Origin of the sequence: Paraburkholderia sp. C35 (genome assembly GCF_003121405.1) — a bacterium.
GTDB lineage: Bacteria > Pseudomonadota > Gammaproteobacteria > Burkholderiales > Burkholderiaceae > Paraburkholderia.
In genome coordinates this window covers 1-53,751 of the sequence record NZ_QBUY01000055.1, presented here as the reverse complement: position 1 = coordinate 53,751, position 53,751 = coordinate 1, and the positions used below count along the sequence as shown (strand labels likewise).

The following is a 53,751-nucleotide window of genomic DNA, read 5'->3' as shown; positions in this document are numbered from 1 at the left end:
GCCCAGGTGGCAAACGGTGTGTAGGTTGTCGCACATTCTGCGTCGGCGATCCTACAAGACACACCGCCTTTGCTTTTCAGTCCGGAGTGGAGCGCATAAGGCGCGACGGCCGACACACCGTTTGCCACCTGGGCGGCCTGGGCCGAACTGGTAAGGCTCGCTGAGACGCGGGAGGTTGAAGCGGGTGAGGCGCTCTTAAAGAGCGCTGGCAGCGGGCATCAAGAGAATCGATGCCGCATGAAGGATAGGACCGGCTGGGGGCCCGCAGGCAACGACCGTAGTGGGTGGTGTTCAGCGGCTTTCTTTTGCCTACTTTTCTTTGCCGCTGCAAAGAAAAGTAGGTGCCGCCCCGCACAGGGGCAACGCTAGCAGACCACTAACAAACCGCGGACGCCAGCGACAAAAAAAGGCCGCAGGCAAGAACAATCACCGATGCGCCGCCAGCAAAATACTAGAAATCACACCCGTAGCCACCGCAGCAAGCACAAAGTCACCATTGACTTGAACCCACTGATACCCTGACGGCGGCGGCTGCAGATCATACCCACGCCAATCGTCGACGACATATTGCGGACCGCGATAATCAGGCGGCAGACGATCTCCGCGATGCCAGTCACGATGCGGCACAGGCCCACGCGACGCCTCGCGATGCACCGGACCGCCAGGTCCGCCAGGACCATCAGAACCACCGCGTTCGTCGGCTGTGGAATGATGCCCCGGCCCGCCATCATCCCCCGGCGCATACTGCGCAAACGCCTGCCCTTGAGCGACAACACACGAAACAGCAAGCAACACCACAGATACAGTTTTCTTCATCGAACACTCCCCAAACAAGGTAAGAGTGTTTTCCTTCACAACGATTCAAACAGCGCCCTTACTGTCTCTTACGAGTCGCTTCTAAGCTCACTCAACGGGCAATTCAAGCCGCGCCAATTCAGCGAAATAACGCGCTCCCATCAGCAAAATATCGTCGTTGAAATCGTAAGTAGCGTTATGCAATGGCACGCCGCCCTTCTCTGCCGTGTCACCATTGCCGATGAAAATAAAATTGCCCGGCACAACCTGCAAGAACGCGCCGAAGTCTTCGGAAATCATCATCGGCTGCACGTCGGCATCGACGTTTTCCATACCGACGACGTTGCGCGCCGCACTCACCGCAACATCGACACATTGCGCGGCATTCACCGTCGGCGCGAACTCATGCGTATATTCAAACGTGCATTCGGCGCCATGCGTCCGGCAAATGCCTTCGCTCACTTCCCGCATGCGCGTTTCCAGCAACTTCTGCACGTCGCGTGAATAGCTACGCGTATCGCCCCTGATGATCACGTTCGACGGAATCACGTTGCGCAGTCCATCGGTGATGAACTCGGTGCACGAAATCACCGCCTGCAAACTCGGATCGAGATTACGCGACACGATGGTCTGTAACGCCAGCACGACCTGTGATGCCACCACAATCGGATCGACACCCATGTGAGGCCGCGCCGCATGCGTGCCGCGTCCCTTGATGTGAATGACGAAGTTGTCTTCGCTCGCCATGATGCCGCCCGCGCGCGTCGCGAATGTGCCTGCACGCATCCCTGGCATGTTGTGCGCGCCGAAGATCGCATCGAGGGGAAAGCGCTCGAACAGGCCATCGGCCATCATCGCCTTGGCGCCGCGTCCATGCTCTTCGGCAGGCTGGAAGATGAAACGCACCGTGCCGTCGAAATTACGCCGCTCGGCCAGCAGACGCGCTGCGCCCAGCATCATCGACATATGGCCGTCATGTCCGCACGCATGCATTTTTCCCGGCGTGCGCGATGCGTGCGTTCGTGTGGGTGCCTGCTCGGTGATGTTCAGCGCGTCCATGTCGGCACGCAGCCCGATTGCACGCTTGCCGTCGCCGATCTTCAGGTTCGCCACCAGCCCCGTTCCGCCGATACCGCGATGCACGTCGAGTCCTAGCGTCGTCAGAACATTCGCCACGTAGTCGGACGTATTGCCCTCTTCGAAACCCGTCTCGGGATACTGATGCAAGTGCTGTCGCCAGCTCTTCAATTGTCCCTGCAGCGTGCTTTCCATAGCGTTTGTCCTTGTCGATCGGATTGGATGCGCGGGCTATCGCACGCAGCTTTGCAGCCACGCCTGCTGACGCGCGGCCACTTCTTGCGCAGACTCACCGACGACTTGCGCATAAGCAGCAGGCGCCGTCGCGCCCTCCGTGTTGATCACGAGCACGCGCGCATGCTCATCCAGACCCACCGCACGCGCAAGTTCGCTGTCGCGCATCAAGGTGCAAAGACCCGCGAAACCGGCCGCACCCGATTCGCCCGCAACCAGCGGCACATCGCCACCTGAAGGACTGGCGAGACGGCGCGTGGCATCGACTGCATCGGCATCGTCGATGAGCATGAAATCGTCGACGCACTGCTCAAGGATTTTCCACGCAAGCGGCGATGCTTCTCCGCATGCAAGACCCGCCATCACGGAATCGACCGATCCTGTCGCGTGCGTTGCACGCCCGGCCATCGCGCTCTGATACAGACAATCCGCCTGGCGCGGTTCGACCACGATGAAGCGCGGCCTTTGCGCGCCCGCACGTTCCCACAAATAACTCGCGATACCCGCCGCCAGCCCGCCCACGCCGCCTTGCAGGAACACATGCGTGAACCCAGGCTGCGCATTCATGCTGCTCGCCGATTGCTCGATGATCTCCGCGGCAATCGCGCCGTATCCCTGCATGACATCGCGCGGAATGGCTTCGTAGCCGTCGTATGAGGTATCGGAAACGACATGCCAGCCGTTGGTCTTCGCAAGTTGCGCGGCATGCTCGACGGATTCATCGTAGTTGCCCGCAATGCGCACGATATGTGCGCCGTAAGCGGCAATCGCCTGTTCGCGCTCCGTGCTCACGTTGGCGTGCAGCACAATCACGCAATGGCAGCCGATGCTCTGCGCAGCCGCCGCGAGCGCCTTGCCGTGGTTGCCGTCAGTGGCGCTGATTACGGTGAGGTTCGTAAGCATATCGGCGTAGCGGCCGTTGATGAGCGCGTGCGGATCGATATCGTGCGCGTGCCATAAACGCATGACCAGACGCATCAACGCAACGGGCGCGCCCAACGCCTTGAAGCTGCCAAGCGGCGAGCGGAACGACTCGTCCTTCACACAGAGTTGCGCGATACCAAGCTGTGCAGCTGTATCCGGCAACGTCCACAGCGGCGTCGCTTCGCGGCTGATCAGGTTCCAGCCCGACAGCCATGCACGGCTTTGCTCCGCGGACTCGACATCAAGAATGGCCCGCAGCGTGTCCGGGTAGGTGTCGCGCACGGCACGGGGATTGGCGATCAGCATTCGATATTGCTCCGTTGTGGTCCAGTGATGAAATGATATTGCGCGACACCATCAATAAAGTCCCTGTTTTTCATGGCTTCGTGCAAAAATATCTCTTCCATCACGGCTTCGACGCGAAATCATGGCGACTCAACTCGATAACTTCGACCGCAAACTTCTGATGGAAGTGCAGCGCGATGCGCAAATTCCGCAAACGGAACTCGGCGCGCGCGTGAACCTGTCGACAGCCGCCGTCAACCGCAGGCTGCGGCGTCTTTCGGACGAAGGCGTGATCGACCGTTACTCGGCTATCGTCGCACCGGAAAAGGTGGACTACGCGCTCACGATCATTGCGAACGTCGAAGTCGAGAGCGAACAGATCGATCTGCTCGACGCGATGAAACGCACGTTCTCACAATGTCCGCAGATCCAGCAGTGCTACTACGTCGCGGGTGAATGGGATTTCGTGCTCGTCATGACGGTGCGCAACATGGACCAGTACACCGAACTCACGCGGCAACTCTTCTTCTCGAACAACAACGTCAAGCGCTTCAAGACGCTGGTGAGCATGAGCCGCGTGAAAGTCGGTCTCGGCGTGCCGGTCGATATCGACATCGAATGACGTGCATCCCAGATCGACCATGCATCAGCGAATCACGGAGCGGTCGGTCCAGTTGCCCTGATCGAACTGGCGAACGGTAATCGCGCCGTTGCGGATATCGCCTTTGTCGTCGAACTGGATCGCGCCCGTCACGCCGTCGAGCTTCGCCTCACGCAGCTTCGGCAGATACGCTTTCGGATCGGTCGATCCCGCTGCCTGCATCGCGTTCGCCATCGCGATGACGGCGTCGTACGCATACGGCGCGTAGAGTTGCACGGGCACACCGAAGCGCTGCTCATAGCGTTTGAAGAACGCCGGTCCTTGCGGCATCTTCGCCGGCGGCACGCCTGCCAGCGTGCAATAAGCGTCGCTGCTCATCGCTGTGCCCGCGAGCTTGATGAACTGCGGCGTGCAGGCTTCGTCGCCGGCAATGAACTTGACCTTCACGCCGAGCTTCTGCGCCTGCTGCACGAACGCCGCAGCCTGCGTATCGCCGCCCGTGAATACGATACCGTCCGGCTGGCGGCTCTTGATGGTGGTGAGAATCGCCGTCCAGTTGCTGGTCTTGTCGGTGCCGTACTCGCGCGCGACGACATTGCCGCCCGCCGCCTTGACGGCTTTCTCGACTTCGTCGGCGAGTCCTTGCCCGTATGCCGTGCGGTCATCGACGATGGCGACCTTCTTCGCGGCGAGATCGTGAACCATGTACGTGCCGATCACGTTGCCCTGGCGCACGTCGTTGGCCACCATGCGGAACACGTTGGTGAAGCCTTGCTGCGTGAGTTTCGGGTTGGTCGCGGATTCGGTGATCATCGGCACGCCCGCGTCCGAATAGATTTTCGACGCCGGTATCGACGTGCCTGAATTCGCGTGTCCGACCACGCCCGCCACGCCATCGTCGATCAGCTTCTGCGCGACGGTGACGGCGGTTTTCGGATCGGCGGCATCGTCTTGCGAATCGAGCACGAAGGTCACGCTCTGTCCGCCGATGCGCATCTTCCGACTGTTCAGATCCTCGATAGCGAGGCGCACGCCGTTTTCGTCGTCTTTGCCGATGTGCGACAGCTCGCCCGTCAAAGGCGAAACCTGGCCGATCTTCACGGTGAGATCCGCGTGCGCCGCGAGCGGCTGCAAGCCAAGCGCGGTGAACATCAGAAGCGATAGGGGTCGATGTGTTTGCATGGTCGTCTGCTAGGTAAATTGGCTCGCGCTCGAAGATGGACGATTCGCCATCCGCTACCGCCCTGAATGCGTCACAAGGCTGCATTCATCGTATTCGCGCGCCCCGATAGCCAAAATTCGCAGACTGGCCCGCGACGCAAAATCCAGTCGATCACACCCGCGTTCGAGCAATTTTTTATCGCGGCGCCGTTTGCACAGGTTTGCCGCCCGATTCGGCGCCCGCGTTCGCGTTTCAGCCTCCTCATTCTTCGCTAATTCCCCGTCGCTACGATGCATCCCATCGAATCGTACAAACCGTAGTCGCTGCTTACCTACCCGTCTGAAGAATACGTCTGAAGGAGATACCGTCATGTCGCTCGCAGCCATCTTTCAAGGCACACCCATCTGGGTCTGGGTGCTGCTCGCCTTCCTGCTTTCGCGCGGCCTCAAGGCCATGAACAGCGGCACCTCGCCGCTCTCGAAACTCGCCATCGTGCCGGCCGTGTTCGCGGTCTGGGGCATCGTGCATCTGATCACGGACCCGCTGACGGGTTGGGCCGACGCCATCATCTGGGTCGTGGCCGCCATGGTGGGCGTCGCCGCTGGCGTGTTCATCGCGAGCCGCTCGCGCTTTATCGTCGATCCCATCAAGAACACGGTGATGCTGCCCGGCTCGATGCTGCCGCTCGCGCTGATCGTCATCACCTTCGTGGCCAAGTTCTGGCTCGGCGTCGAACTGGCAACCACGACCAGCTTCGCGTCGCTCGGCATGTACATGTTGATCAGCGCAGCCGTGTCGGGCGCCGTGGCCGGCATGTTCGCTGGACGCTTCCTGACCTACTGGCGAGCCATGAGCGCACGCCGCGTCATCCAGGCGTGTTCGCAAGGCGCGTAAGCGGGCAAACCGGGCACGTCCGTTGCACTCCAGGACGTAAAGGAAATATCGCCAGACTTGTTACTCCCAGCGTTTGTCTTCGCCGGTTCAGACTGTCTCACGGCAAGCAACGCGATGAACAACCCGAGAAGCCGCGCCTCATCCGTGAGGCGCGGCGTTCTGTTCACATCAGGAGGTCGCAAGAGCCATGACTACGTCAGACGATAAAACCACCCGCGACGGACAAGCCGCGATGCGCACGCCGCCCGTCGTGTCGCAGGAAGAATGGGAAGCCGCGCGCCAGCAACTGCTGGTGAAAGAAAAGGCGCATACCCGGGCGCGCGATGCGCTCGCCGCCGAGCGCCGCCGCATGCCGTGGACCGCAGTCGATAAGACCTACGCGTTCGAAGGTCCATCCGGCAAGCTCAGTCTGGGCGATCTGTTCAATGGCAGGCGTCAACTGATCGTGTATCGCGCGTTCTATGAGCCAGGCGTATTCGGCTGGCCCGAACACGCATGCCGCGGTTGCTCGATGGTGGCCGATCAGGTTGCGCATCTCGCGCATCTGAACGCACGCGACACGACGCTCGTGTTCGTATCGCGCGCGCCGCAAGCCGATATTGCGCGATTGAAGGCAGGCATGGGCTGGCAGATTCCGTGGTTCACGATCACGGACAGCTTCGACGCCGATTTCGGCGTGGATGAATGGCACGGCACGAACGTGTTCTATCGCGACGGCGAGCGTATTTTCCGCACCTATTTCATCAACAATCGCGGCGACGAGCAGATGGGCGGCACGTGGAATTATCTCGACATCACGCCGCTAGGCCGGCAAGAGGTCTGGGAGGATTCGCCCGAAGGCTATCCGCAAACGCCCACGTACAAATGGTGGAACTGGCACGACAGCTACGTCGACGATGCGCCGCCCGATAAAAAATGGGTCGAAGTATCAGACGCAGGCGAGGCGGCATTCAGGAACAAGACGCACCCGTAACGCCCGACTTTACCGGTCCAGTTGCGTCACAGTCACCACTTCCGGCTGTGCCGCTGCGTCACTGGCATTGCGCAGCTTCACCCGCCAGCTTCCGTACTCGTTGAACGGGAACTGCGCAAACGCGCTTTTGACGAGCCACGGAATGGGATGCAGCGTGTCGGCATTGCGGTCGCGGCTGATCGCGGTGACCTTGTAGACTTCCTTGCCCGTCGAGGCTTCGAACAGACGCAAGGTCATCGAGTGCTGATACTCGCGCCCGAACAGCGAGAAGCTAGGCTGCGCCGCGCCATTGCAGGCTGAACCGGCGCAGTCGCCCACCGTCACGCCGACGGCTGCGGGCCGCGTATCGTATGCAAGCGACAGCATGTAGCTCGCGCGATCCACGTCACGGTCGACCAGACCGTAGTGGCCGAGTTCGTTGTGAATCAGCGCTTCGTACTGCTGGCGTGCCGTGCCTGTTTCCTGCGTCGGCGTCTGCACGATCGCATAGGTGCGCTCGCCCTGCAGCACGAGCGGCGAACCCGACACCTGGACGTCGGTCGTCACAGCCGCGCATCCGGCAAGCGCCAATACGCACGCAGCCACGACAGCACCACCACTCAGCGTTCTTTTCACGTTCTTCTCGCTTCCATCGAATCGGGTTCTGTTGTGCAGGATCTGGCGCTCACGCATCTGTCTCGTCGAGTGCGGGCAGCGTGATCGTGAATGCCGTGCCTTTGCCGGGCGTGCTGTCTACCCGCACATCGCCGCCGTGCCGCATCACGACTGCCTTCACGAACGCCATGCCGAGTCCCGTGCCCGTCGCTTCGGGCCGTTCGCTTTCGTGAAAGCGCTGGAACCGCTCGAACAGATGCGCCTGGTTCTCGGCGGAGATGCCGTAGCCTTCGTCGCGGATCGTGCAGCGCACCCGTGCGGGCCCGGCACCTGACTCGCTTTCCTGCTGCGCGACCGCGCAGGTGATGCGCGTGTCGGGCGGACTATATTTCACTGCGTTGTTCAGGATGTTGACGAGTGCGCGCGTCATCAGCGAGCGGTCCGCGTTGATCCAGTGGCCATCGCCTACTTCATCGTAGGCCGCTTCGAGGCGAATGTGCTTGGCTTGCGCTTGCGGCCACACTTCGTCGCTGGCATCGATCACGAGTTCATCGAGACTGACAGGCTCCAGCACATACGCCTGCGATTCGGCGCGCGCCAGTTGCACGAAATCGTCGGCGAGCATCAACGCGCGTTGCGCATAGCGTTCGACGCGATTCAGCAGTTCGCGCAGGCGTCCCGCATCGGGCGACGGCGAGCGCGCCCGCTCGAGTTCGACGAGCGCGAGAATCGAGGCCTGCGGCGAACGCATATCGTGCGACAGCAGCCGCAACGCATCTTCGCGCAGGCGCTCGGCGGCGTGCACAGCCGTCACATCGACGAGACCCGCAATCCATCCGATCACCGCGCCTTGCGCATCGGTGCACTTCGCATAGCGCAGCAGATGATCGCGCTGGTTACGGTCGCGCACCTCGATGCCGCGCTCCATCAGATCGACGAACGCAGCACGGCCAGGATCGAGCAGCGCGGGCCAATGCGCGCGTCCCAGTGCGTCGGCTTCCGGGCTGGAATCGATGGCCTTCACGAACGCGAGATCGCCCAGCACGTGACGCAGTTGCATGCCTTCGGGCGCTGCCGCGCCGAGCCGCTCGAAGTACGCCTTCGCCGCGTGGTTCGCGATCAGCACGACGCCGTGCACGTCGCCCACGAGAATCGGCTCCGGCACGCTATCGAGGCTGTTCCAGACGAACTGCTTCATGTCCTGCACACGCCGCGCGGCCTGCGCCATCAGCGCCATCTGCTGCGCGAGCGCGTCACCGCGGAACTCGCGGCTGCGCTGCGGCGCTTCGGGCAACAGATACGGTTCATCGGCGAGGCGCTGCAGTTCCTTGCGCAGATACGACATGGTCATTTCGAGCCGCCGCCAGTTCCAGATCGGATACACGGCGGCAAGGCCGACAATCGCCGGCACGGGCGACATCCACAGCCGCATGCCGTACAGCAGCGCGGCGCTGAAGGCGAGCATCGCTGCGCACAGCACGATCGTCATCAGCAGCGAGCGCAGCGGCGACAACACCAGCAGCCCGGCGAGCAACATGGCGAGCGGCACCAGCGACACAGCGAACACCCACAGTCCGCTGACAGGCTCGATCGCGCGGCCCGTCACGAGCGTATCGAGCACGTTCGCGTGAATGTAGACGCCCGGCAACGGCCCGAGCCGCCCCGACACGGGCGTCGAGAAGCGGTCGTAAAGACCCGACGCCGTCACGCCGATCAACACGATCTTGCCGCGCAACAGGTCTTGGGGCACGTCGCCCGCCAGCACGCTTGCAAACGACACGCTCGGATAAGTCTGCGCGAGCGGACTGAATGGAATCAGCACGCGCGCTTCGCTGTCTTTCGTGGTTGCTGCATGGTCTGGCAGGTCCGCTGCTGCCGTGCCGCTCACAGGCGGCACAGGCCGTACCGCGCCCTGGTGGATGGCGCGCCACACGGGCACCATCAGTTGCGGCCAGCGCATGTGCGCGTCGCCTTCGAACAGCGCGACACTGCGCACGATGCCGTCGCCGTCCACTTCGAGGTTGATATGGCCGAGCCCTGCGGCGGCGCTCGCCAGCGGCTCGACGGGTTTGACGGCGACACGCGCACCACCGGCGTCTTCGGGGGAAAGCAGAATGGGCAGATACGTCGGCGTCGCGGCGACTGCGCGCGCGAGTTGCGCATCGTCCGGTGCCGGCTCGGTGAAGAGCACGTCGTACACCACCGCGGCGGGATGATCTCTGGCGATGGCGTCGAGCAGCTGCGCATGCACGGCGCGCGGCCACGGCCAGCGGCCGAGCCGCGCAATGCTCGCGTTATCGATTTCGATGACCGCGATATCGGGCAGCACCGGTTGCGCGCGCAAGCGCAACAAGCCGTCGTAGACGAGATGATCGACGCTCGCCGTCAGCCGTCCGGGCGAACAGGCCAGGATCACCACGATCCCGAGGCAACCGATGCACAGCCATTCGAACAGAAAGCGGCGCCCGACAGGCCGCCCAAGACGTATGCGCGGATCGAAGCTCATGCGCGGGCCACCCGTGGTCATCACCGGGCCAGTGTAAACGAGCGGATCGAACTGCCCTTCTGGTAGAAGCGGCCGTTCTCGAACTGCTCGGCGATCACGGTCCAGTAGTAGACGCCCGGCGGCAAGTCGGACACGACAATCTGCCCCGCCGTCAGATCGGTGCGATCGACGAGCGGGTCGCGCAGATCGTCCGTGGTGGCGAGCACGAAGCGAAAGCGCGTCTCGACACCCGTGCGGCTCGCGAGCCAGCGGAACTCGAAATCGCGGCTGCCCGCGCGCTGTCCCGCCGACACATCGAGCCCGAACTGACGCCGCTCGAATGCATAGGTTTGCGGCAGACCTTCAAGCCCAATTCCATCAATCGATGCAATACGCACGAAGTAGTTGCCGTCGGGCAAAGCACCGAACGACGCGTGCGGCGTAGTCACGCGCTGATCGCGGATCAGGTCGAACAGGTCGGCGTCGCGCGCAATCTGCACGCGATACGCGTGCGCGTTCGGGTCGGGCACGAGATCGAAGGCGACCTCCTTGTCGTCCTGCATCTTGCCGGGATCGGCCAGCGCCGGCGCCGGCAGCAGCGCGACCGGCCCGCCGACGCCGCCCGTCGCGCGCGTGACGCTGCCGAAATGCGCGCCAACAAGTTGCGTCGATGCCTGCAGCGGCACGCCCGGTGCACGCGGCGGCATGCGTGCTGCATCGACGCCGACGGCGCCGTCGAGCACGGCCACGGCGGTCGATTGCTCATCGCCGTCATAGTTCACGCGAAAGCGCGTGCCGCGCACGCCCGCCACCACGGACGGCGAACGGATCTGGAAGCGGTCGTCTTTCTTTGTCGCGTGATTGATTTCGCTGTCCACTTCGCCCTGCTTCAGATTGATCACGCGATCTTTCGAGCCAGTCAGGACGGTCTGGCGTAACGCGCCGATTTCAATGGTGCTGTCCTGCGGCACGGACACGTGGGAACCGTCGTCGAGTTCCAGCGTGACGAAACCTTCGTGTCCCGTGCGCACGCGGTCGCCTTCGACCAGCACCATGCCGACCGTGACGGGCACGAACGGATTCTGTCTGAACGCATGCGTAGCGGGGCCGCTGACGGCAACCACACGCGCCGTACTCGGCTCCTGCTTCAGCAACGTGACGGGCAAGCGCAGTTGCACACCGGGCTGCAGATGCAGCGGATCAGCCACATGATTGAGTTTGCGCAGCACCACCCAGTCGCGCGGATCGCGCAGATAGCGATCGGCCAGATCGTAGAGCGTGTCGCCCGCGCGAGTCACGTAGATCGTGGTCGCTTCGCGTGCAGGCTTGTCAGACTTCTGCGCGTTTGAACTGACAGGCAGCAGGCAGAATGCCGCCGCAAGAACCGCTACCAGGCCGGAGCCGGGAGCGCGCCGCGCCGCGCGCGCCGGGTCACGCGGCGTTGTGTCCGGACCTGCTACCGTCACGCATCCTCCTTTTCGATCCGCTCCAGCCGGTAGCCGTAGCCGTAGATCGGTGTCAACCGGTAGCCGTTTTCGGGGCGAAGGCCGAGTTTGGCACGCAGCATCGACACATGCGTGTCCATCGTGCGCGACGGAATGTCGACGTCCTGCCGCCAGATCGCTTCGAGAATATGGGCACGCGACAAAGGCTGGCTCAGATGCCGGAACAGCAACAGCGCGAGCTCGAATTCCTTTTGCGTCAACGTGACGGAGGTGCCACGCGCGATCACCTGCTTCGATCCCAGTTCGAATTCGAATTCGCCGAAGCTCTCTCTCGTCGCGCTCTGGTTGAGTTGATACGCACGGCGCAGCAGCGAGCGCACGCGCGCAAGCAGCACACTCGATGCGACAGGTTTGACGACGTAGTCGTCCGCGCCCTTGTTGAGCATCGCGGCGATGTCGGTCTCGCGGCTGCGGCTGGTCATGAACAGCACAGGCAGACGGTCGGACAGACTCTGACGCACCCACTGCAGCACTTCTTCGCCCGACATGTCCGGCACGTTCCAGTCGAGCACCAGCAAATCGAATGTCTGTCTGCGCAAATGCTTGACGAGCGCGCGGCCTTCGGCGAACGCATGGCAATCGTGACCATCGACCGCCAGCGACTGGCAGACCAGATCGGCCTGCGCCACATCATCGTCCAGGACTGCAATTCTCATAGAACCCCGCACGCGAAATGATTCATAGGGCCAACGTTGCGCGCATTCGCGCCTCGCTGCGTAGCCATGCGCGGACGCGCGCGCGTCGCGTTGTGTCGTCTGCGGCGCTTACGCCTGAGCGCTGTTCAGCGCCACTACGTCATCGTCTTCTTTGTCGTTCGATCGCCGATACGCCGTCAACGCTTATGCGTGCGCTTGCCCGTCCTGAATGGAATGCGCGTGGTGCCTGGCCTGAAACACACCCGCTCCTCGATAAACAACGACGATTCAGATTCCCTGCGCCGACGCACCCCGTTTGCCCGCGAATCGCCATCCGGCATCAACGTTTTTCACAATAGGGAGGAATAGTATAAAAAGAGGGCGCAATAAAATCATGCAAAGATTGCCGGATCGTCGATTGCGCCCTTCAGCGGATCATGAATTGGCCTCCGCGCTGTCTTACAACTATCGTTGTTCACCTCGTTTGTTTTGTAAATTGGCGAGTAAGACTTTGTCAGTTTCTCATTCGTCATTCCCGCCGAAATGCGAATCGCCGTTTCTCCCTGATTGCTGCCGTTTGTATCCCCCGTAGGCTTCATTGCGAAACCTTGTCCGTACTATATGAGATTCGTATCTCAAAATCTTTTAGCAATTGTCAAGTGATGGAAACACGCGATCATTCGTCTGCGCATATGATCGCGCGGCCGATCGCTGCTAAAAAACGCACTGCGTGCAGTCAAAACTTCACTAACATTGTTTGGCAAACCGGCGCGGATAGTTTTCAGGCCGCTTCAGGCCGTTCTGGCCCATGTGCCGATGCGCCGGGCATGCGCGATCGTATCGAACAGGCGCTGCAGCGAATGCAGCTTGAGCAAGCCAGCTTGAACGCGAGGGGTTCATCATGCTGATGTGGATTGCAAACTGGGCAGCACGCCACGCTCCGACTCCAGAGAAACAGGCCGAACGCGCGCTTAATGAATTACGCATGGAATTGTTTCGCGCGGAGCAACAGGTTCTCGATGCGCAGTTACGGGCCGAGTATTTCCGATCCCGCCTGGTGTTTCTCGAAGATGTCACCCGAAAGGGGATTGAAGCGGTTTCTGATCAGCGCAAGGGGCAGCAGGAGTCGGCACAGCCATCCCGTGTTGGGCCAAGGCTGACGGCGGCGCAATAGTGCGAGGCAGCAGGCAAGAAGGCAAAGCAATAACGCCACAATAAAAAAAAGCCGCAGCGCGATAGCTGCGGCCTTAACTTGCCACTTACTTGCGGTACGGTCACCGCAATTTCATTCTCGGACTTTATGCCCGATCCATCAACGAAGATCTGGCGGATTTGACGATCTTTAACAAGTATCGAAGATCGCCGTCACCACCGCCGTTCCCTCATCAAGCCGACTGATTCAGGCTCGCAAAGGTCGCGCCGCGTTCGACCAGTTCCACCAGCAACGGCGATGGCCGCCAGAACACGGGATCCTGCTTTTCGAACTCACGAATATCCGCGAGCAACGCGGCGAGGCCAATCGTATCGGCGTAATGCATCGGCCCACCGCGATGTGCCGGAAAACCAAAGCCGTTCATCAGCGTCACGTCGACATCGAGCGGCCGCAGCGCAATGCGCTCGTGCAACACGTTCGCACCTTCGTTGATCATCGCGGCCATGTAGCGGCGCACGATCTGCTCGTCGCTGAGTGCGCGCGGCGCCACGCCGGCGCGTTGGCGCTCGGCATCGATGATCGTTTCCACTTCGGAGTCGGGCGCGCCTGCGCGCTTGCCTTCCTCATAACGGTAAAAGCCGCGCCCCGTCTTCTGGCCAAACCAGCCGCGCTCGCACAGACGGTCGGGAATCTGCACGTAGCGCGCGTTCGGATCGCGCGTTGCCGCGCGGCGCTTGCGCGTGGCCCAGCCGATGTCGCCGCCCGCCAGATCGATCACCTGATACGGTCCCATCGGAAAGCCGAATTCGCGTACCGCCTTGTCGATCTGATACGGCGACGCGCCATCCTCCATCAGATGGTCAGCCGCCGCGCGATACACAGCCAGCATCCGGTTGCCGATGAAGCCGTCGCAGACGCCTGCGCGCACGGGCACCTTGCGGAGCTTTTTCGCCAGATCGAAAGCCGTCGCGACGACGTCAGCGCTCACTTGCGCCGGCACCACGACTTCCAGCAGCTTCATGATGTGCGCGGGCGAAAAGAAATGCAGCCCGATCACGTCCTGCGGACGCGAGAGCGTGGCCGCGAGCGCGTCGATGTCGAGATACGACGTATTGGTGGCGAGCACCGCGCCCGCCTTGCATACGCGGTCGAGTTGCGCGAACACGGCAAGCTTCACGGCCATGTCCTCGAACACGGCTTCGATCACGATATCGACCTGCGCGAGCGCATCGTAGGACGTGCTGCCGGTAAAGCGCGCGAGTTTCTTCGCCTTGCCCTCGGCGCTCAAACGCCCTTTTGAAATCAAACCGTCATAGACCTTTTCGACGTTCGCGCGGCCGCGCGCAATCGATTCCTCGTCGCGCTCGACCATCGTCACAGGCAGGCCCGCGTCGAGCAGCGCGACGGCAATGCCCGCGCCCATCGTGCCGCCGCCCACCACGCCCGCCGACTCGACCGGGCGCGGCTGCGCACTGCGCGTCTCGGGCGATTTCTGCACTTCGCGCTCGGCCTGGAACGCATGAACGAGCGCCGCGCGCTGCGGGCTGTCGAGACATTCGAGAAACTGCGCGCGCTCGAAGCGCATGCCTTCGTCGAAAGGCAGGTTAAGCGCCGCCTCGACGCAATCGACGATCTTTAGCGGCGACAGCAGGCCGCGCGATTTCTTCGCGGTATCGGCGCGCGCGGCGGAGATGGCTGCTGCGGTGGCTTCGTTGTCCGCGAGGCCTCGTGCATCGCGCGTGCGCCGCACAGGTGCGTGCTCGACCAGCAGTTGCTGCACATAGGCCAGCCCTTCGGCGAGCACGTCGTCGCTCTGGCCGACGCGATCGACAAGACCGATCGTCAGCGCTTCCTGTTCGCCGATATGTTTGCCGCTCAGCATCAGCGACAGCGCAGCTTCGGCGCCCGTCAGGCGCGGCGCGCGCTGCGTGCCGCCCGCGCCGGGCAACAGGCCGAGCCGCACTTCCGGCAAACCGAGCTTCGCGCCAGCCACTGCCAGCCGGTAATGCGACGCCAGCGCGATCTCCAGCCCGCCGCCCAGCGCCGCGCCATGAATCGCGACCACCACCGGCTTGCTGCACATCTCGATGCGGTTGCACACGTCGGGCAACGTCGGCATCTGCGGCGGCTTGCCGAATTCGCGGATATCGGCACCCGCGATGAAATTGCGACCCGCGCCGACGATCAGCACCGCGCGCGCCGCCGCGTTCGCCTCGGCGGCGTCGATCGCTGCGACAAGGCCGCGCCGCACGTCCACGCCCAGCGCGTTGACGGGCGGATTATCGACGGTGACGAGCAGAATATTGCCGCGCAGTTCATGGCTGACAGGCAAGGCGGGCGCGTTGGCGGCGGGCTGTGACATCGGTTTTGTCTCCTCATGCAGCAGATAGGCGGAATCGTCATGGATTGTCTTGGGGATAAAGGCAATTGACAATCGCATCGCGGATTGACAGAGTGTCAAGGATTTTTTGACAGTCAAACTGCTATGGACGTCAACGCGCTCACGCTGCTGGTCGAAATCATCGACGCCGGCAATCTCAGCGAAGCCGCGCGCCGGCTCAAGATGACGCGCGCCAACGTCAGCTATCACCTGAACCAGTTCGAAAAGTCGATCGGCCTGCAACTGGTGCGGCGCACGACGCGCCGTGTCGAACCGACCGAGATCGGCCTCAAGCTCTACGAGCATGGCCGCGCGATCCGCAATTCGCTGCACGCCGCGCAGGAATCGATATCGACGCTCGGCGAAAGCCTGCAAGGCCGCGTGCGCCTGTCGGTGCCGAGCGGCTACGGGCAACTGGTGATGTCGGCGTGGCTGATCGCGTTCAAGCGTGAATTTCCCGGCATCGTCCTCGATGTGATGTTCGAGAATCGTGTGGAAGACCTGCTGCGCGACGAGGTGGACATTGCCGTGCGCGTGATGTCGGAGCCGCCGCAAAATCTCGTCGCGCGCGACATGGGACCGGTGCGCTGGGTCGCGTGTGCATCGGCGGAATACGCTGCGCAGCATGGCATGCCGACGCAGCTCGACGCGCTGCGCAGCGCGCCGCTGATCACATCGACGGTAGTGGGCCGCCAGCTTCGCCTCGCGGCCTATCTGCGCGACGAACGGCACGAAGTCCTGCTGGAGCCGGGACTGATCTCCGAGAACTTCCTGTTTTTGCGCGAGGCGATTCTTGCCGGCCTCGGCGTCGGTCTGGTGCCCGATTACGTCGTGCACGACGATATCCGGCGCGGCAACGTCGTCACAGCGCTCGACCCGTGGCGGCTCAGCATCTTCGGCACGAACATGTACATGCTGTATATGCCGAACCTGCACCACACGCGCGCGACCTCGCAATTCATCGAATTCATGCTCGACGAAGCGCGCAAGGCGGGACGCGGCGCGTAATCCCATGCCGCTTTGTACTGCCATGTATCGGGCGCGCGGGCGGATACATGCGCATACACACACGCGTTTCCACGACACATGCGAGATACATCCAGGCGCTTCAATACGTGTCATCGATTGCTGGTCCTTCAACCACTTCAAAGGAGCACACACCATGACGCGTATCGACAACGTTCTGTACACAGGCAAGGTTCACACGACGGGCGGCCGCGAAGGCGCCGCGCGCAGCGACGATGGCCGTCTCGACATCAAGCTGTCGACGCCGGGCAGCACGGGCGCCGGCACGAACCCCGAGCAGCTGCTCGGCGCGGGGTGGTCGGCGTGCTTCATCGGCGCGATGGGCCTTGCGGCACGCGGCCTGAAGATCTCGCTGCCGGCGGAAACCAGCGTCGACGCCGAGATCGATCTCGGCACCACCGATAACGCCTATTTCATTCAGGCGCGTCTGAATGTAAGTCTGCCGGGCCTGCCGCGCGACGTGGCGCAGGAAGTGGTTGACCGCGCGCATCAGACCTGCCCGTATTCGAAGGCGACGCGCGGGAATATCGAGGTGACGATTACGCTGGTTTAAGCGAGCAGAGGATGGGCGGCGCCAATGTCGCCCTTCGCTACTGCTAGCGGCCTGGCGCCAGCGCGCGAACTCAGGCCACGACCGGCGCCCCGCACTGCCCACAAAACTTCGCGTCGTGCGCGAGCGCCTGGCTGCAGCTTGCACAGGATCGTGGAACCAGCGAAGTCGCACACTGGCTGCAAAAGCGCGCCTCTGTCGCATTCGCGGCTCCGCATTTCGGGCATGAGCGCTCTGCGCGCGTCGCGGGAGTCACTGTGGGCGCTCTACCCCAAGCATCGTTCGAATGGCGGCTTCGTTCATCACCATAGTCACCTTCATGAGTGCGCCTGTCTCCATGAGAACCACCATGCCCATGCCCATGCCCATGGCCGTGACCACGCCCTCTTCCACCTTGCCCGCCGTGATGCCCACCCAGCATTCGTTCTAACCAGCCCATTTCGCTTCTCCCGTTCACTTGCGCAGCAACCGCAACCCGTTCCCCACCACCAGCAGACTGGCCCCGACATCCGCGAACACGGCCATCCACATCGTGCCGATTCCGCCGATCGTCAACGCAAGGAAAACAGCCTTGATAGCCAATGCCAACGTGATGTTCTGAACCAGCACGGCATGCGTCGCCCGCGACAACCGGATGAACGCGGGAATCTTCCTGAGGTCGTCATCCATCAGCGCGACATCGGCGGTTTCGATGGCGGTGTCCGTGCCCATCGCACCCATCGCGAAGCCGATATCGGCTTGCGCGAGCGCCGGAGCGTCGTTGATGCCGTCGCCGACCATGCCCACCATCGCCCCTTCCGCCGACAGCCGCTTCACCGCGTCGAGCTTGTCTTCGGGAAGCTGATTGCCTTCCGCGCGGTCGATGCCGACCTGGCGCGCAATCGCCGCCGCCGTGTGCGGGTTGTCGCCCGTCAGCATGGCCGTGCGCACGCCTAACGCATGAAGCGCGGCAATCGCTTCCTTGCTGGTGTCCTTCACGGTATCGGCGACAGCGAACAACGCGTACACGCGCGCTGCGTCGATGAGCATGACGACCGTCTTGCCGTCGCGCTCGAGCGCCTCGATGCGCGCTTCCAGTTCCGGCGAGCAACGGCCGAGTTCTTCGACGAGCCTGTGATTGCCCAGCGAATAGCGCGTGCCGTTCGCGATGCCCGCGACGCCGCGTCCGGGGATCGCTTCGAACGCATCGATGGGCAGGCGCGCGACGCCGTCCGCATCGGCGGCACGCGCGATGGCTGTCGATACAGGGTGATCGGAGCGGCCCGCGAGGCTCGCCGCGATCGAGCGGACGAGCTTGCTATCCATGTCGTCGCCCGCACGCATTTCGAAATCCGTTTGCACCGGCTTGCCGTGCGTGATAGTGCCGGTCTTGTCGAGCGCGAGCCATGCGAGCTTGCGCCCCTGTTCCAGATAGGTGCCGCCCTTCACCAGAATCCCGCGCCGCGCCGCTGCCGCGAGTCCGCTGACGATCGTGACGGGCGTCGAAATGACCAGTGCGCACGGGCACGCAATCACCAGCAACACCAGCGCCTTGTACACCCAGTCGAGCCACACGCCGCCCATCAGCAACGGCGGTACGACGGCCACACCGAGCGCGATCACAAAGACAATGGGCGTATAGACCCGCGCAAAACTGTCGACAAACCGCTGCGTCGGCGCTTTCGCGCCCTGCGCCTCTTCGACGGCATGGATGATGCGCGCCAGAGTCGTGTTGCTGGCTGCTGCCGTCACGCGATATTCGAACGATCCCGCTTCGTTGATCGTCCCGGCGAACACTGCATCGCCCGGTGCCTTGTCGATGGGCATGCTCTCACCGGTGATCGGCGCCTGATTCACCGTCGATCGCCCGTTGACCACTTCGCCATCCAGCCCGAGACGCTCGCCCGGCTTGACGCGCACGACGGCACCCACGCTCACGCGTGCGGCCTCTATCTCGGCCCATGTGCCGTCGGGCTGCATGACGGTCGCCGTATCGGGTGCGAGACGCATCAGGCCTTGAATCGCGTTGCGCGCCCGGTCGAGGGATTTCGCCTCGATCAGTTCCGCGACCGTGAACAGCACCATCACCATGGCCGCCTCCGGCCACTGGCCGATCAACAGAGCGCCCGTCACGGCGATGCTCATCAGCGCGTTGATGTTCAGGTTCCCGTTGCGAAGCGCGATCCAGCCTTTCTTGTAGGTGCCGAGTCCGCAACTCACGACAGCCAGCAGCGCAAGCGCAGCGACCAGCCACATGGGCAAGCCGACCCAGCTCGCCGCTTCGGAGCCCAGCGCCGCCACGCCCGCGAGCGCGAGCGGCCACCACGGCTTGCGGCGCTCGGACGCCGCAGGCGCTGCGCCGGCATCCACGACCGGCTCGGGTGCAAAGCCGAGCGCTTCGAGCGCCTTGACGATCGCATCGAGACCGCCTTCCCGGTGCACCACCGTCAATACGCGCTGCATCAGGTTGAACTGCAGTTCGAGCACATCGGGCAGATCGCCGAGTTTTTTGCGGATCAGCGTTTCCTCGGTCGGACAGTCCATCTGCATGATCCTCATCTGGCTGCGCACGGTTTCACCCGTCACCGTCGACTTCGCAAGCGCCTCGACGGCACGCTGCGCGGTGCGAGGCCGGACGCGATCGTCGGCGCTGCCGCCACAGGCGTGTGCGCCGCAACCGTCCGTGTCCGTGTGTCCGCGTCTGAGCGCGTGCTGGTGATCGTGTGCCATGACCCTGTCCTTTTGTGCGGTATGCTCCCAGTACACACCTTGAAGCCACTTCAAGGTCAAGGGCTTCCTGCCGGAGCATCGCCATGAGGATTGGGGAACTGGCCAAAGAGGCCAACTGCACGACCGAGACGATCCGGTTCTATGAAAAGGAAGGGCTGCTCACGCCGCCCGAACGGACGGATTCGAACTACCGCAGCTACAACCAGAGCCACATCGAAAGGCTGCGCTTCATCCGCAACTGCCGCAGCCTCGATATGGCGCACGAAGAAATCCGCGCGCTGCTGGCGGCGTCCGACCAGCCGCAAGGCGATTGCAGCGCCGTCAACGCGCTGCTCGACGAGCATATCGCTCACGTCGACGCGCGCATCGAAGAGCTGACGCGCTTGCGCCAGCAATTGACGGCGCTGCGCACGCGATGCAACGCGGGATCGGCAGTCGACGAATGCGGCATCATGCAGGGTCTCACCACGATGGAAACGAAGCCCTCGAAGCAACGGACCAATCCCCTCGGCTAACGGATCTCCCGTCTGTCATGCGTCGATGGCACACTGCCGTGCTTTGGACAATCCCGCCGGGCCGATGCAGGCAGGCGGCCTCTCGCAGGCACTCGACAGGAGACGTAGCGTCATGTCGGCTGTATCGGCATTCAAACTGATATTGCTTTCGCTGATCGCGATCATCGCGCTCGAACTGCTCGCGAAACGCCTGCGCCTGCCGCCCGCAGCGGCATTGCTTGTCGGCGGCGTGGCGATGGCATTCGCGCCTGGCTTGCCGCCCGTCGTGCTCGATCCCGATCTCGTGCTGATCGTCTTCCTGCCACCGCTGCTCATGGATGGCGCTTACTTCTTCGTCTGGACCGACTTCAAGCGCTACCTCAAGCCCATTCTGCTGTTCGCCATTGGTGCGGTCGCGTTCACCACGTGGATCGTCGGCGTGGTCGTGCACTGGGTCGTGCCGTCGCTGCCCTGGGCCGCGTGCTTTGCGCTCGGCGCTGTCGTGTCGCCGCCCGATGCCGTCGCAGCCAAAGCCGTGCTCGAACGGCTCGCGCTACCGCGCCGCCTGATGGTGCTGCTCGAAGGCGAAAGCCTGCTCAACGATGCCGCCGGTCTCGTACTGTTCCGCTTTGCCGTGGCGGCGGCGCTGACGGGCACCTTCAGCGCGTCGCATGCCGTCATGAGCTTCGCGGCGCTCGCCGTGGGCGGCGTGGCGGTGGGCTGCGTGGTCGGCTATGTGGTCGTGTGTCTGCTGCGCCTGCTCGACGACGACTATCTGATCATCACCACCTCGGTCATCTCCGCGTGGATCAGCTATATCGCGGGAGAAATGCTCGGCGTATCGAGCGTCATTTCGACGGTGACCTGCGGCATGCTGCTCGGCTGGCATCAGCATGAAGTGTTCTCGGCAGCCGTGCGGACGCGCGGCACCGCGTTCTGGCAGGTCGTCGTGTTCGTGTTCGAAGCGCTGGTGTTCGTGCTGATCGGCCTGTCGCTGCGCGGCGTGATGCAGCGGCTCGGCGGCATCGACAACGCGCTCGCGCTGCTCGGCCCGGCGGCGATGGCGACCGTGCTGACCGTGGTCGTGTCGCGCGGCGTGTGGACCTTCGGGCTGGAGTCGATCAACGCGATACTGGATCGCCTCGCGCGCCGCGCCGTGCCGCGCGCCGACTGGCGCTCCGCTTGCGTCGTCAGCTGGGCAGGCATGCGCGGCGTGGTGACGCTGGCCATCGCGCTGTCGTTGCCCGAAACCATGCCGGGCCGCGATCTGATCCTGTTCTCCGCGGTCGTCGTCATTCTCTTCACGGTGCTGCTGCAGGGCACGACGATCGGCTGGGTGATCCGGCTCGTGCGGCCCGCCGGCGACACGCAAGCCGCGACGTATCTGACGGAACCGCAGGCATGGGCACGGCTTGAAGCGGCGCAGCTCGAAGCGATCAAGCCACTGGCCTACGCGCCGGACGGCAGCGTGCTGCATCCACGGCTGCTCGAACAGTACAGCTACCGGGCGCGCATCACGCGCGAGTTCGAAAACGCGGCGGCCTTTCCGCTCGACGCGCGCGCGGCGCACTACGACGTCGTGCTCGCCGCCATCGCAGCAGGACGTTCGGAACTGCTGCGGATGCATCGCGGCGGCCTGATCCACGACGACATGCTGCACGCGATGGAACACGATCTCGACCTGCAGGAAATGGCATCCCGTCACGCCCGCGGCTAGCCGCCCCGGCGCCTCCACGCACACGCGGCGGCCTTCTCAAGTAATGAGAAGGCGTGCCGATATGCAATTGAGGTACTGCCTCGTCCGATTTCCTAGCCGTCGTCAGGGCAAGATATGCGCGTTGCATTCGCCGCGAGCGTTTCCTTACATGCTGCGTCCACGCCGTCACGTCATGTAACCGGCTCCCGGTTCCCCCGCAATCGTTTGCCGCGCGCAGATTCTTCTCTTTCTCCTCCCGAACGGCGAATACCTGTCCGGCGCACATCCTGCCGCCGCTGACGCCCGCCCGACCCATTCCGAACTGAAAGCGATTCTCACGTGCGACGATTTGCGTTTGCTTCCCTGCTATCCGGCCTGGTGACTCTGGTTTTTTTGTCGTTGTACGGTTGCCATCAGAAGGACGCCGCTTCGCCGACGGCCAGCGCGCCGGCCAGGACGATCATCACCGCGATGATCTGGGCGCCCGACTGGCCGGAAGAAATGCTGCAGATCGCCGCGGCATTCAGCAAGGAGAATCCCGGGAGCGGCGTGAACGTGCAGTTCATGGTGGGCAATTCCGCCGAGGCGAATATCAAGCCGCGGGTTGCGTCCGGCAATCTGCCCGATCTCGTCAGCGTGAATCCGAATGCGTATTCAGCGGAACTGGCCGACCAGGGCATTCTCGCGGACGTGAGCAAAACGACCGCGTGGCATGACATGATCGCCCCGCTGAAAAGCGACTGGACCAGCCGGCAAGGCAAGGCGTTCGGCATTTCCGGCGGCGTGGCGACCGTGTTGATGTACTACAACGAGGAGATGTTCGAAAAAGCCGGCATCAAGGCGCTGCCTACCAACTTCCGCGAGTTCCTGGCGGTCTGCGAGCAGCTCAAGCGCGCTGGCCTCACGCCCGTGATGTGGAACGGCGGGTTTCCGAACATGCTGGGCACCGGGCCATTCAGCTTCGGCTTCGCGAACAACGTGGTCGCGCGTGAGCCGGCATGGAAGAAGAAAATCGTCGATGGCACGCTGAATCTGAACACGCCCGCCGTCGCCGATATTTTTGCCAAAATGGCGCTGCTCCCCGAACGCGGCTACGTGCAGGACGGATTCATGGCGACGGATTACGACGGCGGTATCCGGCTGTTCAAGGAAGGCAAGGTCGCCATGGTGATGCACGGCAGTTGGGCCGCGGGTCTGCTGCTGCATGGCAACCCGTTCCAGACAGGCGTCTTCATCCCGCCCTGGAATGCGCCCGGCAAGCAGGTCGTGCCGATCATCGGCAGCGAAACGGGCTTTGCGGTGGCCGAGACGCCGAACAAGGCGGCCGCGACGCGCTTTCTGGAATTCATTGCCAGCAAGGGTTTCGCGATTCTCCAGGCGAAGCGCCAGAACATTTCGCCGTTCCGGCAAAGCACGGGTACGATGGCAGGCGATCCGAAGATCGTCGCGTACACGGAGGCCGTCAGTCGTTATCCCGTCACGGCGAGTCCGTACTATTCCGTGCTTCCGTCGAACTCGATCGAGCGTCTGCACCGGCTGATGCAGGACGTCCTGTTGAATAAGATCACACCCAGACAGGCCGCCCAGCAGCTCGATGCGTCCGTCAAGAATGAAGCAAAGATGCATTACAAATGAGCTCGATCATCAGTTCACTGCAACGCGTTTTTGAATATCTGTCGCAGGATCTGCTGCGCCGCGTGGAGATACGCTACCGGCTCATCACTGCGTTCATTCTGCTGTCGCTGTTGCCCGTGCTCATTTCGGGCTACATATCGTACGCAGAGTCGACGGCGGCCATCAAACAGAAGGCCGAGATCTTCTCGAAAGAAGTCGTCAAGCAGGTCTCGCGCAACATCGTGCTGCGCATGGAACAGATCGAAACGGAAAGCAGCCAGCTGGTGCTCTCCGATCAGGTGCAGTCCGCGCTGATGAAAGTCACGAACGGCAGTCCCAAGGAGCAGACGGAGGCGCGCCTCGACATGACGCGTCTGCTGCTCGATCACTACGGCGCTGTCGATTTCATCAACGAAAAGTATCTGCTCGATGCCCACAATCACGTGATGGATACGCAGGCGTTCGCGCAACTGACGCGCGGCGTGATGCAGTTCGTCAAACAGGCGCCCGACCGCAACGGGCGGCCGTACTGGGGCAGCTACGACAACGGCGTCGGCCAGCTGAATATCGGCATGGTGCGGGCCGTGATCGGCAAGAGCAACAACCGGCGGCTCGGCGATCTGGTGCTCGTAGTCCGCCCCGAGCATTTTTCGACGATCTTCAACGACGTCGCGCTCGGCACCGGCACGGAAATCTACGTGCTCGACACCGACAACAACAAGCTGATCGTGCGCGCCGACGACATGCCCGCGAGCGCCGACGCCATCGCCGAGCCGGGCCTGATCGACAGGATTTCGCACAACACGGAGATGCTCGGCCAGCCGAACGGCTTCGTCAGTTTCGAAGGCAAGGACCACGCGGGCTATTTCGCGGCCTACACGCGCATTCCTGGCACGACATGGTTCGTCGTCAGCACGATTCCCGAAAAGAAGCTCACGGCCGAGGCGCAATCCGTGCGCAACCAGATCGTGCTGGTCGGCATCTCGTGCTTCCTGCTGTCCATCTTCCTTGCCTACTTCATCTCGCACAGCATTTCGTCGCCGCTGAAAGACCTCGTGCGCAAGATGCACGACACGGGCAGCGACGCAGGCGCCGAAGAACAGGCGCTCGCCGAAACCCATGTCGATACCAGCGGCCAGGACGAACTCGGCCGGCTCGCACAGCGCTTCGAACGGATGCGCTGCGCGATCCGGCAGAAGATCCAGAAGATCAACGAGATCAATGCGTCGCTGGAACAGACGGTGGTCGAGCGCACGGCGGAACTCGTCAGCCGCGAGCAGGAATCGCGCACGCTGATCGAAAATTCACCCGACACAATCACGCGCTACGACCGCGATTTACGCCGCACGTATGCGAACCCGGCGTTTTGCGAGTCGGCGGGGCGCAGTCTGAACGAAGCGCTCGGCAAGCGGCCTTCGGAAATTCCCGGCGGCGCGAACGCGCTGATCTACGAGCGGAAAATCAGCGAGGCGATTGCGACGGGTAAAAGCGGGCATTTCGAATTGCGTTGGGTCAGCAAGGACGGGCAGGAACAGTGCTCGCATATTCGCCTCACGCCGGAGATCGATCCATCAGGCCAGGTCAATTCGGTGCTGGCCGTAGGCCGCGACCTGTCCGACCGGATGGCATTCGAAGCCGCGATCTGGCGGCAGGCGAACTTCGACACGCTGACGCAACTGCCGAATCGCCAGATGTTCCAGAACCGTCTCGAGCAGGAAGCGCGCATCGCGCAGCGCTCCGGCCAACGGATGGCGCTGATGCTGATCGATCTCGACCGCTTCAAGGAAGTCAACGATTCGCTCGGCCACGACACGGGCGATACGCTGCTGATCGAAGCCGCGCGGCGCATCACGTCGTGCGTGCGCGAGTCGGACACCGTGGCGCGGCTTGGCGGCGACGAGTTCACCGTGATCCTGCCGCATATCGACGACGGCAGCAGCATCGAGCGGATCGCGCGCAAGATCATCGATACGCTGTGCGAGCCATTCACGCTCGGCCCCGACGAGGCGTTCATCTCGGCGAGCATCGGCATGACGCTGTATCCGGACGATGCGAGCGAACTCGACGTGCTGTTCAAGAACGCCGATCAGGCGATGTACGCCGCCAAGAACGCGGGCCGCAACCGCTTCAGCTACTTCACGCCCGACCTGCAGATCGCGGCGGAAAAGCGTCTGCGCCTGACGAGCGATCTGCGTGCCGCGCTGCCGGGCGAACAGTTCCGTCTCTACTACCAGCCTATCGTCGATCTTTCGACGGGCGAGATCTACAAGGCGGAGGCGCTGATCCGCTGGTTGCATCCCGAGCGCGGCATGATCAGTCCGCTGGATTTCATTTCGCTCGCGGAAGACACCGGCCTGATCGTACCTATCGGCGATTGGGTGTTCAGGCAGGCCGTGCAGCAGGCGAAGCTGTGGCGCAATCGCTTCCATCCGTCGTTCCAGATCAGCGTGAACGTGTCGCCCGTGCAGATTCGCCAGGACAATCTGGTGTGCACGCAATGGTCCGAGCATCTGCATCGCGAAGGCATGCCGGGGCAAAGCATCGCGGTCGAAATTACGGAAGGGCTGTTGCTGCACGCCGACCTGAAAATCGACGAACGGCTGATGACGTTCCGCAACGCAGGCATCCGTATTTCCATCGACGATTTCGGCACGGGCTATTCGTCGCTGGCGTATCTGAAGCGCTTCGAAATCGACTTCCTGAAGATCGACCGCTCTTTCGTGCAGAACCTCGGTTTCGATGCGGACAATCAGGCACTGTGCGAAGCGATGGTGGTGCTCGCGCACAAGCTCGGGCTGAAGGTCATCGCCGAAGGTGTGGAAACCATCGAGCAGCGCGATTTTCTGACGGGCGTGGGCTGCGATTTCGCGCAAGGCTTTTTGTATTCGCAGCCGGTGCCGCCCGATCAGTTCGAGGCGCTGGTATGGCCGCGCGTCGAAGTCGGCGAGGAAAGCGACTGATGCGGCGCGCGGTGTGTAAAGCACCCGTGCCTTACTGCTGCGGCACTTGCGCTTGCGGAGCGCCCGCCTTCATACGCGCGATCACCGCATCCGTGACCTGCCCGGCGGCCTGTTTGATGTCGGCCTGCTGATCGTTGCCCGCCATCACGAATCTGGCCGCCGCTGCGTACGGGTTCATTTTGACGATTGCGCCGGGCATATGTTTGTCCGATTGCCCGTCGACGGTCTGATAAAGCGGCGCGGGAGATTGCTCGGGCAGCGGATCGATGGCGACGGCCAGTTCGATCCGGCCCTGTCCCGCGCCGAAGCCCACCACGGCGCGCTTCACGCGATTGCCTTCATCGACGGCGAGGAATACGCCCCGCACGAGCCATCCCTGGGCGGGAAGCGGTGCATTGGCGGGCAAGCGGCGCGCGTCGATGCCGTCGTGCTGCAAATCGGCGACAAGCGTATCCGACATCTTCGCGACCAGTGCCTGCGCTTTCTGCTGCGGATCCTGTTGCAACGGATGCACCGGCGACAGACTGCCGGCAAAACGCCGCGCGCGGCTCAGACGGCTTTGATCAGGGGTGATGTCCGCTGCGTCGAGTTCGAAGTCGGACACGTAGACGACGGGCGCGGGCGCGCCTGTCTGCTGTGCATGCGCCACGCACGCCGACGCGGCAAGCAGCAGCGCCGCCAGCGGGCGGATGCACCATCGGCTGTTCATCGCAGTCTCCTGATCTGACGATCGTGCGGAAACGGTTGGACATGCGATGAATATACGCCGCCTGCCAGAAACAGGCGGACATGCTTCGCCACGGCGCATCGGCGCCGTCAGGACGAGCCGGAAAGACGGGCGGTTGACGCCCGCCCAGCCTGTTCAGTTTCCGAAGCGCACCGGTTACTGCTTCGGAGCGCCCGTCTGCATCGTGCCGTTCGACGTGCCGCCTACCGCTTGCTGCTCCATCGCGACCTTGGCTTCAGCGGCCTGGATGTCGTCGGGATAAAAAGCGTCCTTGGCTACCGGGCGATAGCCCGCCGCTTCGACGCGTTGCAGGTCTTCACGCACCTGTGCGCGTGTGACCTCGCCCTGATTGGCCTGAGCAAAGGCAAGTGCCGGCGCAGCCAGCGCACACGAAACAGCTACGGCTTGGATCAGTGCTTTCATGATGGTTCACCTGCATGTGAGTCCTCGACCAGCGCCACACTCTTGCGGATGTGACCCCAATGCCCTTTGCTTTGCATGCCTGAAAGGGATAGCGCCATTGTGTGCACTGACCGCTGACCAAACCCTGTCTCTCAGATGACAAATCGGTCATATACGCAATCGGGCCACCGTGTCGCCGTTTATGCTGGCCGCCAGATGTCGAATTTGTAATGTCACAGTCACTCGTGAGTAAGTGCCCCGCCGCCACACTGCGACCCCATGAACTGCCCGGGCGTGATTTGCGTGTGGGTGTGCCGACAGATCACCGTCCAAGGAAACGTCATGTGGATCGTCAAACTGGCCCTGCGGCGGCCCTACACATTCATCGTGCTGGCCGTGCTGCTGTTTATCGTCGGGCCGCTCGCGATCCTGCGCACGCCGACGGACATCTTCCCGAACATCAACATTCCTGTTGTCAGCATCGTCTGGTCGTATAACGGCTTTTCCGCCGAGGACATGGCGCATCGGATCACGTCGAACTACGAGCGCGCGCTCACGACCGACGTAGACGATATCGAGCACATCGAGTCGCAATCGCTGAACGGTGTTGCCGTGGTGAAGGTGTTCTTTCATCCGGGCGCGGACATCAACCGCGCGATCGCGCAGGCCGCGTCGAATTCCGCGTCGATTCTGCGCGTGCTGCCGCCCGGCACGCTGCCGCCTAACATCATCACGTACAACGCGTCGACAGTGCCCGTGCTGCAGCTCGGTTTGTCGAGCAAGACGCTGCCCGAGCAAACGCTCTACGATCTCGGCAACAGTTTTATCCGCACGCAACTGGCGACGATTCAGGGCGCCGCCGTGCCGCTGCCATATGGCGGCAAGATCCGCCAGATCATGGTGGAACTCGATCCCAAAGCGCTGCAGGCCAAGGGTCTCGCGCCTGCCGATGTGGTCAATGCCGTCAACGCGCAGAACCTGATTCTGCCCGGCGGCACCGCAAAAATCGGTTCGCGCGAATACAACGTCGAGATGAACGGCAGCACGCAGACGGTGGCTGCGCTCAACGATCTGCCCATCAAGACAGTCAACGGCAGCGTGGTGTATGTGCGCGATGTCGCGCATGTGATCGACGGTTATGCGCCGCAGACCAATATCGTGCGCAGCGACGGCAAGCGCGCCGCGCTGCTGCAAATCGAAAAGACAGGCAGTGCTTCGACGCTCACCATCATCCAGCAGGTCAAGGCGATGTTGCCGAAGATCGCCGCGGGCCTGCCGAGTGCGCTGAAGATCACGCCGCTTGGCGATCAGTCGGTGTTCGTGAAGTCCGCCATTTCCGGCGTGGTGCGCGAAGCGTTGATCGCGGCCTGTCTGACGGCGGCGATGATCCTGCTGTTTCTCGGCAGCTGGCGCGCGACGCTGATCATCGCCGTGTCGATTCCGCTGGCCGTGCTGACCTCGCTGATTGCGCTGGCCGCGCTTGGACAGACCATCAACATCATGACGCTCGGCGGCCTTGCGCTGGCCGTCGGTATCCTCGTCGATGACGCGACCGTGGCCATCGAGAACATCACGCATCATCTGGAAAAAGGCGCGCCGCTGCACGACGCGATTCTCAACGGCTCGGGCGAGATTGCCGTGCCGACCTTCGTGTCGACGATGTCGATCTGCATCGTGTTCGTGCCGATGTTTCTGTTGTCGGGCGTCGCGCGTTATCTGTTCGTGCCGCTGGCAGAAGCCGTCGTGTTCGCGATGTGCGCGTCGTACTTCTTCTCGCGCACGCTGATTCCCACGCTCGCGATGTATCTGATGCGCGCGCCGTCTGCTGACGGGCACGCCGCGTCAGGGCGCTTCGCCGTCTTCACGCGCTTTCAACGCGGCTTCGAGCGGCGCTTCGAAGCGGTCCGCAATAGTTATCACGGCGTGCTGCAACGCGCGATTGCGAATCGCCGCCGTTTTATTCCCGTTTATCTCGCACTGTGTTTCGCGTCGCTTGCACTGATTCCGTTTGCCGGACGCGACTTTTTCCCCGCCGTCGATACGGGCGAAATCCGCCTGCATCTGCGTGCACCAACCGGCACGCGCATCGAGCAGACCGCGCGCATCACCGACGAAGTCGAAGCGAAGATTCGCAGCGTGATTCCGAAATCGGAGCAGGCCGCCGTGCTCGACAACATCGGCGTGCCTGTGAGCGGCATCAACCTGACGTACGACTCCGCGGACCCGATCGGCCCCGAAGACGCCGACGTCATGATCACGCTCACGCCCAACCACAAGCCAACCGCGCAGTACGTCGCGCAGTTGCGCAACGTGCTCACGCAAGCGTTCCCCGGCGTGACATTCGCGTTCCTGCCCGCCGATATCGTCAGCCAGATTCTCAACTTCGGCCTGCCCGCGCCTATCGACGTGCAGATCGTCGGCAACAAGCTCGATCAGAACCGCGTCGTCGCGAACAAATTGCTCGCGCAGATGCGCGGCGTGCGCGGTCTTGTCGATGCACGCATCCAGCAGCCCGGCGACGAACCGACCATCGACGTCAATGTGGATCGCACGAAAGCGATGCAGGCGGGCCTCACGCAAAAAGATGTCGCGCAGAATCTGCTGATCGCGCTCTCGGGCAGTTCGCAGACCACGCCGAATTTCTGGCTCGATCCGAAGAATGGCGTGAGTTATCCGCTGATGGCGGAAGTGCCGCAATACGACATTCACTCGCTGCAAACGCTCTCCAACATTCCGCTGACAACCAATCAGGTAAGCGTCAATCCGCAGAACCAGCTTGGCACGCTCGGCACGATGTCGCGCACCACGCAACAGGCCGTCGTGTCGCACTACAACGTGCAGCCCGTGCTCGATATTTTCGCGTCGACGCAAGGACGCGATCTGGGCGGCGTCGCTTCGGACGTGACGAAACTCGTCGATGCCGCGCGTGCACAACTGCCGCCCGGCTCGTCGATCGTGATGCGCGGCCAGGTGCAATCGATGAACGAATCGTTCACGGGTCTCGGCGCCGGCCTCGTGTTCGCGATCGCACTCGTCTATCTGCTGATGGTGGTGAACTTCCAGTCGTGGCTCGATCCGCTGATCATCGTCAGCGGCTTGCCGGGCTCGCTGGCGGGCATCGCGTGGATGCTGTTCGCCACGCACACGACGCTCAGTGTCCCCGCGTTGACGGGCACGATTCTGTGTATCGGCATCGCGACGGCCAACAGCATTCTCGTGATCAACACGGCGCGCGAATCGCTCGCGGGCGGCATGGAACCGCTGGCCGCCGCACTCGATGCCGGCTTCAACCGCTTCCGTCCCGTGCTGATGACAGCGCTCGCCATGCTGATCGGCATGCTGCCGATGGCGCTCGGTCTCGGCGATGGCGGCGAGCAGAACGCGCCGCTCGGGCGCGCGGTGATCGGTGGTCTCGCCATCGGCACGGTGTCGACGCTGATGTTCGTGCCCGTCGTGTTCGGCATGGTGCACGCGTGGCTCGCGAAACGCCGCGCCAAACGCACGAACGGTTCCACCGATGCCGCCAACGCCGACGTGACCACACACGCCAACTGAGGACTTGCCATGACCACGCCCAATCTGCCCGATCTGCCGTCGGGTCACGAACCGACACCTCGCACCAATCTCGCACTCTCCAGCGCCGCGACCACGCGCGGCAGACGTCGCTTCGTGCTGCCCATGGCACTCGCGGCCGTCGCCGCTGCGCTGCTGGCTATCGGCATCGTGCCGCGTCTGCATGCGAGCACGGCGCTCACGCAGCAGGTCGACGCGCAGCGCTATCTGAGCGTCGAAGCGTTGACGCCGACGCGCGCGCCAGCCTCGCAGGAACTGCTGTTGCCGGGCAGCGTGATGCCATTCGCCGATGCCGCGATCTACGCGCGCACCAGCGGCTACATCCAGCACTGGTACATGGACATTGGCGCCAAAGTCAGCGCAGGCCAGACACTCGCCGACATCCAGACGCCGGAACTCGACGCGCAATTGCGTCAGGCACGCGCCGACGAAGCCAACGCGAAGGCGAATTACAGCTTTGCGAGCAGCACGGCGCAGCGCTGGCAAACCATGCTGCAAACGCAGTCGGTGTCGCAGCAGGACGCCAACGCGAAGACCAGCGACAGCGCCGCGAAACTCGCGGCATGGCAGGCAGCGCAGGCGAACGTTGCGCGGCTCTCGGAACTGGTGTCGTACGAGAAGGTGACGGCACCGTTCAACGGCGTGATCACGGCGCGTAACGTCGATGTCGGCGCGCTGGTGACAGCGGGCGGCTCGCCTGGCATCGCGGCCAATGGCGGCGAACTGTTTCACATCCAGCAGACCGACCGGCTGCGTGTCTTTGTCGATGTGCCGCAGAACGATGCGCAAAGCGTCGCGCCCGGCACGAAGGTCTATCTGACAACGCAGCAGTATCCTGGCCGCCGGTTCGACGCGACGGTCGCGCGCAGTTCGGATGCCATCGATCCGGTGAGCCGCACGTTGCGCGTCGAAGTCGATGTCGACAATCGCGACGGTGCGTTGCTGCCTGGCGCGTACGCGCAGGTTCATCTTGCGCTGGTCACCGCACATCCCGCGCTCGAAGCGCCCGTCAGCGCGCTGCTGTTCCGGCCCGATGGCGTGACCGTCGCGGTGATCGGCAAGGACGACAAGGTGCAACTCAAGACCGTCACCATCGGTCGCGATTTCGGCACCTATGTCGAAGTCGCGACGGGACTCGATGCGACCGACCGCGTGATCAACAATCCCGGCGATGCGATCAGCGACGGTGAAACAGTGCGTGTGTCATCTGTGCAGGCGCCAGCAACATCCGCGACGCACAGCTAAAGACGAGGTTCATCATGTTCAATCTTCATGCGTCGCTGGTTCGCAAGTCGCTTGCCGTCGCGGTCGCCAGCGCGCTCACCGCATGTTCGACGCTGCCGCATTACTCGCAGCCGCAAACGGCTGTGCCCGATCATTTCGCGAGCGTGCCACAAGCCTCGGCGGGCTGGACAGTCGCCGCACCCGCCGACGCGCAGCCGCGCGGCCCGTGGTGGACGCTCTACGGCGACGAAGAACTGAACCATCTCGAAGCGCAAATAGACGTGTCGAATCAGACGGTGCAAAAAGCCGTCGCGCAACTCGAAGCGGCGCGCGCAATGGTGGATTATCAGCGGGCAGGCTATTCGCCCACCGTGACAGCAGGAACGTCCGCGCAGCGCTTTCGGACCTCGCAGAATGTGGTGCATCGCGGTCTCGCAGGCAAAACCGTACCGGACTTTTCCGCTGGCCTCGCGGCAAGCTGGGAACCCGATCTGTTCGGCCGCGTGAAAGACGCCACCGTCAATGCCCGCGATAACGCGCAAGCCAGCGAAGCCGATCTGCAATCGGTGCGTCTGTCCATGGCCGCCGATCTCGCCACCGACTATTTCGATCTGCGCTCGCTCGACCGGCAAAAGAAGCTGCTCGACGACAGCGTCACCGCTTACGCTGCGGCGCTGCGCATCGTGCAGCAGCAACTGAAGGACGGCGCAATCGATGCATCGGCCGTCGCGCAGGCGCAGACGCAACTCGAAAGCACGCGCACGCAGGACAGCGACATCGACGTGCAACGCGCGCAGCTTCAGCACGCCATCGCGACGCTGATCGGCCAGCCGGCTTCGTCGTTTGCGCTGCCTTCGAAGGTGGAAACCATCGCGCTGCCGCAGATTCCGGCAGGTGTGCCGTCGCAATTGCTGGAGCGCCGTCCCGATATCGCCGCTGCCGAGCGGCGCGTCGCGGCCGCCAATGCGCAGATCGGCGAAGCGCATGCGGCGTTCTATCCGAATCTCACGTTGTCGGCTTCGGCAGGTCTCGAGAGCACATTCTTCGCGCCGTGGCTGACGGCGTCGAGCCTGTTCTGGTCGCTCGGTTCGCAGCTCGCGGGCACGCTGTTCGACGGCGGACGCCGCACGGCCACGCTCAAAGGCGCGACGGCTCAATACAACGGCACCGTCGCCGATTACCGGCAAACTGTGCTGGTCGCGTTCCAGCAGGTCGAAGATCAACTCTCGACGCTCGATACGCTCGCGAACGAAGCCGACAGCCAGCAGCGCGCCACCACAGCCGCCGATCTCTCGCTGAAACTCACCACCAATCGCTATCAGGCGGGCGCCGTGAATTACCTCGATGTGGTGACGGCGCAAACCATCGCGCTTTCCAATCAGCGCACAGCCGAACAGATCGACGCACGGCGTATCGATGCCAGCGTGCAACTGCTGAAGGCGCTTGGCGGCGGCTGGAATCGCGCGTCGCTGACGGATGCAGACGCAACCAACTGACATGCACTAACACGAATGCGCCGTGCGAATCGGCGCGACCGCGTGCTGTCTCGACTGCAGCGCCATCCACGCTCGTCGTAATATATGGCCGTTCATAACGTAACGGGGAAATCGTGATGCGTAAGCTGCTGTTGTCGGGAATCGTGTTGTCGGGTCTGCTTTTCACGGGCGCGGCGTCTGCCGATGAAGGCAAGGTCGAGGTGCTGTATGCCGGTTCGCTCGTGAACCTGATGGAGCGCAGCGTCGGTCCAGCTTTCGAAAAGGAAACAGGCATTCATTTTCAGGGCTATGCGGCAGGCTCGAACCTGATCGCCAACCAGATCAAAGGCAAGCTGCGGCAAGGCGACGTGTTCATCAGCGCGAGCCCGAAGGTCAATCCGGGCCTGATGGGCGCGGCGAACGGCGATCACGTCTCGTGGTACGTGACATTCGCCGAATCGCCGCTGATGATCGGCTACAACCCGCAAAGCCGCTTTGCCGCCGACTTCAAGAAGAAGCGCTGGGATGAAGTGCTGCAGGAGCCGGGCATTCGCGTAGGCCGCACCGATCCGAAGCTCGATCCGAAGGGTGCATTCACGGTGGAGATGATGACGAAGGCGGCCGAGCTGTATCACGAACCGGATCTGGTGCAGAAGACGCTCGGCGATCCGGAAAATCCGGCGCAGGTGTTGCCGGAAGAGACGCTGGTGGGCCGTCTGCAATCCGGTCAACTCGATGCAGGTTTCTTCTATTCGACCGAAACCTCCGACCTGAAGATTCCCGCGATCCGCCCCGCGCCCGAACTGCAGGCCAAGGCCAGCTACACGCTCACCATCCTGAATGACGCGCCGAATCAGGCCGGCGCAGCGCGCTTCGTCAACTTTCTGCTGAGCGCGTCGGGCCGTGCGCTGCTGAAGCAACATGGCGTCGATATCGTGAAGCCGGCCGTCACGGGCAACGCGCAAGCCGTGCCGTCGTCCGTGCAGGCTGTGCTCGACGCCGCGCAATGACACGCAAGACCGCGCGGCCGCTGCTCTGGCTCGCCTGCCTGCTCGCTCTTTATCTGTGCGCGCCGTTCATCGCGAGCATTCCGCAGATCGATCACGCGGACTGGGCAGGCGTCGACTGGAGCGGCACGTGGTCGGCCGTCGCGGTATCGGCGGGCAGCGCGAGCATCGCTGCCCTCGTCATCCTGATCGGCGGTGTGCCGCTCGGTTACTGGCTGTCGCGCTCGAACTCGCGCGGGATGGCGCTGCTCGGTTTCATCGTGCAGTTGCCGCTCGCGCTGCCGCCGCTCACCAGCGGCATTCTGCTGCTGTTTCTGCTCGGGCCGTATAGCTGGCTCGGTCGCTTGACCAACGGCGCCCTCACTGATTCGTTCACGGGCATCGTGCTCGCTGAAACCTTCGTGGCGGCGCCCTTTCTGATCGTCGCGGCGCGCTCGGCGTTTGCCGCTATCGATCCCGTCTACGAAGACGTCGCATCTACACTCGGGCATCGGGCGGCGAGCCGCTTTTTCCGCGTGATGCTGCCCATCGCGTGGCCATCGATTCGTGCCGGTCTCGTGCTCGCATGGCTGCGCGCGTTCGGCGAGTTCGGCGCGACGGTGATGGTCGCGTATCACCCGTATTCGCTGCCTGTGTACACGTACGTGGTGTTCGGCGGCCAGGGGCGGCCCGCGATGATGCCGCTGCTGTTGCCGACGCTCGTCATCGCCGTGTTGTGCGCGGCGCTGTCGGTTGCGTGGCGCGACGGGCGTCCGCGTCTGCTGGACGTCATCGACAACGGCGACGCACTGGATCAGCCAACGCAAGAAGACGCGCGCCCTGCCCTGCCGAATCCGCGTCTCGCCTTCGCGCTCAGGCGCAAGCTCGGCGCGTTCGATCTCGACATCGAATGGGCGCCTTCCACACGGCGGCTCGCGATAATCGGTCCGTCGGGTTCGGGCAAATCGCTGGCGTTAAAGCTGATTGCAGGACTCGAACAGAATGAAGCGGGATATGTCCGCTTCGGCGAGACGCAACTGGACCCGCTGCCGCCCGAGCAGCGCCATATCGGTTACGTGCCGCAAGATTACGGCCTCTTTCCGCACATGACGCTGGCCCGCCAGCTGTCGTTTCCCGTCGATGCAGATGCCGCGAGCGCGCGCTATTGGGTCGAGCATCTCGGGCTGTCGGCGCTGATGGGTCGCTTGCCGGGGCAGCTGTCGTTCGGTCAGCGGCAGCGTGTCGCGCTGGCACGGGCGCTGTCACGGCACAGCCAGTTACTGCTGTTCGATGAGCCGTTCTCTGCGCTCGATACCCCGCGCCGCCGCAAGCTCCAGCAATCGCTGCGCGCGTTGCAGCGCGAAATTTCAGCGGTCACCGTGCTGGTCACGCACGATCCCGACGAAGCCGCGCTGCTCGCGGACGAAGTGCTCGTCATCGAGCGCGGGCGCGTGCTGCAGGCGGGCACCGTCGATCACGTATTCCGGCAACCCGCGTCGTTGCAGGTTGCCGCGCTGCTGGGATTGCACAACGTTGGCGAAGGCAAGGTGCTTGCGCCAGGCATGATCGAGACGGCGGCGGGGTTCGTGCTGGAAACGTCACAGCATGACATGTCGGCCGGTAATAGCGTGATGTGGCGCATCGCGCCCTCTGCCATTTCGATTGCATCGGACGGCGCGCAAGCCGGAACCATCGACTCCATCGAGTTACGGCACGGCGATCTTTACGCGGTGGCGGAGATCGGCGGGATGCGTTTCGATATCGCGTGCGACGGTGATGCCGCGCACGTCATCCAACGCGGCCCGGCGCGCTTCGCAATCGATCCGCGCGGCGTCAGCGTATGGATGAACGGCTCGCGCGTCGCGCGGCAGGAAAGCATGCGGCCCGTTTCATCGCATGCGTAGACGGAGCGTGTCAGCCTCCCGGCATGAGCGCCGCGTCTTCGTGTCTGAACGTGACGGGCAAACGCTCGCTGCTCAACTGCTCGGCGAGAAAATCGACCAGAGCACGCACATTCGGCGCAAGATTGCGCCGGCTACCATACGCAACCGATAGGCCCATCGACGGCAGCGGCACGTCGGACATCACCTGCACCAGCGCACGGTCGCTCAGATCGTCTTCGACGAGCGCCACGGGCAGCAGTGCCACGCCCATGCCTTCAATTGCCATACGCCGCAGCATGCCGCTGTTGTTGGCGCGGATATGCGTCGCGTGCGCGGCATTCGTATCCAGCCATCGGCGCACGGGATCATGTTCGGTGCTCGCCGTGCCGTCATCGTGCGAAAGCATGACGAGCGGCTCGATATCGGCCAGTTGCGTGTCGCCACGCCGGGCTGACAGATAGTGCGGCGACGCGACCAGCATCATGTCCAGACGCGCGAACACACGCGAAACGACCGAGCCTGGATGCGGATAGGTGTCACTTGTCAGCGCGGCGTCGAAACGACCTTCGACGAGACTGATCGGGCCGTCGGCGTACATCACCTGCGGTACGACGAGCGGATAGCGCGCCGTATAGCCTTTCAACAGTTTCGCGAGGTAGCCCGCACCGAGGTTGCCCTGCACGGCAATGCGCAAGGTGCCCGAGGGCGCGCCCGTCGCGGCGAGCAGTCCGCCTTCGACGTCGTCGATGTCCTCGACAATCGCCCTGACGCGCTCGAGAAACAGGCGCCCTGCTTCCGTCAACGTCACGTTGCGCGTCGTGCGCTGCAGAAGCCGCGCATCGAGACGATCTTCGAGCGACGCAACACTGCGCGTAGCAACCGCGCTGGATACGTGCATCTGATCCGCCGCGCTCGCGAAACTGCCAAGCTCGGCGATTTTTACAAACATTCTGAGTGACTGCAGATAGTCCATCGTTGCGCTTCTGCCGTTGAAGTCAGAGACCCGAGTGTGGACTGTACAAATGCGGCATGCGTAGATAAAGCCTCTGCCGTTGAATTGACTGTTCACGACGCTCCGACAATTTCATTTAGTGAAATCGTCGGACACAAGTAATGTTGTTGCAGGATTTCTTGCGCAACCGGCGTCAGGTCAGAATCACGATCTTTCCGTTTGCTTCGTTGTTTTCCATGCATTGATGAGCCTCGACGATCTGATCGAGCCGGAACACCCTGCCCACGTTGATGCGCAGTTGCCCTCGCTCGATCAGACGGACCAGACGGGCAAAAGGCGTCGTGATGAATTCCGTCGATCCACCGTTGTACACCGTCAGCCGCACCGTGCTCGGTATCGCTTCGAGCGGATCGAAATCCTTGAACGCCCACGCATCGCCCACGATGCCCGACATGCAGACCACGCCGCTGCGTCTCGCACAACGCAACGAGTCCATCAGGGTGGTCGCGCCCACCAGATCCATGACCTTGTCGACGCCGCCGCCCATTAACGCATTGACTTCGTTTGCGATGTTGCCGGTGTCGATCACGACTTCGTCGGCGCCGTTTTCCAGCAGAAGCCCGCTCTTTGTCCGGCGACGCGTGGTGGCAATCACGAACGCGCCCGCATGTTTGGCCAAAGACGCGGCCGCAAGACCCACGGACGTGGTTCCACCCCGGATCAGCAGACGGTCGCCGTGCTCCAGATCGAGTGCCCTGAATAGCGATCCCCAGGCGGTTTGCAGCATCTCGGGTAACGCGCCGAGTTTTTCCCAGGGCAGGTTGGCATCGAGCCTCTGCACCTGGTTGGCGGGCACGCAGGTGTACTCCGCATAGCCACCATCGAACCGGCGTCCCATGCCGCCCATGGCTGTGGCGACGACATCGCCTTTATGGAACTCGCCGCCCGGCGCGTCTTCGACGAGGCCAACGGCTTCGATTCCGAGCACGCGCGGAAAGTCGACATCGGGCGAAAGGCCGCGCCGCGTGAACAGTTCCGACCGGTTCAGCCCGAACGCCTTCACGCGGATCAATACCTGGCCGAACCTCGGCACGGGAATCTGCAGCTCTTCGAGCCTGAGAACTTCGGGTCCGCCAGCTGTACGGATGACTGCTGCCGTCATCGTCGGCATGACTGCCTCCTTCGGTACTGTTCGAGGAATATATGTACTGGCTGCCTGTGTGCCGCGCCTCAACCTTCGCCTTGCTTCGGATCCCTGTTGAACATGTAGAGAATGATTTTCCAGGTCCCGCCCGTTTGCTTCAGCACGAACAGTTCACGGTTGTGATCGGCGACTTTCTTGCCGTTCTCCATATAGCTCGCGCCAACGTGATGATGGGTTCGCACGAGGGCAATATCGCTGTAGACATCGATCGCGTCGTACGCGAACTTCGTCTGGAAGGTGACGCTTTTGAAGAGCGCGTTATAGCCGTCTATCTTCTGCTGGCGTGTCGCATAGGTGACCTTGTCATTCCATTCGGCAACACTGTCGTCGGCGAACAGGCTGACAATCGCATCGGTATCCTTCGTATTGAGCCCTTTCTCGTAGCGATTGACGACGTCATAGACATCCCGTTGCCGCGCGAGTACTTGTGGATCGCTCGAGAATGGCAGATCTCCCGCAGCGGCCGACAGCGGAATGGCGAGCGTCGCCGTCATCAACACAATCAGAAAGAGGCGCGTACTGCTCGCGACAAAACGTTCACGATGATTCATGGCTTTCTCCTGTTTCGATATTGCCCGCAGTATTCAGGGCGTTTCGACGATTCAGATCACGAAGGCGTAGTGATGCGATAGCCATTCGAGGAAGGCGCAGGTATCGAGAGCGTTTCGGCCATGCCCGCACGGGCTGGCGCACCGACAACCAGTGCGGTTGCAGTTCTCCCCTTAGTGTTGCTCGATATACGCTTCGACCCTGCGCGTTCAGAGAGTAGTCGGAAGGCATACGCGCAGAAAGACGTGGCGGTTCGAACCTGAAGTTCGGTTTGCTCGAACACGTCGGCAATCGCGCGTTGACTCCCCACGTTGCCCGACGACGTAGACTGGATGTATGACGAGCGATGGCGGCGAATCGGCGCCGCGAGAGACCGCGTAAAACCGTTTAGCTGTTCTGCTAAACAAATGGGTGAGTCAGCGGTTCACGACACCTGTCGCGATCAGATGTGCATCCCAGTTGGCAGGATCTTCAACATGCGTGGTCAGAAAATCCACCAATGCCTTGATCTTGGGAGGAGTGCGAACGGCCTTGCGATAGACCACCGACATGTGCCCGCACTGAGGTGCATAGTCCTTTAGCACGGGGATCAGTTCACCGGAGAGAAGCTGCTCGGCAGCGATATAGGTGGGCAAGATGGCGAGACCCAAACCGGCGCGCACAGCCTGCAGCAGCATCTGTTCCGAATCCACGCGCATGCGCGGCTTGACCCGAAACGACTGCCTTTTCCCGTCGACGACGAGACTCCACATGCCGTTCGGTTCGCGATTGTAGTAATTGACGCCGTAATGATTGGCCAGGTCGCGTGGATGGGCAGGCGCTGCGTAGCGTTGAAGATAATCGGGACTCGCGCAGATCACGCTGCGGTATGTGGTGACGGTCCGCGCAACCAGGCTGCTGTCGGGCAATTCGCCCGTATGAATCATCACATCGTACTGGCCGTCCTGCATGCTGATGGCTCTGTCCTGCGTGTCGATATCGAGTTGCAATTCGGCATGATGCTCGGCAAACGACGACAGGATCGGCCCGAGATGCCGTGCCAGCAACGCCAACGGCACGCTGATCCGCAAAGGCCCGCTAAGGCTGCTCTGGACGTCCTGCACCGACTCCTCAGCGAGTTTCACGTCTTGCAGAACGCGCGAAGCGCTTTCATAGAACATGCCGCCTGCCATCGTCATGCGCAGAGGCCGTTCGCGCTCCAGCAACGCGCAGCCCAAACGCCTTTCGAGTTGCCGTATGCGAGTGCTGACGATCGATTTGGTTGTACCGAGTCTGCGTGCGGCTTCGGAAAAGCTCGAGGCATCGACAACGGACACAAACGTGGCCATGTCCACGAACTTGTTCATTGTGGTTCCTGAATTGCAGGTTTTATCTGAAGTTCGCTACGGGTTCTGGCTAAAACTGACGCGCCCAGTACATCGGCGCGAGTCCAGCCAAATAGACGAACAAAGTACTTGTAGATATCGAAGATCTCCGACAGTAGAAAACTAAACCAGATGACGACCATTCGTCAACGATTTCGCATAAGTACCGTGGTCCTATACAACAAATGTTGCTTCGTATTTTTCGGGATCTTCTTGATGTTGTTAGACGACCGTTGCTTGCAATGGAACATCTGTTGAGCCAGTAGATAAACGTCTGGTTTATATCCGCTGTCTGCAATTTCTATTTGCTACTTTTAAACCCAATCGTTAGATTCTTTTAAATAGAGTTAAATGCGGAACTAGTACTTCATTTCTGTATCCAGAGAGTCTCTTCATGGTTGAGTACCCTGGCGGAATGCATTCGGGTCGATGCCGTGGCGCGTGATCTTGTCGTAGAGCGTCTTACGCGGCAAACCCAGTTGCTCTGCAGCCTTGATGACCTGACCACCCGCGTTGCGCAGCGCGTCTTCAATATAGCTACGCTCGGCGCGCACCATACGCGCAGCAAGCGAGTCCGCGCCCATCGGCGGCTGCGGCAGGCCATCGTCCAGCCCGAGCGAGAACCGCTCGGCAACGTTCTTCAGTTCGCGGACATTGCCCGGCCAGTCGTGCAGCTGCCAGCGCATCATGTCTTCGGATGTCCAGGCCGGCTCCCGTTTGTCATAGCGGACACACGCCGCGCGCACGAAGTGGGCGAAGAGCTCGGGGATATCGTCGGCACGTTGCCGAAGTGCAGGCAGTTCGATCGATACGACATTGAGCCGGTAGTACAGATCCGCGCGGAATTGCCCCTGATCAGACAGTTGTTTCAAATCACGTTTGACTGCCGCGATCACGCGCACATCGACCGTCACGGGTGTATTGCTTCCCAGTCTTTCGATGTAACGCTCCTGAAGCGCACGCAGCAGTTTGGCCTGCAGCGCAAGCGGCATCGTTTCGAGTTCGTCGAGAAAGAGCGTTCCGCCGCTCGCGTATTCGAACTTTCCGATTCTTCGTTGCTGCGCGCCCGTGAAGGCGCCCGCCTCGTGACCGAAGATCTCGCTTTCGAACACAGCTTCCGGCAATGCCGCGCAGTTCAGCGCGACGAACGGGCCGCTGCGGCGGCTTGCCGTGTGAAGCGCTCGCGCCAGCACCTCTTTTCCTGTGCCCGTTTCACCGACGATCAACACGTCCGCACCCGTCGGTCCGATTGCACTGATCAGGCTGTGGATGCGCTGCATCGGCGGCGACCTGCCGAGCAAGGTCCGTTCGCTGCCGAGCTGCGCGCGCAGGTTCCGGTTCTCGACGACCAGCGAACGATGTTCGAGCGCCCGGCGCACGGTATCGACGAGTCGCTCGGAGTGGAAAGGCTTTTCGATGAAGTCATAGGCGCCCGAGCGCATCGCACTGACGGCCATTGCAACGTCGCCGTGGCCGGTTGTCAGAATGACGGGGATGTCGGCGCTGTCGGAACGCGCCTTGATGCTGTCCAGCAGCGTGAGGCCGTCGATACCCGGCAAACGGATATCGCTGACGATCACCACGGGCGGCGCATGCCTGAGCGCGGCAAACGCACTTTCAGCGTCGCCGAATTCGCGCACGGCGATGCCTTCGAGCGTCAGTGCCTGCGCGCATCCAAGCCGCACGACGGGATCGTCTTCGACCACGTAGACGAGCATGTTGTTGGGAAGCGTATCGGGCGAGTTCATGGCTTCGTTTCGACCGCTTCGGTCATGCGTTGCAGTTCGACGACGAAAACGGCGCCACCCAGCCCGCTGTCCGCGTCACCGCCGCTTCGTGCTTCGAGACGACCGCCGAATTCATCGACGATAGCCTGCGAAATGACGAGACCCAGCCCGAGTCCTTTGCCTGCCGGCTTGGTCGTATAGAACGGCTCGAACAGCCGCGCCAATGCATGTGGCGCGATGCCGGGACCGCTATCGGCGAAGCGGATGCGCACCAGCGTATCGACGACTTCGGTCGTGACCAGCACTTCGCGGCGCATCGCGGCGTGCGCGCTCGCATCGATTGCGTTGGTCAACAGATTGACGAAGACCTGCTCGATGCGGATCGGGCTGGCCAGCACGACGGCATTGCCGGGCGTAGGCGCGATGCGCACGGTGACGTCCGCCGCCTTGCGATGCTGCTCGACCAGCGCGAGCGCCTGCTGCAGCGATTCTTCGATCGATACTGGCTCTCTGCGCGTGACATCGTATCGGGCAAAGGCTTTGACATGCGAAATGATCTTGCCCATACGTGCCGCGAGTTCGTTGATCAGCGTGAGATTGCGCTTGAGGTCTTCCGGACGGTCGAGTTCGGTCATCCGGATGGCGTTGCTGGCAAGCGTCATGACCGCGGCCAGCGGCTGATTCAGTTCGTGCGTGATACCGGCGGCCATCTGGCCGAGCGCCGCGAGCTTGCCTGCCTGTATGGCGGTGTCACGCGTGTCGCGCAGGATGCGGCGTGCGTCGTCGAGTGCGTCGACTTTTTCTTCGAGTGCGGCATTGGCCTCGGTCAGTTCGACGGTGCGCTCGGCGATACGCTTCTCGAGGTCGCGCTGCGCACGTTGCAGTGCCGCCCGTGCGCGCTGCCGTTCCCTGTCCCGGCTACTGCGCAGCCGCGCGGCCGCGATCAGCGCGAACACGAGGCCGGTCGCCGCGCCCGCGCTGATGCCCGCGAAAACCGCGCTGCGCTCGTCCTGCGTGTGATCTGTGAGGATCGCGACCCGCCATCCGAGCGGACCGACGGGCCGGTAATGAATGTGATACCACGTCGGCCGTTGTCCCGGCGGCGCTATATATAGCGTGTCGGGTTGCGGCGGCGTTGTCGGGCCGCCTTGGTTCGAGCCGCTGGGACGTTCTTCCGATGCGGCTTGCGCAGACGAGCGCGACAGCGCGGTCAGCGTCGCGTTGCCGTATTGCTGCGTCTGCTGAAGCGCGAGGCGTGCCTTGTCTGGAAGCGGTGCGAGTGGCCGGTAGCGCCAGGTCGGAATCGACGACAGAAACACGACGTTGTCGCGATCGACCAGCAGGACGATTTCGCCGCTTCTTGTCAGCGCGCTTTCATAGCGATCCAGCGACGCCTTGATCGCGACGACGCCGAGCGTGCGCGCGCCAGCGCCCGAGCCATCCCGAACAGGTACAGCGAGGAAGTAGCCGGCCTTTCTCGTCGTGTTGCCGACGCCGTAGAAGCGCCCCATTCCTGTTTTCATCGCATCGATAAAGTACGGCCGGAACGCGTAGTCGAAACCCACGAAGCTGCCCGCCTCGTCCCAGTTGCTTGCGGCGAGCGTCTTGCCGTTCGTGTCCATGACGTACGCCGCCGCGAGATCCGCATTCGTCTGGACTGCTTTCAGATAACTGTTCACGGCGCGCTGCAGGTTGCCGTCGTCCGGTTTAAGGAGCAGATGCACGACGGAAGGATCCAGCGCAGCGATGCGCGGCAAGGACTCGTAGCGGGCCAGTTGCGATTCGAGCGTGAAGGCATAGAGCGAGGCGCGCTGACCCAGTTCGCTCACATGTGCCCGTGTATAGGACTGCAGTGCAACGACATAGGCAAGCCCGGCTGCTGCGACGCAACAGCCGAGCACCGCCGCAGCCTTTACAACGTGGCTAATCCGCCTGAGACGATGCGCCTTCACGATGTCGCAACCCGATCAAAGCCATCCGAGACGCGTTGGCACACACCGTCAGTCCTGGATGAGCGAATGCTTGCTCGTGTCGCGCATGCATACGTACACCAGCAGCGAGCAAAAGATCGCAGCCGTGACGTACCAGTAGAAGAGCGGTTCATGTCCTGCCTGCTTGAGCCATAGCGCGAAGTATTCAGCAGTGCCGCCGAAAATGGATACGGTCAAAGCATAAGGAAGTCCAACGCCCAATGCACGAATTTCCGCGGGGAACAGTTCTGCTTTGACTACCGCGTTGATTGACGTGTAACCCGATACGATCACCAGCGCGGCCATGATCAGGAAGAACGCAATCCATGCATTGTGAGTCTCGCTGATGGCCGTCATGATGGGGACGGTGAACAGGGTGCCGAGCACGCCAAATGCGATCAGCACGGGGCGGCGGCCGATGCGATCGGAGATCGCCCCGACTACCGGCTGGAGCAGCGCGAACAGGCACAGCGAAGCCGCCGAAACCAGCGTTGCGTCGTGCTTGCTCATGCCAACCGTGTTCACGAGGAATTTCTGCATGTAGATCGAGTAGGTATAGAAGGCGATAGTGCCGCCCATCGTCAGGCCGACTACCGTCAGCACGGCACGCGGGTGCTTGCGCAATTCGGCGAGCGTGCCGCGGCGCTCCTTCTTGTTTCTGGCTTTTTCGAACTCGCCCGTTTCCTCCATGGTCGCGCGCAGGCGCATCGCGCCGAGCGCGGCGGCGGCGCCGATCAGGAATGGAATGCGCCAACCCCAGCTTTCGAGTTGCTGGGTCGTCAGAAGGAACTGTTGCAGGATCACCAGCAGCGCCAGCGCGAGAAGCTGGCCGGCGATGAGCGTCACATACTGGAAGCTCGAATAGAAGCCGCGGCTTTTCGACGTCGCGATTTCGCTTAGATACGTCGCCGACGTGCCGTATTCGCCGCCCACGCTCAGGCCTTGCAGCAGGCGCGCAACTACCAGCATGACGGGTGCAGCCACGCCGATCATGTCGTAGCTCGGGCACAGAGCAATGATCAGCGAGCCGAAGCACATCATCACGACGGAAACGAACAACGCCGCTCGCCGGCCGTGGCGGTCCGCGTAGATGCCCATCAGCCATCCACCGACAGGGCGAGCAAGAAAGCCGACCGCGAACACGGCTGCCGTATTGAGCAGCTGTGCAGTCTGATTTCCCGCCGGGAAGAACGAACGCGCGAAGTACAGCGCAAACGCGGAGTACACGTACCAGTCGTACCACTCGATGAGATTGCCCGCGGAACCAGAGAAGATCGATTTGAGGCGTCGAAGATGGTCGCGAGAGGCGGAAGCAGAAGATTCTGTCGCGTTCGCCTGAGGACGAACGGCGCGCGCGTCTGCTTCCGAATAGCTGGGATCCATGCTGTCTCCTGGGTTTTATCAGTTGCCACACGATGCGGCGCGCCCTCTTGTGCAACTCCGGTGCCAACTGCGCGAGGCTCGGCGTTTCCGTAACCGTCTGTTTTGTTTGATTTATTTTTCGAGATCGCGCGGAGCGGCGCAGGTGGCTGTGCGGATCGCCAGAATCTGGCCGGTGTGATGTGCGGCTAATCGCACTGTCTCGCGGGCGTGTGTTGCCTGCGCCTGATCGGTCGCCGGGTATGGCGTTTGCTGCTCTCCCGCCGGATTCGCCTGCCCCTGAAAACATGAGATACGGCCGCTACGAGCCGTATCCGCGTTTCGTAACCACGAACGTAAGTCGACAATGACAAAGCTACCGGTCTACGCCAGTCTCGCTTGCCTGATCTGCGGCGCGCCCGCTGCCATGGCGCAAACGCCCTCGCCGCTTGGCGAATGGCAATACTCCGCGGGAATTCCTCTCGAAAAACTGTTCCAGCCCAAGCAGCCTGATTGGCAAGTGCGAATTGGCATCGGCTCCACGTTCGAGCCACGGTACGACGGATCGGACCGGTATCACACGATGGTCGGGCCGAGCACCGACATCCGCTATAAGGATCTGGCCTTTCTGTCGACGGGCGAAGGCCTGGGCGTCAACGTGCTGCAGGGGCCGAACTGGCGGGTCAGCGTGTCGGCTGTGTACGACCTTGGCCGTCGTGCACACGATGATCCATCCCGGTTGTACGGTATGGGCAACATCAACCCGGCGCCGGAAATGAAACTGGCTGGGGAGTACGTGATTTCGAAGGAATTTCCGCTGGTGTTTCGCGGCGCGGTGACACGCAGCTTCGGCGGCTCGAACGGATGGGTCGCGGATCTCGGCGCCTATATGCCGCTGCCCGGCAGCTCGGAGCACTTCTTCTGGTTTGCCGGACCGTCGGTTACGTTCGCGGACTCCAAGTATATGAATAGCTGGTTCGGGGTGAATGCCTCGCAGGCGGCGGCATCTCAATACGGCCAATATGACGCGAGCGCCGGGCTGAAGTCCGCGGGATTTGGCGTGACGATGATCTGGTTCGTCAACAAACACTGGTTCCTCACCGCCGATGGCGCACTCAAGCGGCTGATGGGCAGCGCGGCGAATAGCCCGATTACGCAGACCAAGACGAATGGCGTGTGCGATCTCTCGGTCAATTACCAGTTTTGAGGGTTCGCGCGGGGGCCAAGCCTGACTTGGTTCTGGCGCGATAAGTGGCGTGTATTTTCCCTGGTGATCCTGATTATCTCTTTGCGTTTCGTTTTTTGAAACCCCGAGTGCGTTGCCTGCCATGGGTACGTGGCAGTCGGTTATGTGATCGATGAAGTCGCTTTTGGCGTTACGCAGAGCTGGCAAGCGAGTTGGGTTTTCGGACTGAATGTCCTCGCGTAACTCGCGCATTGATTTGCTGCCACGTGCCGCTTGGGCGTTTTTTTGATATGGGCGCGCGCTCAAACAGTTCTATTTATCGTAAATAAGCTGCTATCCGTCTCTGATGTCCCCATGTGGGGTGACCTCTCGTCTGTCATTGGCGGGCGCCGGTGCGGCAACCGCTGATTGTCCCCAGATAGGGTGCGAGTTTTCGCGAAATTGTGGGAAATCGCTCGTTCGCAGACGGTGCGGGTCCCACTGTGCGTGGTTTTCATCCTGAATTTCACTTCGGATCGGCCAATGTCCCCACTTGGGGCGGTTCCGCGCGGGAATCGTGCGCAGTTCAGCTGTTGTCCCCAGATAGGGGGTGGGCGTTCAACACATTCCGGCATGTCCGTCACTTATTTACGATAAATACGTCTGCTGAATTGAGCAACCTGATCGCGCACTGAAAATTTGCGGTTTGTCGTCAGTGAGTTAGCTGACATTCTTCGACGCGCTTCGAGGTTCGTCGTATTTCTGTATACGCGTGTGTTGGAAGCTGATTTTAGAAATCTCAACGAAAAAACAGCAACATCTTGGCGCGTTTGTCCCTGGATAGGGTGTCTTGATGTTTGTATACCGTTTGGTAAACAACGTTTACAGCGTTTACACACCTAGAACCCATATCCAGTAAGGCTTTCCGGGCACTAATGTCTCCGTTTGGGGTGGGTATCGTCCCCTGCTGGGGTGCCATTTACTACTATACGTCCCCTTCTGGGGCGTCTCGCGCCCCCGACTGGGGTGGAATTGTCCCCGTCTGTGGTGAATTCACCCGAAAGCGCGTTGACCCGTCTCATCGATCCTGGCGAAACGGGACATTTCGCTCAATGAGTAAAATAGATGTCCCAGACGGTGATTGCATGCTGGGGTCATTTAGCGCACAATTCCGGGCATGCCCAGATCCCTTCCGACTGAGGTTCGTACCGAAAGCGTCAAAAAGCACGTGGCCGCGATTCATACAAGCGGCGAACTTTCGTTGCTGGAGCGAAAGCTGTCGAACGTGCTGCTGCTGCATTCCTACGACAACCTGCTGCCCACGAGAACCCACCGTCTTCCGGTGCGGACGCTGATGCTCGTGCTCGGCTGGACGGAAAGCGAGAACACCGAAAAACTCCGCGAGGCGCTACGGCAGCTGGCCACGACAGCCGTCGAATTCAACGTGATGGACGACGGCCGCGAACGCTGGAGCGTGATGCCGATTCTCTCGTTCGCGGAAATTCGCGCAGGCGTGTGCTCGTACCGCTATGACGAGGCGCTGGCAGAAAAGCTGTATGACCCGTCGATTTACGCGACCGTGAATCTCGGCGTGCAGCGCAAGTTCTCGAAGTCGCACGCGTTGACTCTATACGAAAATTGCCTGCGTTTTCAGAAGGTTGGCTCAACTGGCTGGATCGAATTGCCGGTGCTTCGGAAGCTTCTGGGTGCGACCCAGGAGTATTACGACGATTTTCGCCGGCTGAACAGCAAGGTCATTCAGAAGGCGGTGAAAGAGATTAACGACGTCTCAGACATTAATGTCGACGTCGAGTATCAGCGGCTGGGTCGGTCGGTCACGGGCGTGAAGTTTCTTATCCGCCAGGGCGCGCAGCAATCGCTTCTTACGCCCGAGACAGAAGACGAGTTCGCACACGTGCGCGATAGCGAGATTTTCCGGAAGCTCCGCGCGCATGGTATTGGCGACAAGCTGGCGCTCAGTTTTGTCATCGAAGACGAGGAGCGCGCCCGTCTGGTGGTCCAGTTGGCCGAAGAGAAGGACCGCAAAGGACAGATCAAGCGTTCGACGGCGGGCTTTATTCGCACGCTGATCGAGAACAAGGCAGATGTGTCCGAGCCGGAATACGAAAAAGAAAAACGCGAAAAGGCACAGAAACAGGCTGCCGCTGCGCGCTCGCGCACGATCGATGCCCGCATGCAGGAACTGCGGATCGACTTCGACCGCCTCCAGTGCGCTACCGCCGTGAAGGCGTTGACGCAGGATGAGAAGCGCGAGTTCGCGCGTCAGTTCATCGAAGGCGACGGCGCGAAGTATTCGCGCGAGTTCCGGCCGGACAGCCCCGGCCTGTTTTCTGGCTCGGTTGGGCGCGTGAACTTTGCGTCGTGGCTCCGAAATCGGGTTCGTCCGGAATTCGACCTGAAAAAGTTCGACGTATGGCTTTCTGAGAATCACCAGGAAGTTGCGTCGCAACGGAATTTATAGAAAACGCGAAAATCCGTTGAATCGATGGCTTTCTGTCGAGCCATCTGATATAAGCTGACTGCATTGTCTATTGCGGATCAGCTAATGAACATCACTATTCAAGACATCGTCGATCAGGCCGCTCGTGCGACTGACATCGTCTCGCAGGTTCGGGGTCGTATGCTGGCGCCGAACGCCCGCAAAATCCCACCTGTTTTCAACGCTTCGCAGCTTGCTGCCCTGTGCGAAGTCGATAAAAGCCAGATTACTTATCGCACCTCGAAAGGCGACCTGCCCCCAGGCACGGTCAACGCGACGGGGTCGCGCCGCGAATTTTCTCTGCCGGAAGCGCGTGAGTGGGTTCGTGCATATCGCAACAACGCTTTGCGGCCGGAAAACGCGCCGGCGATGACCGTCGCGATCGGTAACTTCAAGGGTGGCGTGAGCAAGACGACCACGGCGATGACGCTCGCGCAAGGTCTTAGTTTGCGTGGACATCGGGTGCTTGTGATCGACACCGATCCGCAAGGCTCGCTGACCACGCTGTTCGGCATTCTTCCCGATACCGAAGTCGATGAAGATTCAACCATCACCGCGCTGGCGACGGGCGATCAAACGAGCATCGAGTACGCGATCCGTGAAACCTACTGGGACGGCATCGATCTCGTGCCTGCATCGTCGTCGCTGTTCAATGTGGAATTCATCTTGCCGAGCCGGCAGATGAAGGAACCCGACTTCGAGTTCTGGAACGTGTTGAATACGAGCCTCGAGCAGGCGCGCAGCAATTACGACGTGATCATCATCGATACGCCGCCGGCATTGAGCTACGGCACAGTCAACGCCTTCATGGCTGCGGACGGACTGATTGTGCCGACACCGCCGAATGCGCTCGACTTCGCCAGTTCGGCGCAGTTCTGGACGCTCTTCAGCGATCTCGCGTCCAACCTCACGGCGGAAACGAATACGGACAAATCGTTCGAATTTATCCATGTGCTGTTGTCGCGCGTCGACCCTGCCGATGCCGCTGCCGGCGTCGTGCGCGAATGGATTTCGGCGACTTATGCCGAGAAAGTGCTGCCCGTCGAGATTCCCAAGACGGCGGTGACGGCGGCAAGCTCGGCCGAATTCGGTACCGTGTACGACATTTCGCGCTACGACGGCAACGCGAAGACTTACCGTCGCGCGCGTGAAGCGTATGACCGCGTGACGGAAATCGTGGAGCAATCCATCGTGGCTTTCTGGGCGAAGTCGGAATAAGGGGAGACATAAATGTCGATCAAAGACAGGCTTGCAAAGAAAACGGGTGACCTGATGGTTCCGGCGGCTCCGTCGCCGGAGACGGGGCGCAGCGCATCGCCTCGCACGGCACCGGGGCAGATGCTCGCGTTTCGGAGCGCGATGCGTGAAAGCTCGGACCGGGTTTCGCAACTTGAAGCGCAGCTCAAAGAGTTCGACGGCGCGGTGGCGATTCGGGCGATCGACCCGAAGACGATTCACGCGTCCAAGTGGGCTAACCGTCAGGATTTCGGCGACGAGAGTTTTGCCGAACTGAAGTTGCTGATCGCGGAGTCGGGCGGCAATACGCAACCGATCAAGGTCCGTCCGGCGAGCGACGGCGACGGCTACGAGATCGTGTTTGGACATCGGCGACATCGCGCGTGTCTGGAACTGGATCTGCCTGTGAACGCGATCGTCGATCGTGAGATCACGGAGCAGGGTCAGTTTGTCCAGATGGATCAGGAGAATCGGGCTCGCAAGAACCTGAGTCCCTGGGAACAAGGCGTCTGGTACAAGCGTGCACTCGATGACAAGCTTTGGCCTTCGCAGAATGCTATGGCGAAGGCGTGTGGGCTGTCGCAGGGGAATATCTCCAGCGCGATGCTGGTGGCTGAGCTTCCCGCCGAAGTCGTCAATGCGTTTCCGTCGCCGCACGATATTCAGTTTCAGGCGGCGCGGAAGTTGTCGGTGGCGCTGAAGAAAGCTGGCGATGAAATTGTGCAGCGGGCTGTCGAGCTTGCGGAAGATCCGTCGCGTACTGCGCCGGAAGTGCTGACGGCTTTGCTGGGCGCTTCGCGCCCGGTAGCGTCTGCGCGGAAGGAAGAGGAAGTGGGGATTGAGCGGAAGGGTGATCTGCTTGTGATTCGGTTGCGGGCTAGTGGCGTGCCGCAAGGGCGTGTCGAAGAGTTGCGCCAGTTGATTACGGGCTTTCTGGAGGATGTGCAGTCGTCTGGTGGGTGATGGGTTGTGGCGCCCGCTTTGTAGAGGCGGGCGCTGGTTGGTGGTGTTTGAGTTGGATGTAGTTCTTCGCGGCGGTTGGTTCGGATCGCCCGCTTCTTTCTTCTGGTCGTTCGACCGAATACTTTCCTTTGTTGTGTTTTCACTCGGCTCATGGTGTTGGGCCGGCGTTGGTTTTCGGCTTGGTTTCTCGCGTGCGATTTTGGCGGTTGTTGGCTTGGCTCGCGGTAGCGTTATCGGCTGTGGTTGCCGTGTACTTTTGATGTTGGTTAGGGTGGTATGAGCAACTTTCCATTGGCGTGCAATTAGGTTTGGTGTTTGAGGGATGTCGCGTTGTGGGCCGAGGTGGTTAGGATGCGGTGCGGCTATTTACGGTAAATAGGTGCTCGTGGTCTGCGATGAAACGCAAGCCGCAGTGTCGGTGGTGCGCGAGGACGCGACAGCGAACCATTGGTGGTGCTGGATCTGATAGGCGAAATTGCGGCTCGCAAATGCTGCCGTCCGGGAGGTTCGTTGTGAGGTGAGCCGTGACGTGTCACCGAAGCGTTCCGTGGACCGCTGTCTATGGGACAGATCGACTGGCCTTATTTACGGTAAATAACTGCGGCGGGGATCGTCCTAACTCTGTGCGGATCGTGAGCGAGTCAGGGTATTTATCGTAAATAGGGCGGTGCTGCTTCCCGCGTTCCGAACCAAACCGTTCTTGGCGAGCACACCCATACAGGCGCTGAAGAGACCCACATTGGATTCTTTGGGATCAGCATTCGGAGTTCGATGCACCGAGAATTCGACACCGCATGTCTGCGGGCATCACGAAAGATCGATTTGCCCGGTACTTCGCCGGGTCTATATGGCGACCTGAAGTGCCGAGGGCCACGTGCTAGATGAGAACTAGATGCTCGCCGACGGTCTCGCCATCCGTTTCAAATTTCGCATTGGAGGCGAGCTAAAAAATCGAGAGAGTGTGTGTACGTGAGACGCGACTGCCCGAGAAGAGAAGCGGTAGTGAAGCGTGGAACGAGTACTACACCGCATGGAGCCTGACCTGCCGAATCTCTACTTCTTGCGTTTGAGCGGTGCAACTAAAAGCGATCAACGAATGCCCTCAGCTAGCCTCGACACCGATGTAGGCCGTGCGCCTCGACGCCTCAACGAATGCGAGGCGCGTCTAACGGGACCGCCGCTAGAATCGTTTGGCCGGACGAGACACGTTTCAGAAAGCAACTTGGGAGACGGCGAGCGACGGAGCAAATTCGCGTCTGCACTGCGTTGGATGAAGACGAGAAGTGCAGTCGTCAGTGGCGAGGGCGAGCGGGGATAGAGTCGTGCGCGTATAGAACTAGGCGCTGCAAAGCGGCACGCCCCACATGGACGGCAGGCGGGAAGCCGTTATCGGGTTGTCCAATGCACGTGGACTCCGGTGCACCGCGGATCAGGCAGCCCGAACCGAGCGGCCGGAAGCGGATGGGAAATCCGTATCCCGGGAAGTTGAGGGCAAAGTAAGTTGCGTGTGATCCGACGGATGAATGCACTCCTTCGTGTGCGCGAGTGCTCCGGACAAAACCGAGAATTGGCGATGGATTCGCAACCCCTATCCGTGAAATCACGGCGCCCAAGGCGCTCGCACTCAACGCGACAAATCAACTTGGATTAGCAAAACGCGTGTAGAGCCGAGCCGAGCCGAGCCGAGCCGAGCCGAGCCGAGCCGAGCCGAGCCGAGCCGAGCCGAGCCGAGCCGAGCCGAGCCGA

41 protein-coding genes are annotated in these 53,751 nt (G+C 61.8%); 19 read left to right on the top strand and 22 right to left on the bottom strand.

The window, feature by feature from the left end:
- Positions 1–426: 426 nt before the first annotated feature.
- The 3 genes from DK391_RS26935 to DK391_RS26925 all read right to left on the bottom strand — a co-directional run bounded on the left by DK391_RS26935 (position 427) and on the right by DK391_RS26925 (position 3,336).
- Positions 427–816 (bottom strand): RcnB family protein, encoded by a 390-nt coding sequence (locus tag DK391_RS26935; protein ID WP_109481057.1) that lies wholly within the window; start codon positions 814–816, stop codon positions 427–429.
- A gap of 87 nt (positions 817–903) precedes the next feature.
- On the bottom strand, positions 904–2,067 hold the full coding sequence (locus tag DK391_RS26930; RefSeq protein WP_109481056.1) for a M20 aminoacylase family protein: 1,164 nt from the start codon (positions 2,065–2,067) through the stop codon (positions 904–906).
- A 36-nt stretch (positions 2,068–2,103) separates the two neighbouring features.
- Positions 2,104–3,336 (bottom strand): diaminopropionate ammonia-lyase, encoded by a 1,233-nt coding sequence (locus DK391_RS26925; RefSeq protein ID WP_109481055.1) that lies wholly within the window; start codon positions 3,334–3,336, stop codon positions 2,104–2,106.
- 121 nt (positions 3,337–3,457) lie between these two features.
- Between DK391_RS26925 and DK391_RS26920 the strand changes: the two genes are divergently transcribed.
- Positions 3,458–3,937, top strand: coding sequence for an Lrp/AsnC family transcriptional regulator (locus DK391_RS26920; RefSeq protein WP_109481054.1), 480 nt, complete (start codon positions 3,458–3,460; stop codon positions 3,935–3,937).
- A gap of 24 nt (positions 3,938–3,961) precedes the next feature.
- Here the strand turns inward: DK391_RS26920 and DK391_RS26915 are convergent, their stop codons facing one another.
- A complete protein-coding gene (locus DK391_RS26915) occupies positions 3,962–5,098 on the bottom strand; it encodes a branched-chain amino acid ABC transporter substrate-binding protein (protein WP_109481053.1) in 1,137 nt (378 codons plus the stop codon).
- Between the two features lie 349 nt (positions 5,099–5,447).
- Between DK391_RS26915 and DK391_RS26905 the strand changes: the two genes are divergently transcribed.
- The gene (locus DK391_RS26905; protein WP_109481051.1) at positions 5,448–5,972 is read left to right on the top strand and encodes a DUF6622 family protein; all 525 of its coding nucleotides are present in this window, start codon (positions 5,448–5,450) and stop codon (positions 5,970–5,972) included.
- Between the two features lie 187 nt (positions 5,973–6,159).
- Positions 6,160–6,945 (top strand): DUF899 domain-containing protein, encoded by a 786-nt coding sequence (locus DK391_RS26900; RefSeq protein WP_109481050.1) that lies wholly within the window; start codon positions 6,160–6,162, stop codon positions 6,943–6,945.
- A 9-nt stretch (positions 6,946–6,954) separates the two neighbouring features.
- Here DK391_RS26900 and DK391_RS26895 read toward each other — a convergent pair whose 3' ends face one another.
- The 4 genes from DK391_RS26895 to DK391_RS26880 are packed head-to-tail and all read right to left on the bottom strand — an operon-like array spanning position 6,955 to position 12,185.
- Positions 6,955–7,560, bottom strand: coding sequence for a DUF4136 domain-containing protein (locus tag DK391_RS26895; protein ID WP_109481058.1), 606 nt, complete (start codon positions 7,558–7,560; stop codon positions 6,955–6,957).
- A gap of 49 nt (positions 7,561–7,609) precedes the next feature.
- Complete coding sequence (locus DK391_RS26890) at positions 7,610–10,066, bottom strand: CHASE2 domain-containing protein (RefSeq protein WP_109481049.1); 2,457 nt, start codon at positions 10,064–10,066, stop codon at positions 7,610–7,612.
- Entirely contained in the window at positions 10,066–11,490 is a 1,425-nt protein-coding gene (locus DK391_RS26885) for a FecR domain-containing protein (RefSeq protein ID WP_109481048.1), read from the bottom strand. The genes DK391_RS26890 and DK391_RS26885 overlap by 1 nt, the downstream gene beginning before the upstream one ends.
- Complete coding sequence (locus tag DK391_RS26880; protein WP_109481047.1) at positions 11,487–12,185, bottom strand: response regulator transcription factor; 699 nt, start codon at positions 12,183–12,185, stop codon at positions 11,487–11,489. The genes DK391_RS26885 and DK391_RS26880 overlap by 4 nt, the downstream gene beginning before the upstream one ends.
- A gap of 880 nt (positions 12,186–13,065) precedes the next feature.
- On the opposite strand from DK391_RS26880, the gene DK391_RS26875 reads away from it, so the two are divergent.
- Complete coding sequence (locus DK391_RS26875; RefSeq protein WP_109481046.1) at positions 13,066–13,338, top strand: hypothetical protein; 273 nt, start codon at positions 13,066–13,068, stop codon at positions 13,336–13,338.
- A gap of 211 nt (positions 13,339–13,549) precedes the next feature.
- On the opposite strand, the gene DK391_RS26870 is transcribed toward DK391_RS26875, so the two are convergent.
- The gene (locus DK391_RS26870; protein ID WP_109481045.1) at positions 13,550–15,679 is read right to left on the bottom strand and encodes a 3-hydroxyacyl-CoA dehydrogenase NAD-binding domain-containing protein; all 2,130 of its coding nucleotides are present in this window, start codon (positions 15,677–15,679) and stop codon (positions 13,550–13,552) included.
- Between the two features lie 123 nt (positions 15,680–15,802).
- Here DK391_RS26870 and DK391_RS26865 point away from each other — a divergent pair, with 123 nt between their 5' ends.
- Positions 15,803–16,705: a LysR family transcriptional regulator gene (locus DK391_RS26865; RefSeq protein WP_109481044.1), complete on the top strand. Its 903-nt coding sequence runs from the start codon at positions 15,803–15,805 to the stop codon at positions 16,703–16,705.
- 154 nt (positions 16,706–16,859) lie between these two features.
- Positions 16,860–17,276 carry an organic hydroperoxide resistance protein gene (locus DK391_RS26860; RefSeq protein WP_109481043.1) on the top strand — a complete coding sequence of 139 codons (417 nt, stop codon included), beginning with the start codon at positions 16,860–16,862 and terminating at the stop codon, positions 17,274–17,276.
- 70 nt (positions 17,277–17,346) lie between these two features.
- Here the strand turns inward: DK391_RS26860 and DK391_RS45390 are convergent, their stop codons facing one another.
- From DK391_RS45390 to DK391_RS26850, 3 genes are read right to left on the bottom strand one after another with little or no spacing between them, the layout of a single operon-like run.
- Positions 17,347–17,529: a zinc-ribbon domain-containing protein gene (locus DK391_RS45390; protein WP_239482962.1), complete on the bottom strand. Its 183-nt coding sequence runs from the start codon at positions 17,527–17,529 to the stop codon at positions 17,347–17,349.
- A complete protein-coding gene (locus DK391_RS45385) occupies positions 17,526–17,687 on the bottom strand; it encodes a hypothetical protein (protein ID WP_239482961.1) in 162 nt (53 codons plus the stop codon). Before DK391_RS45385 ends, DK391_RS45390 begins: the two co-directional genes overlap by 4 nt.
- Before the next feature lie 39 nt (positions 17,688–17,726).
- Entirely contained in the window at positions 17,727–19,982 is a 2,256-nt protein-coding gene (locus DK391_RS26850; protein WP_109481041.1) for a heavy metal translocating P-type ATPase, read from the bottom strand.
- 83 nt (positions 19,983–20,065) lie between these two features.
- Here DK391_RS26850 and cadR point away from each other — a divergent pair, with 83 nt between their 5' ends.
- Both cadR and DK391_RS26840 read left to right on the top strand, forming a co-directional pair.
- Positions 20,066–20,497, top strand: coding sequence for a Cd(II)/Pb(II)-responsive transcriptional regulator (gene cadR / locus DK391_RS26845; RefSeq protein ID WP_109481040.1), 432 nt, complete (start codon positions 20,066–20,068; stop codon positions 20,495–20,497).
- A gap of 112 nt (positions 20,498–20,609) precedes the next feature.
- Positions 20,610–22,193 carry a Na+/H+ antiporter gene (locus tag DK391_RS26840; RefSeq protein WP_109481039.1) on the top strand — a complete coding sequence of 528 codons (1,584 nt, stop codon included), beginning with the start codon at positions 20,610–20,612 and terminating at the stop codon, positions 22,191–22,193.
- A 392-nt stretch (positions 22,194–22,585) separates the two neighbouring features.
- Here the strand turns inward: DK391_RS26840 and DK391_RS45380 are convergent, their stop codons facing one another.
- The gene (locus DK391_RS45380; protein ID WP_239482964.1) at positions 22,586–22,738 is read right to left on the bottom strand and encodes a hypothetical protein; all 153 of its coding nucleotides are present in this window, start codon (positions 22,736–22,738) and stop codon (positions 22,586–22,588) included.
- On the opposite strand from DK391_RS45380, the gene DK391_RS26835 reads away from it, so the two are divergent.
- Positions 22,674–23,807: an extracellular solute-binding protein gene (locus tag DK391_RS26835; RefSeq protein WP_239482963.1), complete on the top strand. Its 1,134-nt coding sequence runs from the start codon at positions 22,674–22,676 to the stop codon at positions 23,805–23,807. The two genes, DK391_RS45380 and DK391_RS26835, sit on opposite strands and share 65 nt — an antisense overlap.
- Positions 23,804–26,746, top strand: coding sequence for an EAL domain-containing protein (locus DK391_RS26830; RefSeq protein WP_109481037.1), 2,943 nt, complete (start codon positions 23,804–23,806; stop codon positions 26,744–26,746). Before DK391_RS26835 ends, DK391_RS26830 begins: the two co-directional genes overlap by 4 nt.
- Before the next feature lie 31 nt (positions 26,747–26,777).
- Here the strand turns inward: DK391_RS26830 and DK391_RS26825 are convergent, their stop codons facing one another.
- Complete coding sequence (locus DK391_RS26825) at positions 26,778–27,455, bottom strand: DUF4410 domain-containing protein (RefSeq protein WP_109481036.1); 678 nt, start codon at positions 27,453–27,455, stop codon at positions 26,778–26,780.
- Positions 27,456–27,629: 174 nt separating this feature from the next.
- Positions 27,630–27,896 (bottom strand): DUF4148 domain-containing protein, encoded by a 267-nt coding sequence (locus DK391_RS26820; protein WP_109481035.1) that lies wholly within the window; start codon positions 27,894–27,896, stop codon positions 27,630–27,632.
- A 321-nt stretch (positions 27,897–28,217) separates the two neighbouring features.
- Between DK391_RS26820 and DK391_RS26815 the strand changes: the two genes are divergently transcribed.
- From DK391_RS26815 to DK391_RS26795, 5 genes are all read left to right on the top strand, one after another.
- Positions 28,218–31,430, top strand: coding sequence for an efflux RND transporter permease subunit (locus DK391_RS26815; RefSeq protein ID WP_109481034.1), 3,213 nt, complete (start codon positions 28,218–28,220; stop codon positions 31,428–31,430).
- A 9-nt stretch (positions 31,431–31,439) separates the two neighbouring features.
- Entirely contained in the window at positions 31,440–32,693 is a 1,254-nt protein-coding gene (locus tag DK391_RS26810; protein ID WP_109481033.1) for an efflux RND transporter periplasmic adaptor subunit, read from the top strand.
- Between the two features lie 14 nt (positions 32,694–32,707).
- Positions 32,708–34,168: an efflux transporter outer membrane subunit gene (locus DK391_RS26805; RefSeq protein WP_109481032.1), complete on the top strand. Its 1,461-nt coding sequence runs from the start codon at positions 32,708–32,710 to the stop codon at positions 34,166–34,168.
- A 113-nt stretch (positions 34,169–34,281) separates the two neighbouring features.
- Complete coding sequence (locus DK391_RS26800; RefSeq protein ID WP_204117442.1) at positions 34,282–35,157, top strand: extracellular solute-binding protein; 876 nt, start codon at positions 34,282–34,284, stop codon at positions 35,155–35,157.
- Positions 35,154–37,037, top strand: a complete 1,884-nt coding sequence (locus tag DK391_RS26795) for an ATP-binding cassette domain-containing protein (protein ID WP_109481030.1) — start codon at positions 35,154–35,156, stop codon at positions 37,035–37,037. Before DK391_RS26800 ends, DK391_RS26795 begins: the two co-directional genes overlap by 4 nt.
- Before the next feature lie 10 nt (positions 37,038–37,047).
- Here DK391_RS26795 and DK391_RS26790 read toward each other — a convergent pair whose 3' ends face one another.
- From DK391_RS26790 to DK391_RS26760, 7 genes are all read right to left on the bottom strand, one after another.
- The gene (locus DK391_RS26790) at positions 37,048–37,989 is read right to left on the bottom strand and encodes a LysR family transcriptional regulator (RefSeq protein WP_109481029.1); all 942 of its coding nucleotides are present in this window, start codon (positions 37,987–37,989) and stop codon (positions 37,048–37,050) included.
- A gap of 172 nt (positions 37,990–38,161) precedes the next feature.
- Positions 38,162–39,139, bottom strand: a complete 978-nt coding sequence (locus DK391_RS26785; protein WP_109481028.1) for a zinc-binding alcohol dehydrogenase family protein — start codon at positions 39,137–39,139, stop codon at positions 38,162–38,164.
- A 59-nt stretch (positions 39,140–39,198) separates the two neighbouring features.
- A complete protein-coding gene (locus DK391_RS26780; RefSeq protein WP_109481027.1) occupies positions 39,199–39,723 on the bottom strand; it encodes a nuclear transport factor 2 family protein in 525 nt (174 codons plus the stop codon).
- Between the two features lie 414 nt (positions 39,724–40,137).
- Positions 40,138–41,067 (bottom strand): LysR family transcriptional regulator, encoded by a 930-nt coding sequence (locus tag DK391_RS26775; RefSeq protein WP_109481026.1) that lies wholly within the window; start codon positions 41,065–41,067, stop codon positions 40,138–40,140.
- Between the two features lie 410 nt (positions 41,068–41,477).
- Positions 41,478–42,833: a sigma-54 dependent transcriptional regulator gene (locus DK391_RS26770; protein WP_109481025.1), complete on the bottom strand. Its 1,356-nt coding sequence runs from the start codon at positions 42,831–42,833 to the stop codon at positions 41,478–41,480.
- Positions 42,830–44,764 carry an ATP-binding protein gene (locus DK391_RS26765; protein ID WP_109481024.1) on the bottom strand — a complete coding sequence of 645 codons (1,935 nt, stop codon included), beginning with the start codon at positions 44,762–44,764 and terminating at the stop codon, positions 42,830–42,832. The genes DK391_RS26770 and DK391_RS26765 overlap by 4 nt, the downstream gene beginning before the upstream one ends.
- 48 nt (positions 44,765–44,812) lie before the next feature.
- Complete coding sequence (locus tag DK391_RS26760) at positions 44,813–46,165, bottom strand: MFS transporter (protein ID WP_109481023.1); 1,353 nt, start codon at positions 46,163–46,165, stop codon at positions 44,813–44,815.
- A gap of 343 nt (positions 46,166–46,508) precedes the next feature.
- Between DK391_RS26760 and DK391_RS26755 the strand changes: the two genes are divergently transcribed.
- The 4 genes from DK391_RS26755 (at position 46,509) to DK391_RS26740 (ending at position 52,005) form a co-directional block, all read left to right on the top strand.
- Positions 46,509–47,348 carry a MipA/OmpV family protein gene (locus tag DK391_RS26755; protein WP_109481022.1) on the top strand — a complete coding sequence of 280 codons (840 nt, stop codon included), beginning with the start codon at positions 46,509–46,511 and terminating at the stop codon, positions 47,346–47,348.
- Positions 47,349–48,483: 1,135 nt separating this feature from the next.
- Positions 48,484–49,788: a replication initiation protein gene (locus DK391_RS26750; protein WP_109481021.1), complete on the top strand. Its 1,305-nt coding sequence runs from the start codon at positions 48,484–48,486 to the stop codon at positions 49,786–49,788.
- Between the two features lie 84 nt (positions 49,789–49,872).
- The gene (locus DK391_RS26745) at positions 49,873–51,024 is read left to right on the top strand and encodes an AAA family ATPase (protein ID WP_109481020.1); all 1,152 of its coding nucleotides are present in this window, start codon (positions 49,873–49,875) and stop codon (positions 51,022–51,024) included.
- Between the two features lie 12 nt (positions 51,025–51,036).
- A complete protein-coding gene (locus DK391_RS26740) occupies positions 51,037–52,005 on the top strand; it encodes a ParB/RepB/Spo0J family partition protein (RefSeq protein ID WP_109481019.1) in 969 nt (322 codons plus the stop codon).
- The last annotated feature ends 1,746 nt before the right edge of the window (positions 52,006–53,751 follow it).

What these genes read in the sequence shown, in the direction of transcription:
- DK391_RS26935 (WP_109481057.1), bottom strand. Translation starts at nt 816, where the DNA reads ATGAAGAAAACTGTATCTGTGGTGTTGCTTGCTGTTTCGTGTGTTGTC.
- DK391_RS26930 (WP_109481056.1), bottom strand. Translation starts at nt 2,067, where the DNA reads ATGGAAAGCACGCTGCAGGGACAATTGAAGAGCTGGCGACAGCACTTG.
- DK391_RS26925 (WP_109481055.1), bottom strand. Translation starts at nt 3,336, where the DNA reads ATGCTGATCGCCAATCCCCGTGCCGTGCGCGACACCTACCCGGACACG.
- DK391_RS26920 (WP_109481054.1), top strand. Translation starts at nt 3,458, where the DNA reads ATGGCGACTCAACTCGATAACTTCGACCGCAAACTTCTGATGGAAGTG.
- DK391_RS26915 (WP_109481053.1), bottom strand. Translation starts at nt 5,098, where the DNA reads ATGCAAACACATCGACCCCTATCGCTTCTGATGTTCACCGCGCTTGGC.
- DK391_RS26905 (WP_109481051.1), top strand. Translation starts at nt 5,448, where the DNA reads ATGTCGCTCGCAGCCATCTTTCAAGGCACACCCATCTGGGTCTGGGTG.
- DK391_RS26900 (WP_109481050.1), top strand. Translation starts at nt 6,160, where the DNA reads ATGACTACGTCAGACGATAAAACCACCCGCGACGGACAAGCCGCGATG.
- DK391_RS26890 (WP_109481049.1), bottom strand. Translation starts at nt 10,066, where the DNA reads ATGACCACGGGTGGCCCGCGCATGAGCTTCGATCCGCGCATACGTCTT.
- DK391_RS26880 (WP_109481047.1), bottom strand. Translation starts at nt 12,185, where the DNA reads ATGAGAATTGCAGTCCTGGACGATGATGTGGCGCAGGCCGATCTGGTC.
- DK391_RS26875 (WP_109481046.1), top strand. Translation starts at nt 13,066, where the DNA reads ATGCTGATGTGGATTGCAAACTGGGCAGCACGCCACGCTCCGACTCCA.
- DK391_RS26870 (WP_109481045.1), bottom strand. Translation starts at nt 15,679, where the DNA reads ATGTCACAGCCCGCCGCCAACGCGCCCGCCTTGCCTGTCAGCCATGAA.
- DK391_RS26865 (WP_109481044.1), top strand. Translation starts at nt 15,803, where the DNA reads ATGGACGTCAACGCGCTCACGCTGCTGGTCGAAATCATCGACGCCGGC.
- DK391_RS26860 (WP_109481043.1), top strand. Translation starts at nt 16,860, where the DNA reads ATGACGCGTATCGACAACGTTCTGTACACAGGCAAGGTTCACACGACG.
- DK391_RS26850 (WP_109481041.1), bottom strand. Translation starts at nt 19,982, where the DNA reads ATGGCACACGATCACCAGCACGCGCTCAGACGCGGACACACGGACACG.
- cadR (WP_109481040.1), top strand. Translation starts at nt 20,066, where the DNA reads ATGAGGATTGGGGAACTGGCCAAAGAGGCCAACTGCACGACCGAGACG.
- DK391_RS26840 (WP_109481039.1), top strand. Translation starts at nt 20,610, where the DNA reads ATGTCGGCTGTATCGGCATTCAAACTGATATTGCTTTCGCTGATCGCG.
- DK391_RS26835 (WP_239482963.1), top strand. Translation starts at nt 22,674, where the DNA reads ATGCTGCAGATCGCCGCGGCATTCAGCAAGGAGAATCCCGGGAGCGGC.
- DK391_RS45380 (WP_239482964.1), bottom strand. Translation starts at nt 22,738, where the DNA reads ATGAACTGCACGTTCACGCCGCTCCCGGGATTCTCCTTGCTGAATGCC.
- DK391_RS26830 (WP_109481037.1), top strand. Translation starts at nt 23,804, where the DNA reads ATGAGCTCGATCATCAGTTCACTGCAACGCGTTTTTGAATATCTGTCG.
- DK391_RS26825 (WP_109481036.1), bottom strand. Translation starts at nt 27,455, where the DNA reads ATGAACAGCCGATGGTGCATCCGCCCGCTGGCGGCGCTGCTGCTTGCC.
- DK391_RS26820 (WP_109481035.1), bottom strand. Translation starts at nt 27,896, where the DNA reads ATGAAAGCACTGATCCAAGCCGTAGCTGTTTCGTGTGCGCTGGCTGCG.
- DK391_RS26815 (WP_109481034.1), top strand. Translation starts at nt 28,218, where the DNA reads ATGTGGATCGTCAAACTGGCCCTGCGGCGGCCCTACACATTCATCGTG.
- DK391_RS26810 (WP_109481033.1), top strand. Translation starts at nt 31,440, where the DNA reads ATGACCACGCCCAATCTGCCCGATCTGCCGTCGGGTCACGAACCGACA.
- DK391_RS26805 (WP_109481032.1), top strand. Translation starts at nt 32,708, where the DNA reads ATGTTCAATCTTCATGCGTCGCTGGTTCGCAAGTCGCTTGCCGTCGCG.
- DK391_RS26795 (WP_109481030.1), top strand. Translation starts at nt 35,154, where the DNA reads ATGACACGCAAGACCGCGCGGCCGCTGCTCTGGCTCGCCTGCCTGCTC.
- DK391_RS26790 (WP_109481029.1), bottom strand. Translation starts at nt 37,989, where the DNA reads ATGGACTATCTGCAGTCACTCAGAATGTTTGTAAAAATCGCCGAGCTT.
- DK391_RS26785 (WP_109481028.1), bottom strand. Translation starts at nt 39,139, where the DNA reads ATGCCGACGATGACGGCAGCAGTCATCCGTACAGCTGGCGGACCCGAA.
- DK391_RS26780 (WP_109481027.1), bottom strand. Translation starts at nt 39,723, where the DNA reads ATGAATCATCGTGAACGTTTTGTCGCGAGCAGTACGCGCCTCTTTCTG.
- DK391_RS26775 (WP_109481026.1), bottom strand. Translation starts at nt 41,067, where the DNA reads ATGAACAAGTTCGTGGACATGGCCACGTTTGTGTCCGTTGTCGATGCC.
- DK391_RS26770 (WP_109481025.1), bottom strand. Translation starts at nt 42,833, where the DNA reads ATGAACTCGCCCGATACGCTTCCCAACAACATGCTCGTCTACGTGGTC.
- DK391_RS26760 (WP_109481023.1), bottom strand. Translation starts at nt 46,165, where the DNA reads ATGGATCCCAGCTATTCGGAAGCAGACGCGCGCGCCGTTCGTCCTCAG.
- DK391_RS26755 (WP_109481022.1), top strand. Translation starts at nt 46,509, where the DNA reads ATGACAAAGCTACCGGTCTACGCCAGTCTCGCTTGCCTGATCTGCGGC.
- DK391_RS26750 (WP_109481021.1), top strand. Translation starts at nt 48,484, where the DNA reads ATGCCCAGATCCCTTCCGACTGAGGTTCGTACCGAAAGCGTCAAAAAG.
- DK391_RS26745 (WP_109481020.1), top strand. Translation starts at nt 49,873, where the DNA reads ATGAACATCACTATTCAAGACATCGTCGATCAGGCCGCTCGTGCGACT.
- DK391_RS26740 (WP_109481019.1), top strand. Translation starts at nt 51,037, where the DNA reads ATGTCGATCAAAGACAGGCTTGCAAAGAAAACGGGTGACCTGATGGTT.